The sequence below is a fragment of the Brevibacterium sp. FAM 27836 genome (assembly GCF_051351055.1).
In the GTDB taxonomy this organism is placed as follows: domain Bacteria; phylum Actinomycetota; class Actinomycetes; order Actinomycetales; family Brevibacteriaceae; genus Brevibacterium.
Map to the genome: position 1 here is coordinate 4,069,478 of NZ_CP195711.1, position 57,379 is coordinate 4,126,856.

The window sequence follows — 57,379 nt, forward strand, 5'->3', positions numbered from 1 at the left end:
GGATCTGCGTGCCCGCCCTGGAACGGTGCTCGGCGTCCTTGGCCCGAACGGAGCCGGGAAAACCACGTCGATCCGCATCCTGGCGACCCTGACCGGCCTCGATGCCGGAACCGCCAGAGTCGGCGGCATGGACGTGAGCCGCGACGCGGCCAAGGTACGGCAGATCATCGGCTTGACCGGCCAGTACGCAACCCTGGACGAAGAACTCACAGGCGCGGGCAACCTGATCTTGATCGGGCGCCTGCTCGATCTGCACAAACCCGAGGCCGCCCGCCGAGCAGCCGACTTGCTGGAGCGTTTCGGCCTGACCGAGGCCGCGAAGAAGCCCGTCGCCACCTACTCCGGTGGGATGCGCCGACGCCTCGATCTGGCCGCGAGCCTGGTCGGTCAACCTCGCGTGGTGTTCCTCGATGAGCCCTCGGTCGGGCTCGACCCCGGCAAACGCGAAGAACTATGGCGAATCATCCGCGAACTCACCACAGATGGCGTCAGCATCCTCCTCACGACGCAATACCTCGAAGAAGCCGACGCTTTGGCCGACGAAATCAGCGTCATCGACCACGGACGCGTCATCGCCCACGGTACCCCGCCCGAGCTGAAGCAGATCGTCGGCGGGCAAGCCATCGCCACCCGCCCCAAAAATCCCGCCGACGTGGAGAAAGCCGCGGCCATCCTTGCCACCGTCTCCGGCCACCCGGTCGAGCACGCCGCTCAGCACGAACTGATCGCGCCAGTGGACAGCGACCGGGCGATGTTCGACATTGCCCGCCGCTTTGAAGCAGAGAACATCGAGGTCGCCGAGTTCGCGTTACGGCTCCCCAGCCTCGATGAAGTGTTCTTCACCCTGACCGGCGCACCCGCCAGCAATGACAAGTCCGACGAGGCCGAGAGGAGCCACGCGTGAGCACCGAAGCCATCACCACCACCAGTGCTGAAAGACGCCCGGCGGGGTTACTTCGGCACAGTCTGATCCTGGCTCGCCGAAGCCTGGCCAAGTCCGCTAGGAACCCCGGTGGCCTCATCAATGGAGTCGTCACACCGGCGATCTTCTTGCTGTTGTTCGTCTACTTGTTCGGCGGATCGGTCGCAGGCTCCACCGACGACTACCTGCTCTACCTGTTCCCCGGAATCGTGGTCATGGGAGCAGGACTTTCCGGGATGCTCTCCAGCGGCTTGAGTATCAACATCGATATGAAGAAGGGCGTCTTCGACCGATTCCGCACTCTGCCCATCGGACGATCAGCACCGCTTCTCGGGTCGATCCTGGCCGACATGGTGCGCTACATCATCGCCATCGCTCTACTGTTCGGCATCGGCTACCTCATGGGCTTCCGCGTCCAGACCGACACCGGATCAGCCCTAACAGCAGTCGTACTCGTCCTCGCGTTCGGGTTCTGTCTGAGCTGGGTCACCGTGTTCCTGGGGGTACTGGTCAAAGACGAGGGCGCAGTCATGGCGTTCGCATTCATCGTGTTCATCCCATTGATGCTGGGTTCGAGCCTCGCCGCGCCTATCGACACGCTTCCTGGATGGCTCCAGGCCTGGGCGAACGTCAATCCCGTCACCCACGCGATGGACGCCACCCGCTCCCTGCTGGCCGGAGCACCCGCCGAAGACTCGATCATCCAGACCATCATCTGGTCGGCTGGAACCTTGATCGTCTTCTGCCCGCTAGCGATCGTCTCCTACAGTCGCAAGCGCTGAGAGGCTACCTAGCGCTAACAGTGAGTGAAGGACCCATTCTTCGGGCGGGCAAGCGTGGCCACGCCCGGCCCAGGCAAATACGCCGCACATAGGACCGCGCCCGGACGTAGGCACCGTGTCGCCTCGTGCTGGTCAGGCTCACCTGGTCGGCATGACGGTGTCGATGCGGGTGATGAGCGCGGGCGATGGGTACAAGTACCTGCTGCGCACGATCGCTGCCGCCGACGGCGATAGGTCGCTGTCGACGCCGTTGACGAGGTACTACACGGAGGAGGGAACACCACCCGGCACTTGGATGGGATCGGCACTGCACAATCTCGGGCCTGGGGAACTCACCGCCGGTGATGAGGTCTCGGAGGCGCAGTTGCAGTTGTTGATCGGGATGGGCCGTGACCCGATCACCGGCGACCCGCTGGGCAGGGCGTTTCCGAAGTACGCCTCGGTCGCGGAGCGGATCGACAAGCGTGTCGGTGCTCTGGACGCGGGGTTGGGGATGGGTGAGCGTGCCGAGCAGATCGCGCAAGTCGAGGCCGAGGAGACCGAGCGCGGGAACCGTCGTGCGGTGGCGGGGTTCGATTACACGTTCTCGGTGCCGAAGTCGGTCTCGGTGCTGTGGGGCGTCGCCGACGCCGGCACGCAGGCGCTGATCACGCAGGCCCATTACGAGGCGGTGGCCGAGGTGCTGGATTTCATGGAGCGCGAGGTCGCCGCGACCCGGACCGGGTTCACGGCCGCCGATGGCGCCGTTGCACAGGTCGATGTCACGGGCCTGGTCGCGACTGCGTTCGACCACTACGACTCTCGCTCCTCCGACCCTCAGTTGCACACCCACGTGGTCGTGTCGAACAAGGTCCGGACCGTGCTCGACGGGAAGTGGCGGTCTCTGGACGGGCGGCCGATGCACGCGGCCGTGGTGGCGTTGTCGGAGCATTACAACGCGGTCCTCGCTGACCGTCTCACGGGCAGTCTCGGGCTTGGGTGGGAGACGCGGGATCGTGGCCGGGACCGGAACCCGGCGTGGGAGATCGTCGGGGTTAGTGAGGAGCTGATCGAGGAGTTCTCCACCCGCTCACACGACATCGATGCCGAGACCGACCGGTTGATCGCCGCCTACACCGCCGAGCACGGCCGCCGCCCGTCGGCGCGCACGATCGTGCGCCTCCGTGCGCAGGCGACCTTGGCGACCCGCCCTGAGAAGCAGGTGCGCTCACTGGCGGATCTCACTGCCGGGTGGCGCGATCGTGCCGGGGTCCTGTTGGGTGAGGACGCGACCGCCTGGGCGAATCGCGTCACCCACGCCGGAGCGACGGCGTTGTTGCGGGCTGATGATGTGCCGTTGGAGACGGTCGCCGAGCTCGGGCAGGCCGTGGTGGAGGTCGTGGGTGAGAAGCGGTCGACGTGGCGGCGGTGGAACCTCCACTCCGAAGCAAGCCGTCAGACGATGGGCTGGCGGTTCGCCACCGCCGAAGACCGGGAGGCGGTCGTCGGCATGATCGCCGATGCCGCCGAGGCGGCGTCGCTCCGGTTGACCCCGCCAGAGCTCGCAACCAGCCCGGTAGCGTTCCAGCGCCCGGATGGGTCGTCGGTGTTCCGTCCGAAGCACTCAACGGTGTTCTCCTCCGAGACGCTGTTGGCGGCCGAAGACCGCCTCCTGGACCATGCGAACACCCGCACCGGCCCGACCGTGGATGTCGAGACGGTCGAGCGGGTCACCAGCAGGCCGGATCGGGACGGACGGATGCTCGGCCCAGATCAGGCCGACGCGCTGACGCGGGTCGCGGTCTCGGGCCGGGTGCTCGACGTACTCGTCGGGCCGGCCGGTGCCGGGAAGACCACGGCGATGAACGCGCTGCGGCGGGCGTGGGAGAAGCAGCACGGCCCCGGCAGCGTGATCGGACTGGCGCCGTCAGCCGTCGCCGCCGGGGTCCTCGGCCAAGACCTGGGGATCGCCACGGAGAACACGGCGAAGTGGTGGCAGAACCACCTCGTTCACGGCAGCACGTTCACGGCGGGTCAGCTGGTCATCATCGATGAAGCGTCTCTTGCCGGCACGCTGTCGCTGGATCGGATCACCGCCCTCGCCGCGGAGGCGGGTGCGAAGGTGCTGCTGGTCGGCGACTACGGCCAGTTGCAGTCGGTCGATGCCGGTGGCGCGTTCGGGATGCTCGTCGCCGCCCGCGAGGACGCACCCGAGTTGGTCGAGGTACACAGGTTCGTGAACGAGTGGGAGAAGACCGCCTCGCTCGATCTGCGCCACGGCCGCACCCGCGTGATCGACGCCTATCTGAATCAGGGCCGTATCCAGGACGGCGCTGCTGAGGACATGATCGACGCCGCCTACACCGCCTGGCGTGCCGACCGTGAGGCCGGGAAGGCGTCGGTGCTGATCGCCGAGACCCGCGACGACGTGACCGCGCTCAACGCCCGCGCCCGCGCCGACCTGATCCTCGACGGCACCATCACACCCAGCCGGGAGGTGACGCTCAACGACGGCACCCGGGCGGGGGTCGGCGACACGATCATCACCCGCCGCAACGACCGTCGGCTGCGGTCGGTGCGGGAGTGGGTGCGCAACGGCGACCGCTGGCAGATCACCGACGTGCGCGATGACGGGTCGGTCACGATCCGCAAGCCCGGCCGGAGATTCGGGGCGATCGTGCTCCCAGCCGCATACGTGTCCGAGCACATCGACCTCGGCTACGCCGTCACCGCGCACCGCGCGCAGGGCATCACCGTTGACACCGCCCACGTCCTGGTCGAGCCGACAACCACGCGGGAGAACTTCTACGTCGGCATGACCCGCGGCAGAACCTCCAACCGCGCGTACGTGATCCTCGACCGCCCCGACCCGACCCACCAGGCCCCGCACCCCTCGGACAACGACGAGGCGACCGGCCGGTCGGTGCTCTACGGGGTATTGCAGCACTCCGGCGCCGAGATCTCCGCGCACGAGACCATCACCGCCGAGCAGGAGCAATGGGGGTCGATCGCGCAGCTCGCCGCGGAGTACGAGACCATCGCCGCAGCCGCCCAACACGACCGCTGGGCCACCCTCATCCGAAAATCCGGCCTGTCCGAAGACCAGGCTGAGGCCGCGCTCGGTTCGGAGGCGTTCGGTGCGCTGACCGCGGAGCTACGGCGGGCCGAGGCCAACCACCACGACCTCGATGCCCTGTTCCCGCGCCTGGTCGCCGCCCGCGGGTTCGAAGACGCCAACGACATCGCCAAGGTCATGCACTACCGTCTCGCCCGCGCCACCACCCAGCCGGCCGGGTCCGGCCGCACCCGCAAAACCCCACGGCTGATCGTCGGACTGATCCCACACGCCACCGGGGCCATGACCAGCGAGATGCGCCAAGCCCTCACCGAGCGGCGGGAGTTGATCGAAGCCCGGGCCGACGCGATCCTCGACACCGCGCTCCACCACACCGAACCCTGGACAACCGACCTCGGTACGCCGTCGGCGGATCAGCGCGGGGCGGCCCGGTGGCGGCACGATGCCCGCACCCTGGCCGCCTACCGCGACCGCTACACCATCACTGACGACACGGCGGTGGGTGCGGTGCCGGAGTCCGCGGCGCAGAAGATCGACCATGCCCGCGCCACCGCCGCCCTCCGGCGCCTCAATCTACAACCCGCCTCCGAACGGGATGGCGCTCGTCGGCCGCCGATCGGTGCCGACCGGCGCGGACCCACGCTCTAATCGTCCGCGAGTAGGGGATTGATCGCGTGGAGGTACGTAACGCCGCCCTGGTTCACGCAGTCCTCTGCCAGCTCGTGAACTTGACGGTGGAAGTCGGCGCCAGTGGCCGATGCTGTCACGGTCGAACGCACCGAAGTGAATGTCCTCAGCGGAGTGGAGGTTCCGTCATACGTGTAGCCAGAGCTGTCGACGGTCAGGACAGTCAGCGGGTGTTCGCCGCCCCATTCGATGCCGATGCATAGGTCGTATTCGTCGTGATGCAGTGCCCGGGCCGTGGCTTGGATGAGAGCCATGAAATCCGCGACGGCGCATTCGATGCCGCGCCCTTCGATCTCCCAGCCCTCGAAGTACCCGTCGGAACTCTTGCGGTGGCCGCCGACGGCTGCTGTCAAGGAGACGGACCCGTCGTGATGGACGCTGGCCCACGCCGACTTCCAGACTGATCGATCACCGGTCGCGGTGTTGGGTGCCACCCAACGGCGCAATCCCGGCCGGGGGTTGCGATGCTCAACGTTCTCCAACGGATGCACGCCAACGTTCTTCGAGAACGAGAGAGTGATCGCCCGAGCGTCATCGAACACTGCGCGCGCCTCGTCACGGGTCAGACGGGTCAAGGCTCCTGGGATACGTGGATGCGCCACCGCGACCAGCCAGGCACGGTCTGCTGTATCGCAGCCCTCGGCGGCTTCGACATAAAGCGAATCCACGGCCTCCGTTGCTCGACGCCGCTCATCGAACCGCGCCCGATACATGACCTCGATCTGGCGCTCTTTCATCCAGGCGGTATCGGCATCGTTACGGACGGGGGCGCCGAAGAAGTCGTTCTTGTAGATCAGGTGCGGCCCATCTACGCTCGCCGGGATGATCACGGCGACGGTCCGGCACTCGGCACCGAGCCGATGAACCTCCAACCCGAATACCGGTGGAGAGATCGCAGTGACCGCGACGCTGCGATAGGCGCGCTCATGACCCTCGGTGAAATCCCCGGTGTCGCTCCGACCTGTCGCAGCCTTCCCCGTCTCCTCGATGCCATAGACAATCATCCCGCCGCCACTGTTCGCCATCGCCGCGATGTCCTTGGGCACGTCAGTTTGGGAGAGACTCTTGACAGGAGGGAGCTCCGACTTCCAGTCCAAATCGTCGGTCTCTACCACGCCCGCCTCCACCGCAGAGTTGAGAACATCGTCGGTCAACGGACTGGGAGGCAAGCCGAGCGCTCGGTGCAGCGGTGTGAAACTCATGACTCAAGCGTAGACAGCGCGGCTGACGCGACATCTGAGCGTCGGCCACGTCTCGGGCTCAACGGAGCGGGGCGACCGGCGAGATGGCCCTGCCTACAAGTCTGGGCCTGATCGTTCTGGCCGGACGGACGGCGGTTCGCGATGCTGGCCGAGCTCTGCCTGACGAGAGGTCCCACGGGCGTTGTACGGCAAGTCGAGCAGTGCGGCCACGTCCTGCGCGCTGGTGACTACTTCAGCGATGCCTCGTTTGAGGAGATCGTTCGGCCCGTTACTGGTAACGCTGGTTATCGGACCGGGCACTGCGCCGACGGGGCGGCCCAAACAGTGCGCCTCGGTCGCCACGCGCAGCGCCATCGACCGGCTCCCAGACTCGGGAATCACGGTCGTGCCCGACAACGCCGCCAGCAGGCGGGTGCGGGCGACGAACCGGTGCCGCGACGGCGCCGTTCCCGGTGCGACTTCGCTGACCACTAGGCCGAGATCGCCGACACGATCCAGTAGCTCGGAGTGCCCGGACGGGTACGGGCGATCCACCCCGCTTGCGAGCACAGCGACCGTGATGCCCCCTGCGGCGAGCGTCGCTCGATGTGCGGCGCCCTCGATCCCGTACGAGCCGCCGGCGACGATCACCCGTTCCTGGTTCGCCAGCTCCGCCGCCAACTCCCCGGCGACCGTCGTGCCGTACGGCGAGGCAGCCCTCGCGCCAACGATGGACACTCGATCCTCCACGGCACCACTGAGAAATGAGGTCGCCCCGCGCGTCCACAGCACGTACGGGGTGCGATCCCGCAGCTCGTTCAGACCCGTCGGCCAGTGCGCATCCGCCGGAATCAGCGTGCCAATCCGTCCGCCTTGGAGCTGCGCCACCCGATCCGGCAGATCAGGGGTGATCGCGGCCGTCAACCGCTCGCGCCAAGCGATCGCATCCGCACGATTCATACCCGGCACCGCCGTCTGATCGTCCTCGATCAGGCGGAGGGTCTCGACGCCGCCGACCTGGTTCAACACGCGCCCGGTCACGGGGTAATTCGGTTCGGCGATCATCGACAGCACCATCCGCGCCTGCCGCTCACCCGGCACCTGCTCCACGAGCCTCGCCATGATCCTGATCCCTCCGCTCGGCCAACCGTCACCGGTAGGTGCGCTCCGAGCGCTGGGCGAGGGTTCCGTATGTCGCAGGTCCGGCGTATCGTAGAAGTAGAGGCAGGTTCTCAACTCTGCGGGTCCTTCGGGACAGCCCTATCGGGCACTCACTACACGTACTGCCTCACCTAATGGTTACGTGTCTTGGAGGCCCGCCATGTTCCGACTCATCTGGATCGCCAGCATCCACATCCGCTACTTCATGCGCCGATGGATGCCCAGCAACATCGTGCTCGACAAGGTCCGTACCCGTCGCGGACTGAAGTGGGGCGTCCCGGCGATGCTCCTCGCGATCCCATACCTCTACCTCGCCAGCCTGCTCGCCGTCATCGTCCGCGACGGCGGCCCCGGCTGGCTCAACATCTTCGTGCTCATCACGCTCTGGTCGGCGTTGAAGATGCTCTGGATCGGCCCCATCAGCCTGATCCTGCTCGCCCGCGTCCGCATCCGCGAGCACACCCAGCGCCGCGCCGAGCACCAACAGCCCAAGGAGGAGCAAGCGCAGGTCTTCGCGTCGGCTCCCGTGATGGCAGGAGGCGCATCATGACCAAGGCCGTCATCTACCTCCGCAGCGCGACCGCGAACCAGGAGCAGACGGACCGGCAGGAAGCCCGCTGCCGCGGCTACCTCCGCGAGCGCGGGCTGAGCGCAACCCACAGCTACCGCGACTACGGCCATCCAGGTACCGCGCTCGCGGAACTGCTCGACGCAGCCTCCAAGGGCGAGGTCACCGACGTCGCCATCACCAGCCTGGATCGTCTCGGACGCCGATTCACCGAGAACCTCGACAACTTCACCGCCCTCGAACAAGCAGGCGTCACCATTCACACCGCCGAGGGCATCATCACCGGTCCCATCGGCGATGACTGCGCTCGATCCTTCCTGTACAAGTTCGCACTGGCCGAAGCAGAATTGGTCACCGACGAAGACACCGGAAACCCACGCCGCCGTCCATAGAACGAGAGCGCTGAACGTCACGGAGCCTGCTTCGCAACGAGGCAGGCTCCGCATCTTGTCAGTCGTTCAGGCGGGTACCTTGCGGCGTCGCCCGGATGGCCGGATCTTCACGCCCTCCACGACCAGAGCACGACGGACGGTCTGCTCGCTCACCCCGAACCGCAAGCCGACCTCCAGCAGGGTGGCGCCGCCCTCGTAGAGCTGCACGGCCTCGGTACGGTCCTCCTCAGCCAGCCCTTTACCTCGAAGCGGAACCGAGCGACGCACCAGATGAGCGGCTGCCGTGCGCTTGTGAATCCCGAATCGTTCCGCGAGCTTCACCAACGTCCAACCCTGCTGATACAGGGCAACCAGCTCATCAACCTGCTCGGGCTTCAAAGAGGTTTGAGCCATCCCAACTGAGCGAACCAACCGGCCCCGGGAGTCGACCACCGGCGGCTCGACCGGTCGCTTAGACTTCTTGTAGGAGCCCCGTGACCAGCGAGAAGCCACGGTCTTCAAGGCCTGGCCGAGGTTCTCAAACTCCCTACGGAGGCCCACCCAAGTGTTCTTACGGGAACACGCGACATGCGAAGAGTCGTCGTGTTCCTGTAAGGGTTCCTCTCCCTCGTCGCTGCCGCTGTCGTGTGCTTCGCGGACGATGGTGGCGAACGGTTCGGCCAGCCTCGGGCGGAGTTGTTCGTCGTCGGTGATGTCGAGGCGGGTGTAGAACGCCTGGTTTGCCAGCCGTCTGTCGGCGTCGCCTGAACGGGCGTAGGCGTGGTGGGCGTCGGTGAGCAGCCGCAGGCTGTCGTGCAGGAACGCCCGCCCTCCGGTGTGGTGCTCGTCGTGCTCGGCAAGGCGCTGGTTGACGTCGGCGAGGCCTGCCCGGATGCGGTCTTGGTGCCGCTTCAACGTGGGGAGGTCGATGGCGTCGGCGAAGTGCGCGGCCAGCAGCTTGTCGCTCTCTGATTCGAGCTTGGCTCGGTTTGCCATGAGGTCGGCGATTTCCTGGTCGCGGCCTGCCATGCGCTTGTCGAACGCCGTATCCACCCGCTTGGCGAGGTCGCGGTAGGTCTGATCGCTGATCGTGATCGAGGCGTAGGAATCCGCGACGAGACGTTCGGCGACCGCGACGGGCACCGCCCGCCTCGTGCAACTGGTCTTCTTCGCGGCGCGGCCGGAGCAGACGAAGTAGGCGTAGGTCGTGCCCCTGGGGTTGGTGGCGAAGTCCAGCAGCATCCGGGACCCGCAGGTGCCGCAGTGCAGCAGGCCTTTGAGGTGGTGGGCGTGCTGGACGTGCCGCGTCTGCTTCGCCGTCCGCGCTCGCAGGAGTGACTGCACCTGATCGAACAGGGCCGGTTCCACGATGGGCTCATGCGCGCCCGGATACAGCGCTCCCTTGTAGCGGATCACTCCCGCGTAGTACGGGTTCGTCAGCAGCTTGTAGAGCGTATTCTTCCCCAGCGCCTTGGACGGGCGTTTCGGCGTCGGCACCGTTACGAGGCCGCGTGCGGTGAGGTCGCGCAGCAGCCCGGTCACGGAGGTCTCGCCCTCGGCATAGTGCTCGAACGCCCACCGGATCAGCGGGGCGCGTTCGGGGTCAACCTCCACTGTCCTGACTTCCCGCCCATTGTCGTCGGTGCGGCGGACGTTGAGGTAGCCGATGGGTGCGCGCATCGGGGTGCCGCCCTGTGCGATCTTCTGCGACAAGCCCTTGGACACTTCGGTGGCGAGGTTGCGGGAGTAGAACTCCGCGATGGAGGACATGATGCCGTGGACGAGCATCCCCGACGGGGTCTGGTCGATGGACTCGGTGGCCGAGACGAGCGTGACCCCGGCTGCGAGGAGGGCTTCGTGGATCTTTACGTCGTCGGCGCGGTTGCGGGCGAGCCGGTCGAGTTTGTGCACGATGCAGAACGTGACGCGGGTCGCGGCGATGAACGCCAGCATCTCCTTGAGCCCATCGCGATCCGCCGACCGTGCCGACTCTCCGGCGTCGACGAACTCGTGCACGATCCGCGCTCCGAGTTCGTCGGCTTTGCGCTGGTTGGCTTCGCGCTGGGCGGGGATGGAGAAGCCCTCGTCGGTGCCGCCGCGCTCGGCCTGCTCCCGCGTCGAGACGCGCAGGTAGGAGACCGCCAGCAGCACGGGCCTGTCCTCGGCGTGGTCGTCGGTGACGCCTGCAGGGGCGAGCGTGGGAGCGGTGGTGGTGTTCATGCGGTGCTCCGTTCGTTCAGCGGCTCGTGCGATGGTTCGGGTTCCATCCTGCCTCGTGCATCTGACACCCGGTCGAGACCGCCGATGGTCAGCGCGTCCGGCGGTGGGAGATCGTAGGGGTCGGGTTCCCCGGCCAGGTGCGCGTCGTAGCGGGCCTGGGTAATGTTCAGCACCCACTCCACCAACTTGGCCATCTCCGGCTCCGCCCGCCGCACCACCCGCAGTCGCAACTGAGGCTGATCGTTCCCAGTGCCCGTTCCGAGCGCACCCCTGCCCTGCGCCGCGTGGTGCGGCGACGTGGCGGGTGTGTGTCGGGGCCGGTCACTCATCTCTATCTCACGCTATGGCAGATACGCGAGTTCAAGAGTAGCACACACATGGCGTAGCGGCCATTGCATGAGGTGAGGTAGGCTTGGTGGCATGGTCGAGGAGTTGGAGAGCGTGCCGCTGCTGGCGCCGGAGGACTTGCCGGCGGGCTGGCAGATGCCCGATGCCTCGCCCATCGACCCCGACCACGACAGCGCCCAGCTCGACGCGGCGCTCAGGTACGAGCAGTGGGTCGATCCCGCTCCCGGCCTGGATCGGCGGCTGAACTCCAGCCACAACAACATCGACTCCGGGCGCTGGTTCCTGATTCAGCACGTCGAGTCCAGCGCTCGCGTGCTGCTGCGTCTGCAACGCCAGTACGTGATGGGCGAGGAGCCCAAGGGCGAGGTGCGCATCACCGGGATCGTCTACCTGCCGGAGTGGGCGGGTGACCCGGTGGCGAGCCCGATGCTGCGCAACCTGCCCACGTCGAGGATCGAGGCGGCGATAAACCGTCGCCAGTTCGCTGTCACCGGCGCTACCCGCTTCACCGGCGGCAAGATCACCCTGCCCTCTGGTCGTGTCCTGCGCGCAGGCGACGTGTTGAAGCCGTTGGGGAATCCGAAGCGCACCCCGGACTTCTACGAGGTCGTCGCCCTCCAGCACACCCGCCTTGTGGACGACGGGGAGCCGAACCCGACCGCGCGCATGGCCGAGATCAGCCGGGTGCCGCTCTCGACCGCGCAGGGCTGGGTCGCCCGCGCCCGCCGCAAAGGGCTCCTCCCACCCGGTAGGAGGGGCCGCGCCGGATAACGCGGCCATAACGAGCTGTGCGGCTGACGGCGCGGGCGTGGTGCGCCTGCCAGTCGGTCGTCTAATCTGTGGCGTAGGCGCACGTTGGAGATTGCATCGCGAGTTGCGCGCCCTCGTTGCTTGGCTCGGCGACTGAAGCAGCACGCTCCCCGCTCATCTGGACAGTTCACCTCTGAGCCGGTCCAGGGTGGTCAGGTAGCGTGAGGTGATGGTCGGGTTCGAGGAGCTGCGCGGCGAGGGGGCGTGGTGGCAGCGCCCCCTGGGGTGGGTCGGTCGTTTCCGTCAAGACCCTGGCACCACGAATCTGTACAAGTACGCGCCGGTGGTCGAGCGCATCGTTTCCCAGCGCGCATCGCTCCGTCTCCTCGGCGACGACGAACTGAGGCAGAAGCGTGCCCCAGACTCGACCCGTCTCGATCTGGATGACGACGTCGAGCTCGCTGGTTTTCTTGCCGTCGCGAGCGAGGCGGCGCGTCGGCGGCTCGGGTTAGAGCCGTTCGAGGTGCAAGTGCTTGCCGCGGTGAGCATGTTGCGTGGCCGGGTCGTTGATATGGCCACGGGCGAGGGCAAGACGTTGGTGGGGTTCCTCGTTTCTGCCGGTCTGGCCGCCACCGGCCGCCGGGTGCATGTGCTCTCGGCAAACGACTACTTGGCGGGCCGGGACGCCGCCGCCGGTCGCCCGTTGTTCGCCGCGTTCGGGCTGACCTGTGCGGCGGTCGTCGATGGGATGGGCGAGGTCGAGCGTGCTGAGGCGTATCGCAGTGACATCGCGTACGCGACAGTTCACCAGGTCGGTTTCGATCTGCTGCGAGATCGCCAGCGCATCCCCGGTGCACGGAAGCTGGTGCCGGGCTTGGACGCTGCGGTGGTCGATGAGATCGACGCCGTGCTGTTGGACGACGCGATGGTGCCGCTGGTGATCGCTGGCGATGCCGACCCGCAACCCGAGGGAGCGTCCCTGACGCAGATCATTGCGGAGCTAACCAAGGACGAGCACTATCAGGTCGAGGGCGACCGGCGGAGCGCGTCGTACACCGAGGCCGGAGTCTTCCGCGTCGAATCAGCGCTCGGGATCGACGACCTGTACGCGGAAGAACGTGTGGAGCTGCTGACAGCGGCACACGTTGCGCTGCACGCACGAGCACTGGTCGAGCGCGACGTGCACTACGTCGTCATCGATGGACGGGTGCAACTGGTCAACGATGCCCGCGGACGTGTCGCGGACCGCCAGCGCTGGCCCGACGGCCTGCATGCGGCCATCGAGCGCAAGGAAGGGCTGGAGGTGACCGGGCAGGCCGAGGTTCTCGACCAGATACTGGTGGAGACGGTCGCCCGCGGCTACCGGACCCTGACCGGGATGAGCGGTACCGCGCTCGAAGCCGCCGAGCGCCTGTCCGAAGACCTCAGTGTGAAGACCGGCGCGATCCCTACCAACCGCCCCCGCATCCGAGAAGACACCCCTGACCGGCTATTCGTCACTGCGGAGCAGCGCGATACCGCCGCAGCAGAGGTTGTGCGCGCAGCCCACGACGCAGGCCAGCCCGTGCTTGTCGGTACCGGCAGCGTGGCCGACTCCGAACGCTTCGCCCAGGTGCTTGCCGAACGGGGCGTCGAGGCGCAGTTGCTCAACGCGAAGAACGACGCCGTCGAGGCTGAGATCATCGCCCGCGCCGGCGAACGTGGCGCGGTCACCGTGTCCACACAGATGGCGGGCCGGGGAGTCGACATCCGACTCGGCCCAGGAGCGGCTGAGACAGGTGGCCTGCTCGTGCTGGGCCTCGGCCGGTATGACTCGGCGCGACTCGACCGGCAACTGCGTGGCAGATCGGGCAGGCAGGGCGACCCCGGCAGAGCGGTTTTCTACACCAGCCTCGACGACGACGTGATATCCGAACAGCTCCGCATCGGCGACCAGCCGCGTTCCGTCGGCCCTGACGGCGTGATCCGCGACAAGAAATTCATCCATCTCTACGAGCACGCCCAGCGCGTCGCCGAGGGCAAGCTGCTGCAACTGCATCGCACCACCCGCAGTTATCACACCATGACCGACCAGCACCGTCAGGCCGTGCTCGATACCCGCGAACGCATCCTCACCGAACCCGACTCGCTCGATGACTACCTCCGCCAGGTCTTCACCGACGACCCCGCCCGAGCACGGGCATGGACGACGACGCGCCGCCGCTTGGCCACCGAAGTGGTGCTGTACCAGCTCGACCGCGCTTGGACGGATCACCTGAACCGACTCGCCGCCGTCCGCGAGGGCATCCACCTGCGAGTGCTCGGCAGACAGAACCCCCTCGACGAGTTCAACCGGATCGCCAACGACGGCTTCCGCACCCTCGGCCCCGAGACCGTCGCAGCGGTCGGCCGGGTCCTCGACAACGCACCCGACGACGCCACGACCCTGCATGACCTCGGCCTACGCCGTCCCTCCTCGACATGGACCTACATGGTCACCGACAACCCATTCGGCTCCGAAGCAGACCGCGTCATCGCCTTTCTCGGGAACGTCATCCGAGGCGGCAGACCTCCGTCCGTCACATACACCTGACCCCGACCCAGGAACCTGGCGCCGTCGCCAGCGAACCCGCGAAGACCTCCGTCGCATGCTCTCTGACGCGACGCCAGAGCCCGCCGCGCCCGCTACCCGAGCACGCCCGTGCAGCACCACGCCTCCGCGCCCCTCTCGTTTCTCGTCTCTTTCTCAGTGAATGAACGTAATCTAAGTGCCGTAGTTGCTGATACGCTAGATGCTCAGCGAGGCAGACGCAGGGTGGTGGTCGAGATGCGAGGCGGTGTGATCCCGTTCCGGGGCACCGGGGCCGACGCGCTGCGCTATGTCGAGTCCGACCGCTCCCGCGCTGACGACTACTACCTCGGCGCAGAGGCGACCGTGGCACAGTTCGCGACGCTCGACAGTTCGGGCGCGGTGACCGCTGAGCTGAGTCTCGATCCTGCGGCGTATGCGGGGTGGGTGGACTGGGTGAACCCGCTCACGGGCGAGTCGATGGGCAAGCCCCGCCGGGCGGGGTCAGATCGGCGAGCCTCGCCCCGGTTCATGGAGATGGCCATCAACACCCCCAAGAGCCTGTCCATCGCCGCCGCCCTGCACCCGGAGGTCTCCGACGCCTTGGATGCCGCCCAGCAGGACGCCCTGGCCGAGATTCGACGGTGGCTCGCCCAGCATTCGGTGACTCGGGTGGGGGCGCTGGGGGCGCAGGAGGTCGTACCCATCGAGCACATGCAGGTCGTGGGCATCACGCACCGAACGTCGCGGGCGGGCGATCCGCACCGGCATATTCATATGCAGATCGGCATGAGAGTGTGGGCGGCGGGCAAGTGGCGGGGCTTGAATGGCGCCGCCCTGTTCAAGCAGCAAGGCGCGATCCGCGCCCTCGGCACCGCCGTGATCGCCGCCCACCCCGACCTTGCCGACGTGCTCGATCGGCACGGCCTGACCCTCGACCCCGCCACCGGCGAGGTCACCGAGTTGGAGCCGTTCAACGCGGTCATGTCGAAGCGGGGCGAGCAGGTACGCAAGAATCTCGACCGCCTCGAAGCCGAATGGGAAGCCGCGCACCCCGACGAGACGATCGGGCCGGTGATCGCCTCCCGCCTCCGCGCCCGGGCGTGGGCATATGAGCGGCCCGCGAAGATGCCCACCACGCCAGCCGAGGAAGCCGCATGGGTAACCGAACTCCGCGAAGCCGGATACGACCCCGAACGCTCCGAACGAAAGACTGCGCAACCCCCAGCATCGCTGGACGACCTGAGCGTGCAACAGGTCGCGTCGCGGGCGCTGGACCGGTGCGCCGCCGGTGCGTCGGCGTGGACGCGACACACCGTGCAGGAGCACGTCACCCGGATCACGACTGAGGCCGGCGTGCAGGCGGCACCGGCGCAGTTGCGGGAGTTCATCGACCTTGCGACCGTCCTCGCGACCGAGGATTGCTTCTCCGTCCTGCCGCCTGGATCGGCGACGCCGGAGCATGTCGCCCACCTGACGAGTGTCGGCGTGGTCGCTGCCGAGACCGCGCTGCGCGACCGGCTCACTGCCGCGACCCCGCGACGGGAGCCGAAACCGGCGGACGTGACCGAAGCCGCGCACGCGGCAGGACTCGATACAGGGCAGGTAGTCGCTGCTGCTGCCGTCGCCTCGACTGATCCGCTGGTGATCGTGGAGGGCGCAGCCGGGGCAGGCAAGACCACGATGCTCGGCGTCGCCATCCAGGTCGCAGCGGAACAGGGTAGGTCGTCGCGGGTGGTTGCGCCGACGTTGCGGGCGGCACAGGTCGCACACGAAGAACTCGACGTACCCGCTACCAGCGTTGCGGCGCTCGTGTTCGCGCATGGGTGGCGGTGGAACGAGGACGGCGTATGGACACGCCTGAATCGGGGCGACATTGACCCCGATAGCGGGCGCACGTTCACCGGCCCACCCAAGGATGCGCGGTTGCGCCGGGGTGAGCGGGTGATCGTGGACGAGGCCGGGATGCTCGACCAAGACACCGCCCACGCCCTCCTCACCATCACCGCCGAGGCAAACGCGACAGTCGCACTGGTCGGCGACCGCGCCCAGCTGCCCGCCGTCGGCAGGGGCGGGGTGCTCGACATGGCCGCCCAGATCAGGGGCCGCACCTACGACATGACCGAACTCCACCGCTTCACCGCCCCCGACTACGCGGCCCTCACGCTGGCGATGCGAGACCGCGAGAACCCAGGCCAGGTGTTCGACCGACTCGCCGCCATGAATCTCGTGACGCTTCATACCGATGATGAGCAGGCCCGCGAGCACATCACCGACAACACCCGCGACGGTGAGGCAATCACGGTGGCGACCAATGACGAGGCCGCGGCGTTGAACGAGCACATCCGTGCCGGACGCGTCGAGTCCGGCGAGGTCGACGACACGGTGACGGCGACCGGCAGCGACGGCCTCAGCATCGGGCGAGGTGACCTGATCCAGACCCGCAAGAACGACACCATCCTGGGCGTGGCAAACCGGCAACAGTGGATCGTCCAGCATGTTGAGAGCAATGGCACTCTCTACGCTCGCGAAGCCGCCAGCGGCGGGCGCAAGAACCCCCACACCGTCAGACTCCCGAGCGAGTATGTGGGTGAGCATGCGCACCTGTCCTATGCCGCGACCGTCTACGGCGTCCAAGGCGCGACCGTCAACACCTCTCACACGATCCTGTCGGAGGCGACGAGTGCGGCGGGCGTCTATGTCGGCATGACGAGAGGTCGCGAGATGAACCGGCTCCACGTCGTCGCTGAGGACATGGCCGACGCCAGGGCACAGTTCATCGAGGCGATGGAACGCGACCGAGCAGACCGCGGCCTCGACCACGCCACCCGCGCCGCACAGGAAGCCGTGCGCGGACTCACCGCAGACGGCCCCGTGCGCCTGGTCACCGACGAACTCGCCCGCCTCGACCGTGAGGCCGAGCGTGCCGAACGTGCGGCGGAGCGGTGGGCGCAGATCGCCGCCAGGTTCGATGCTCAACGCGCCACCCACCGCGCCGAGGACGACGAGAGCACCAACCTGCTCCGTCAGGCCGAAGAAGCCGCCGAGCAGGTACGCGCCGAGGTCACGCAGCCGCTCACCGTCCAAGCCGCGCACGACGGTGCCGCCTACCTCGCCGCGGTCGAGGATGAGGCGACCGCGAGTGCCCGACTCGCCACCGTGGGGAGGTTCGGCAGGCGCAAAGCCCGTGCCGAGCGGCGCACCGCTACCGAAAGTACTCAGGCGTTGCGCGGGCAGGTCAGCAGCGAGTGGGGTAACACCCCGACTTATGCTGATCGGCTCCCTGAATGGGCAAGCAGGGTCGCCGCGCGACGCGCCGAGACCGACCACCGCGTGGCCCAGGCAGTGCAGACCGTCGAAGCCGCGACCGCCGACCGTGAGGCGATGCGGGAGCGCCATGAGCGGGAGCGCCTGGCGCTGCTGATCAGCGAGTACGGGCCAGAGCGAGCCCGCCGCGACCAGCTCGGCATGCGCACCACCAACCCCCACCGCATGGCGCGCAACGCGAGAGCCCGTGCCGCCCTGACCCGCGCCGAAGCCGACGAACTCCGCAGCCTCCCGATCACCGACGCCGCCAAACGCATCGAGGTCAAGCGCGCCGAACAAGAGCACATACGGCAGCAGGCAGCAAAGCGGGCACAGCGGCTGCCCGACCCGTTCGCGCACGACCCCCACCGCGGCGGGCCGCACCGCGAGGGCCCGGCACGAGGCTTGTAGACGGTGATAGGCACCCTCCTCGACACACCGCTCTCGGGCTCAGGGCACGTCGGTTATGAACGGCCGCATGTTGCGGTACCGGCTCGGGGTCACGCCGGTGTGCGCGACGAAGGCTTCGACTGCGCGTGATCGGCTGCGCCAACCGACGCGCCGACCGGCCGCGGTGACGGTGATGTTCGTCTCCCGCAGAAGTCTCGCCATCTCCTGTACGCGCAGCATCACCAGGTACGCGGTCGGGGTCTTGCCGAACGCGGTGGTGAACACGCGGGCGAGCTGCTTCGGGGAGAGCTGCACCAGGCCGGCCAACTCTGTCAGCGTCCACGGGTAGGCGATCTGACGGTGCAGGGCGTCGCGGACAAGCATGGCCTCGCGGCGCAGCGGGCCGAGCGCCCGGTCACGAGAGGAGAACGGACGCGAGCGAGCGCGCTGCAGCCTGGTCAACCGCACCGGCGAGATGCGAACGAACGGCGCGATCACGTCCACGACGGCGAACCACAGCGAGAGGAGGCGGGGAAAGCGATCATGGAACTGGCCGTCACCTGAGAGCGCGACCATCTCATCGACCCACGGCATCACCAGCCCAGCCCGATCACGGCCCAGGTGCAGGATCTGCGCGGGCTCGGAGTAGACCTTCTCGGCGAAGCCTCGTGCGTCGAGCCGGTCGTGCAGGATCGCGGAGTATTGCCAATAGAACTGATCGAGCGCCAGGTCGGTGTCGATGGAGATCGTCGTGAAGGTCAGCAGCCCTTCAGGTTCGATCCCGCACAGCACGCTCGGCCCCAGCAGGACCGCATCCCCGAAGCTCACGGGCTGCTGCCCGAACTCGGAGAACACGATCGCCGTGCTGTCACGCACGACCATGACCCTCACAACGTCATAAGCCGCCGGGCCGATAGGACGGTGGATGGCCCGCGTACGAGCGAACAGGGGCGGTTGGAAAAGTGGAGCAGACACTACTCACCACCCATCACTCACCCCTCCGAGCATTGCTGTCGCGACGCGAATACGTCGATACAGGTTTGCCGCCCCGCAATTGATCGGAGATAGGTAGGACATTCACTTGGGGGTACACAAGTGCCAGGTGTTGGGAATCATTGGCTCGTCTCGTAGCGAAAGAGAGGAAGTGCGCGCCCACTGCCTTCACTTCCGAGGAACCTGTTTCCGTTCCGATAAATGCCCGTGGCTATCGTCACCTCTCATCAGATGGGCGACTGCGAGATTCACGCTCTCTGAGTTGATAGGAAAGTCAGCTCGCTGCTCACCGTTGCTCAGGACGATCATGCGGGTACAGGCCCTCAGCGCGAGTTCGTGGTCGTGGGTGATCAGAAGCAGGGCTTTGCCGCGTGAGGCCTGCTGTTTGATCAGGTCCGCGACCCGGGCGAGGTTTCGTCCGTCGAGTCCGGAAGTGGGTTCGTCGAGGATCAGCAGGGGTCGGTCCTGCATGAGCGCGACTGCGATCGTGAGCCGTTGTTTCTGCCCGCCGGAGAGCGATCCGGGGTGACGATCCCGGTACTGCCAGAGGCCGAGCTTAGCGAGGATCTGTTCGGCACTCGCGAGGTCTGTCTCGGTGGTTTTCCGGCGACCGTGGGTCATCTCATCGATGACGCTGTCGGCGAAGAGCTGGTTGTCGGCGTCCTGCATGACGAACCACGCGCGCTCGCGTCGCCGTGACGTTCGTACGACGGCGCCGTCGAATCGGATGCTCCCGCTGCTGAGCCGATGCAGCCCGCAGAGTGTGCGTGCGAGGGTCGTCTTGCCGGTACCGTTGGCACCCGTGAGTGCCACGACCTCACCAGGCGACACTGCGAAAGACAAGCCAGTCAGTAAGGGATCGCCTCGTCTCCGATGCCGGATGTTCAGATCATCGACCTGTATGACTGCGGTGGCGTCTGGAGTGAGGCTTCGAGACGGTGGCGATACCGTTCGCACAGTCGGCAATGAGGGTTCGCGGATCCCAAGTTCGCGGAGTCGAGTACTCGGCAGTATCTGGAGTTGTGCCGGGGTGAACGTTTCAACGATCTGGCCGTCGTTCATGTAGACGATTCGGTCGGCGATCTCCATGAGCCAGTGGAGGCGGTGCTCGGCGATCAGGATCGTGTTTCCGGCCTGTTTGAGCTTGCCGAGCACGTGGGCGAGGTCTTGTGCGGCGCGCATGTCGAGGTTCGCTGATGGCTCGTCTATCACGTAGATCGCCGGTCTCGTGCCTGCGGCTGCGGCGACGGCGACTTTCTGTTTCTCGCCGCTGGACAGGGTGAAGAGCTCGCGGTCCAGGAGCGGCCGGATCTGCAGCGCGTGCGACAGTTCATCGACTCTTGCCCGGATGTCAGTCGAGGCGATGCCGTAGTTCTCGCAGCCGAACGCGATCTCGTCGCGCACGATCGGCGCGAAGAACTGCGTCTTCGGGTCCTGGAAGACGCTGCCGACGAGCGTGCCGTATTGCCATGACTCGAGCGTGGCGGTGTCCTGGCCGTCGATTCGCACCTCGCCCTCGAGTTCGCCGCCGTAGAAGCCGGGAACGAGTCCGTTGACGACCCGGGTGAGGGTAGTCTTGCCGCATCCGCTGGGGCCGGTGAGCACGACGAGTTCACCTTGTGCAACGTGCAGGGAGGCGCCCCGCAGTTGCTCCTGCTCGTCGGTGTAGCGGAAGCGGACGTCTGAGAGATCGATCATCGCTGATCACCACCCCGGTCGGACGCAGATTGCCGCTGTGAGAGCGGCCAGGGCGCAGATTGTCGTCGTCGCATCCGCGACGGTGAACCGCAGTTCCCGCAGGGATGTGCGCGGGCCGGGGTTATCAGCGCCGCGGGAGGCCGCGGACACCGCGAGGTCGTCTGCGACTTTCATGCTGCGCATCATGAGCGGCACATAGAGTGCCTCGATCGTCATCATGGGCCGCGTGACGGCTCTCCATGGCAGTGGGGAGAGGCCGCGGAGCCGCATGCCGTCGCGGATCGTCCGCAGCTCCTCGCTGACGGTCGGGAAGAAGCGCAGGGCAACTGCGCAGGCAAGTACGAGTGGTCTTGGCGCGCGGAGCCGATGCAATGCGGCGACAAGCTCTCCCGGAGGTGTCGAGACGAGGGCCTGTCCGAGCATCGCGACCGGTGTGATCTGGGCGATGAAGAACAGCATGAACCCGAACATCAGCATCGGTCCGGCCGCGACGAGGGAAAGCCCGTACTGCGCCAGCATCAGGACCGCGAAGATCGTGACACCGCCGATCGCGTGGCGTGGCATGCCGAGCAGGGTCAGGTAGATCGCCGCCCCTGCCAGCAGCGCAAGCAGGCCCCAGCTGTGCACGAGCAGCACGACGATGCTGCCCGTGCACACCACCAGGAGCTTGGTGCGCGGGTCGAGGCGGAGATGTCCCACGCGTCGGTCAGCGAGTGACGATTCCGGCCTTGACGAAGTGCTTGGTGAGCATCTTGCGGCCGAGCCAGTGCCCCACGAGAGCGAGAATCGCGCCCGTGATCACGCCGATGGCGACTCCGAGCGGGGAGAAGGCGTATCCGGTGAAGAGGTCGCCCATCTCGCCCTGGCCGAGCTGCTCGTAGTAGCTGGGACCGAAGAGCCAGATCGGGAGGAATGTGCCGATCGAGTTCATGACGGCGAAGACGACGAAGGCGAGGCTGTTAAGCGTGTTGTTCTGGTAGGAGCCCTTCTTCCAGAGGATCGCTTCGCAGACGAGGCCGCCGATGAGGAGGTACGGGAGCATGTACCAGTAGCCGGGCAGTGCGTTGATGAGCGCGATGATGAGGAAGAACAGCAGTGCCGAGCCGTGTTTGGGGGCACGGTAGGTGGCGAGGACCCACAGGGGTGCGGTGAACAGCACGCAGATCGGGCCGACCAGCGGGTAGGCGGGGCCGTAGATCGGGGTCAGGAGCATGCCGACGACGGTGTAGATGACCATGGCAATCACGGCGCAGATCGCGACTGTCACCACGTCTCGCACGCCCAGGCGCGTCGTGACCGGACGCGCGTTCGCCGGAGCAGGTGCTTCTCGTTGCTCTGGTGTCGGGGCGTTCTTCGGCTCAGGTGTTGGAGGCATCGTGGTTCCTTTCAGGATGGGATGGAGCGGGGGTGGTGATTCGCCAGCCCTGGGCGTGTTGCCGCTCGTGCCAGAAGTCGGCGTACTTGCCGGGAGTCGCGATCAGCTCTGCGTGGGTGCCGCGCTGGGTGATCGTGCCGTCGTCTCCGAGGACGAGGATCTGGTCGGCTCCGGCGATGGTGGTCAGATCGTGGGCGACGATGAGCGTGGTCCGGCCTTGGGCGAGCGCGTCGACGCCCGCGCGGACCGCATTGGCGTTCTCGGGGTCGAGGGAGGCGGTGATCTCATCGAGCAGCACTATCGGGGAGTCCTTCAGGAAGGCGCGTGCGATCGAGACGCGCTGGCGTTCCCCGCCGGACAGGGCCGCGCCCGCTTCGCCGACTCGGGTGTCCAGGCCGTGCGGCAGGCGGTCGAGGATCTCGTCGACGCGGGCGAGGCGGATCGCGTTCTGGAGTTCGTCGTCGGTGGCGTCGGGGTTGCCGAAGCGGATGTTGGCCTCGAGGGTGTCGTCGAGCAGATAGACGTTCTGCTGGACGGTGGACACCTGGGAGAGCACGGTCTCGATCGGCAGCTCGCGCGCGTCGACGCCACCGACGAGGACGGTTCCCATGTCGGGGTCGAAGAATCGGGCGGCGATGCCGAGGATCGTCGTCTTGCCCGACCCGGACGGCCCCACCAGCGCGGTCGTCGTGCCCGGATGCGCCTCGAAGGAGATGTCGTGCAGCACTCGCCTGCCCGTGGGGTACCCGAAATCGACGTGCTGGAAGGCGAGTTCGCCGGGCCGCTCGATCACCTCGGTGCCTTCGGGCTGTCCTTCGTCGTCGAGGAGGTCGTTGATACGGTCGAGGTCGTGCCCGGCCAGCCGCAGCGCGGAGCCGAGGTCGGCGGCGTCGATCAGCGGCCCGGTGAACCTCGCGGCGGCGAACAGCACGACCGCGGCTGCGGCCGCGTCCACCGATCCGCTCAGCGTCTGCCACACGACGACGACGATCACGGCGGCGAAGAAGACCTGCACGGCAGTGGCGAAGCCGATCAGTCCGGGCAGAGCCGTTCGCAGCGAGCTGCGCGAAGCGTCCTGCTGATCGAGATGTGCCCGGTCGAGCATCCCGTTTCCGTCCTGGCCGGCGCTGAACGCACGAAGCACCGGCTGAGCACGAACGAACTCCACGACCCGCCCCGCCGCCTCGACCGCCACGGCATCGGTCTGTGCTGCCGAGCGCTCTGCCAGCGATGCCGCCCACCGATACGCCAGGTAGAGGACGAGGCCACCCGCAAGCATCAGCACACCGACCAGCCAGTCGATGACGAACAGCCCGACGGCGATCGTCACCGGGGTGGCGACGGCCGTCACCAACGGCTGGATCAGCGTCGACGCAGCCGTCCACACCGCGGTCGTGCCCTGCGATACCGACTGCGAGAGCCGCCCCGTCCGGTCCTCGGAGAACCAGCCCACCGGCAGCACGCCGAGGTGATCGATGATCCGCCGGTGCAGCCCGCGCATCAGCGACAGACCGATCCGCGACCCCAGCACGCTCTGCAGAGAAAAGGCGACGCCCGCAACAAGCGCGGCGCCGATGACCGCGAGCATCCACGGCCAGCTCGCATCCGTTTCCCCCGCAAGCAGGTGCCGCAACGCGGGAACAGCGAGGATGAGCACGACGCCCTGGAGCACGCCGCAGGCGACGCACAGGGCCAGGAACACACGCATCCGCGCCCGATCGCCGGGCGAGAGAATCGGCATGAGCTTTCTGATCATGAGGCGACTCCCTGCTGGGCGTTCCACAGGTCGGCGTAGAGCCCGCCCTGTGCGAGGAGGTCTTCGTGTCTGCCGGTCTCGACGATTCGTCCAGCGTCGAGCACGACGATCTGGTCCGCACCCGTGATGGTGCGCAGCCGGTGGGCGATCACGAGCACCGTTCGGCCCTCGACCAGTTCCGAGAGTGCGTCCTGGACCGCGGCTTCTGATTCGGGGTCGGCGTAGGCGGTGGCCTCGTCCAGGACCACGATCGGAGCATCGGCGAGGAGCGCTCGCGCGATGCACAAGCGCTGTGCCTCGCCGCCCGACGGATTGACCTGCTCGCCGATGATCGTGTCGTACCCGTGCGGCATCGCCATGATCACCTCGTGGATCTGCGCCGCTCGCGCCGCCGACTCCACGGTCGCGTCGTCGGCGTCGGGAGCCGCCAGGCGGAGGTTGTCGCGCACGCTCATCCGCAGCAGCACATTGTCCTGGAACACGAACGCGATCCGCCGGTAGATGTCTTTCGGGCTCATGTTGCGCAGGTCCACGCCGCCGATGCGGATCGCACCGTCGGTGACATCCCAGAACCGCGGCAGCAGCCGCGCCAGGGTCGACTTGCCCGACCCGGACGGGCCGACGAGCGCGGTCACCGTTCCCGTCCGCAATTCCAGATCGATCCCGGCGAGCACCTCGAACCGGCCGTCGTAGGAGAACCGCACCCGCTCGTAGAGCACTCCGGCGCCATCGGGAGTGCGAGGCTCGGACGGCAGCGGTAGCACCGGCGTGCGCAGCAGCGCGCCCAGGCGAGCGGCCGCAGCGGTCGCGAGGCGCATCGCCTGCGCCCCAATCCCCATGTTCAACACTGGCGCCCCCAGGCCCACCCCGAGCATCAGCGCAAGCAGCACCTCGCCCGGCCCGGCCCAGCCCAGCTGGACGAACCAGACACCGATCGCGAGGACGAACGCGATCACCGTCGGAGGAGACAGCACGGTGCTCGCCAGCGCGTTCACGCGCAGCAGAGGCCCCATCCACCGTTCGAAGAACGACGCCAGATCATCGCCCACAGCGCGGTAGCGGTCCTGCGTGCTCCGCGCCTGACCGAACGTCTTGACGACCGCGATGCCCTGGACGTACTCGACGATCCGCGAGTTGACCTTGTTCAGCGCCTCATCCCACCGGGCCGCGTTGTCCGAGTTCCCCCGCATCATCACGCTCAGGCCGACCAAGTACAGCAGCACCGGAACCAGGCAGACCAGCCCCAGCCGCCAGTTGACCACGAACAGCAAGACGAAGCCCGCCAAGGGCGCGACCACGGCGGCCACCAGATCGTTCACGGCGTGCGCCACCAGATGGTGCACGTCATGCACATCGTCTTGCAGCCGACGTTTCACCAGCCCCGACGAACGCTCACCGAACCACCCCAACGGCACCCGCCACAGCCGCCCCACGAGCTCGGCCCGCAGCACCCGAGTCACCGAGATATCCGCAGCATGCGTGACCGTATACGCGAACCCGGTGACGGCCGTGCGCACCACGACGCCGACCACCGCCAGGAGCGCCCACACCCACACCGTGCTCGCTTCGACGGGTCCGTCTCGCAGCAGCTCGGTCGCGATCCGGTAGATCGCCAAGTACGGCAGCAGCGAAGCCACCGCGCCCAGCGCCTGCGCGATCCCGGCGGCGACCAAACGGCCGCGCACCGGAGCGAGCAACCCGCCGAGGCTCTGATTCTCCTCGGTCGGGGGTACAGGGTTCGCTCCGGCCGTGACCTGCGTGCAGCCCGGGTCGTCTGACATCACAGTCCCCCTCCTCGCTCTTGTTCATTGCACAAATACACCAGCAAGGTTAGCCTTACCACGGTCTGTTGTGCAACGAACAAATTATTCCCCTACGCTGGAGAGGACTCTGGAGGGACGAGGCGAGAATGAGAGAAGACGCAGCAACAGAGGCCCGACTGAGCGCCAAAGACGCCGCTCCGAGACCACGTGGCCCGCGAACCGCGGCGGACGATGCCCCGCTGACCGTCGAGGAAATCGTGACGGCCGGAGTGCAACTCACAGCAGCGCATGGGCTTTCCGGCTGGTCGACACGAGACCTCGCCGCCGAGGTGGGATGCTGGCCGACCGCCATCGTGCATCGGATCGGACCGCGTCAGGACGTCGAACGCACCGTCGTAGATGCGGTTCTGCGGCAGGTGAATCTGCCGCCTCCCGACCTCACCTGGCGGCCTTGGTATGCCGAACTGCTGACCTCACTGCATCAGACCCTCAGTCACTACCCCGGCGTTGCCCGCTGGTTGGGGATGGCCGCAACCACTGTCCCCGGCGCCGTAGCCATCATCGACGTCGGCGTCGGCAAGCTCCTCGAGGCCGGACTCGACGAAGAGGCATCCGCCGCGCACATCACCCTGCTCAACACCGCCGTCCACCTGATCACCGCCGTCGACGAACGCGACATCGACCCCCAGCTCAACAAATCGATCCGCGCCAGTCTCACCGAGCTCCGCGACTCGACCGCTCAGCTCGGCGCGGCGACTTTCGCCCGAGCGCTCACCAACGGCATCGGCCCCGACAGCCTTTACCAGTACGCCGTCGAACGAGCACTCGACGGCATCGCCGCGCGTGTCACCGCTCTCACCACAAGCGAGGAAGGAGCCTCGCGACATGACGACCACCAGTAAACCCGGTACGCGCGGGCACAAATCCCAAGTCGGGCTCGTGCTGGCTACCGTCTTCCTCGCCTACCTCGGGCAGATGACGCTCAACCCCGTGATCGCTCCGCTCTCCCGCGAGGTGGGGCTGGCGGAATGGCAGGTCGGGCTCATGATTAGCGTCGCGGCCATCATGGTCGTCCTCACCAGCCAGTCCTGGGGGCGCCGTTCTCAGTCCTGGGGCCGCAAGCCCGTCCTCGCCGCCGCGATGCTCACCGCCACCGTCGCGATGATCCTGTTTGCGTTCCTGTCCGCCCTGGGGATGCAGGGCATCCTGACCGGAACCGCGATCTTCGTCCTGTTCGTGCTCACCCGCGGCCTGCTCTTCGGAACCGCACTCGCAGCGATGGCACCCACCGCGCAGGCCTACATCGCCGACGTCACCGACACCGAGGAAGAACGGGTACGCGGCATGGCAGGAGTCGGCGCCGTACAAGGAGTCGCGATGGTCGCCGGTGCCGTGGTCGGTGGGCTGCTCGCCGGGATCGGCCTCATAGTCTCGATCGGCGCCGTTCCAGTGCTCCTGCTCCTCGGACTCCTCATCGTCACCGTTGCGCTGCGCCGAGAAACAAGAACCGAGCTCATTCCCCACCCGCCACGGATCAGCCCCTTCGACACCAGGGTCTGGCCGTTCCTACTGGCAGGTTTCGGCATGTTCACCGCCTTGGGATTCATCCAGGTCGTGACCGGGTTCCTAGTCCAGGATCGCTTCGCGCTCGACGCCAACACCACCGGTCTCGTGACCGGGGCCGCGCTTCTGGCAGCTGGCATTGGGATGGTGTTCGCGCAGGCCGTGATCGTGCCCCGCTCCAGGTGGCGACCCGCGACGTTGCTGCGGACAGGCACCCTGACCGGCACGCTCGGCTTTCTCGCCCTGCTGTTCGATGCCGGCATCCCACTCCTGATCATCGCCATCGCCCTCATCGGCCTGGGAATCGGCCTCGCAGTGCCTGGCTACACCGCCGGCCCCACCCTGCTGATGAACCGCGAAGAACAAGGCGGACTCGCCGGACTGATCGGCGCGACCAACGGCCTCACCTTCGTGATCGCCCCCACCGCCAGCACCGCCCTGTACGCGGTGTGGCCGCTGCTGCCCGTCATCGTTGGTGCAGTGATCATGGCCGTCGTGCTCGGATTCGTGCTCCTCCAAAGCAGGTTCCGGAAACTGCCCGACCATCCCAAGCGTCAAGAAGAGGGCGTTCCAGCTCGCACGGACTGATACTCGAATACCACGGGGCTGACCTGCACGAATCCCTGCGTCGATCTGCGCGGCCGTTGTCAGCGCGTCTTCGCCCACACCGTGCCCCGGTGCACCCCGAACTGACGAGCCACGGCGGTCACGCTGAGCCCTTGCGCGCGGGCTGTTCGCATAGCGTCCACTTCCTCGTCCGTGAGGCGTGTTCGAGGTCGTTTCTTTGGTTCCGTCGATGCGCCGATCAACGGGTCGTCGGCCCCGTCCTCCGGGTCGGCATCCCCACGGGTGCCCTGATTCCACGCGGAAACCAGCCTCTCGACCCGAGGTCGCCTGTTCCCGCAACGCTCCATTGCTTCCACCAGCACAAACACTTACCCAGACACCATCGGCGCACGTCGATCCACTCCCCCGGCGCCCCCCGAGCCCTCAACGTCTCATGTTCATCCTACGGGGCTTCGGATTGGCACCGAGACAATAACCGGCATAGACCAAGCCGAATTTCGCACCCCCTGGAGGAATCGACAGTGTCGCGCCCGTCTGCGGGCTGAGGACTCGTCGACAGCCACTGGAGCAGCTCACGATCGGAATCCTTGAGTCACAGTCTCAGTTCAGCTGATGTCCATTCTGATGGTGAGAATGAAGGCGGCGTCCTCGAGTGCGGTGACCGCGTGCCTCTCGGCTGGGATGGCGATGTGATCTCCGGTCGACAACTCCCATGACTCGTCCGTCGTCGTCAGACGCACAGAACCCTCGAGAACCTGCAATGTCGCCTCAGGCGGGGAATCGTGCTCGGCGAGTTCGGAGCCGGCAGCGAGGGCGAGCAGCACCTGCCGCAGATAGGTGCCGGTGAATATTCCTTTGGCTGCTCGACCGCTGCCGGCGCGGCGAGCTCTGCTGAGCAGTTCGCGGCTGAGTTCGGCAAGATTCTCGGACGTGAGCTTCTCGGTCATGGTGGTGCGGTTCCTTTCACATTGGTGAGTGGTGTTCGTGGTCCAGGGGTCCAGATCAGCGTCTGCGCAGACGGGCGCGGCAGCTGGTCGGGGTGGCGAAGGGCTCGAGCGATTCGACGGCATTCGATGACTGTGCGGCTTCGAGGAAGCCGGTCATCATTCCGCGGTGGATCGCACACACCAGGCTCCCGTGCATGCCGAGGAACTCGCGCAGCGGACAGTTGTGGAGGTCGATCTGATTCCCGTCGAGGCGGGCCGGCGCGAACCCGGCCGCATCCAGCGTGTCGATGAGTCCGTCGACGGCGGAGTTCGCCCGACTGCCCGCGCCTGCGGCTGCACCGCTCCCCCACTGATACCCCGCCTCCTCGGCCTCGCCCGCGGGATCGGGCGCGGACGCGACGCGCAAAAGAAGGATACGAGCGAGCAGATCGGCTCGGTGCGGCCCGGAGTCCGTGGCCGGCGTGAGGAAGTATCGGACCTCGGGCCGTCCGGGCCCATGAGCGGGCCGCGTGTGACGAACGACGTCACCGTCGCGTTCGAGGACTCCGAGGTGAAAGCGGACCGTGTTCGGGTGAACTCCGAGACTCTCGGCGAGTTCGACCGCTGTGGCACTGGATCGTCCTCGCAGCTGTCGAAGGATTTCGGCGCGCCGACCCCCTCGCGCAGCCGTCGAATCCGGCCGGCCGAGGGAATCGCCGCGTGGTCCCAGTCGAGTGTCCATGATGATAGTTTATCCAAGAGATATTCAGAACAAACCAGAGGAGCTTTCGTGTCCGAAGAAGCCGTCATCGACGTTCGCACCATCCCCAAGCCCGAACGCCACCCACTCATCATCGACGCCTACGAGAAGCTCGACGTCGGTGCTGGGCTGATCCTCGTCAATGATCACGTCCCCGAGGGCCTGCGCGTAGAGATGGTCCGCGAGTTCGCCGATGCCGTCGGATGGGAGCCGCTGGAGAGCAGCGAGGACGCCGTGCGGGTGCGCATCGTCAAGCAGGCGGCGACTCCGACTCCGCGGGTCGTCCTCGACGTCGCCGAGGTGGCCGGCACCGAGGCAGAGTCCGGTTCGGTCTGGCAGCTGCCGACTCAGCAGCGTGATCTCGACGCGAATGTCATCGCCCTCGCCCCGGGCGGAGAGATCCGCGAGCACACCGGACCGAACCTCGACGTCCTCATCCATATTCTCGACGGCGCCGGAACGCTCGAGACCGAAACCGGCACGATCGACCTGTCACCTGGCCAGATCGTATGGCTGCCGCGCCTCTCACGTCGCCGGTTCACCGCCGACGCCGAGAACGGGCTCAAGTACTTCTCCGTCCACCAGCGCAAGCAGGGCCTGACGATCTCCGCCCGGCCCTGAGCCTCCCCTCGTGGGCATCGCCGATGCCGACATGACGCGACTCAGATGTCCTCAGGCATCCACGCCGAGCCCTCCTCGACCCGATAGATGAGGTTCGTGCGCGTATGCGCTACCGCTGGATACCGGGTGAGGTAGTCGAGGACGAACGACTGCACCGCCTCGGTGTCGGCGGCGACGATGTGCAGCAGATAGTCATCCGCCCCAGCCATGTGGTACATCCGCACCACCCCGGGGAACTTCAGCGCTGCGGCCGTGAAGGCGTCGATATCGGCCCGGTCGTGCTTGGCCAGTCGGATCGAGACGAGAGCGTGCAGGCTGACACCGAGGGCACCGGGATCGACATCGAGCCGGAAGCCGCGGATCACGCCGAGGGACTTGAGGCGCTTGAGTCGCAGAGACACCGTCGACTCGGAGATGCCGACTTCCGCGGCCAAGGCGGCGCCCGAGGCGCGCGCATCGGCGTTGAGCGCCCGCAGGAGGCGGTGGTCGGTGACATCGAGTGAGACATTCTGCGACATGAGTCACATTCTTCCAGAGATTCTCGCAGGATTTCCATCACTGACGCCGATCATCGAAGTCTCTTGAGAATTCCTTGCGCGCAATAGGAGAACCATATTGAATGCGAGTATGACCTCAATGCATCCGGAGACCCGAATGGTCCATGGCGGAATGGAGGGTCTGGCGGAGGCCGGCGTCCATGTTCCTGCCATCGACCTGTCCACCACCAACCCGGTCAATGACGTCCGGACCGGAGGGGACTCATATGAGAACCTCGCGTCAGGGCACCGGCCGGGCGCCGGCGACTCGGCCGTGTACCAGCGGCTGTGGCAGCCCGGCGTGGCACGCTTCGAAACAGCACTGGCAGACCTGGAGAACACCGAGGAGGCCGTTGCCTTCGCCACAGGCATGGCCGCACTCACCGCGGCCCTCCTCGCCGCGGTCCAGGCCGGCACCCCTCACATCGTGGCCGTCCGCCCGCTCTACGGCGGCAGCGACCACATCCTCGAATCCGGCCTGCTCGGAACATCGGTGACCTGGGCCGAGGAAGACGGAATCGCCGAGGCCATCCGTGAGGACACCGGGCTCGTCATCGTCGAGACCCCGGCCAACCCGAGCCTCGACCTCGTCGACATCGGGGCCGTCGTGACAGCAGCCGGTGGGGTACCCGTCCTCGTCGACAACACCTTCTGCACCCCGGTGCTGCAGAGGCCCGTCGACCACGGTGCCGCCCTCGTGCTCCACAGCGCCACGAAGTACCTCGGCGGCCACGGTGATGCGATGGGCGGAATCATCGCCGCGAACTCCGAATGGGCCACCCGGCTGCGCCAGGTCCGCGCGATCACCGGCGCCCTGCTGCATCCGATGGGTGCCTATCTCCTCCATCGCGGACTGCGCACGCTGTCGGTGCGGATGCATGCGGCCCAGGACACGGCCGGAGAGCTCGCCCGCCGCCTGCAGTCGCGTCCGGAAATCGCCCGCGTCCACTATCCCGGCCTATCCGGGGGCGACCCGCGCGGACTCGTCGGCCGGCAGATGGACGGCGGCGGCGCGATGATCGCACTCGAACTCGCTGGGGGCTTCGAGGCCGCCCGAACCCTGGTCGAACACTGCGACCTCATCGTCCATGCCGTCTCACTCGGCGGTGCCGACACACTCATCCAGCACCCGGCCTCACTGACGCACCGCCCCGTCGCGGCCACCGCGAAGCCCGGCGACGGACTGGTACGGCTGTCGGTCGGGCTCGAACATGTCGATGACCTCGCACGCGACCTGTTCACCGCACTCGATGCGATCCGGAGTGCCGCCTGAGGCCCACCGGAGCACCGGCGCCCCTCGTGCCCGCCCCGGACGATCCCGGGGCGGGCACAGTCGTCTCAGTTCTGGCTTGACCTTGACGTCGCGTCAACTTCTAGGCTGTCAGGCATGGACTGGTCCATTCAGGAAACAGCACGGCTGACGGGAACGACGAGCAGGACTCTGCGTCATTACGACGCGATCGGTCTGCTGCCGCCGACGTACATCGCCGCCAACGGCTACCGCTGCTACGACGAAGCGGCTCTGGTGCGCCTCCAACGCATCCTGCTGCTCAAAGAACTGGGGCTGTCGTTGACGACGATCGCCGAGGTGCTCGACCGCACCGAGGACCCGGTCGAGGCGCTGACACGCCATGTGCTCTCGCTCGGACGCGAGCGGGATCGCATCGACCGGCAGATCGCATCCGTCACCGCGACGATCACGCATTTGAAAGCAGGTGAACCGCTCATGGCGGAAGAGATGTTCGATGGCTTCGACCATCGGCAATACGAAGAAGAGGTGACCGAGCGTTGGGGCGCCGACGCGTACCGACGCTCCGATGAATGGTGGTCCCGGAAGAGTCACACGGACAAACAGGTGTGGAAATCGCGGGTCGCCGTGCTCTCCCAGGATTGGATCGCCGCCGCAGAGGCGGGGGCGCGGCCCGAATCGGACCGCTGCCAGGAACTCGCCCGCCGTCATATCGAATGGCTGAAGGCGATTCCGGGCACCCCGGCCCATGATCCCGCAGGGGATCTCGCCGGCTACGTGCGCGGCCTCGGCCGAATGTACGTCGACGACCCACGACTCGGTGCGAACTACGGCGGGACCGCAGGCGCCGAGTTGGTCAGGGACTCACTCGACCGCTGGCTCGAGGCCCATCGGATCTGAGACGGCCCGCGACGGACCTCATCTGGTTCAGGGCAGTTCGGAGAGTGCCTGACGGATCTTCTCTGCAGGCACCTCCAACTGCTCCGGGGTCTGCATCGGAGCTCGATCGGAGATGTCGAAGTCGTCCATCGAGTTCGTCGGCAGCACGTGGATGTGCAGGTGGGGCACTTCATAACCGACGATGAGCAGACCGATGCGCTCGCAGTCGAGGGCCCTCTTCTGCGCTTCACCGAGCCTCTTCGCCACGGTCATGAGATGGTTCATCAGCTCCTGGTCAGCATCGATCCAGTGCGAGATCTCCTCACGCGGGACCACCATGAGATGACCTTCTGTCATCGGAGCAACGTCGAGGAAGGCGACGCACTTCTCGTCCTCATGGACGAAGGTGCCGGGAATCTCGCCATTGATGATCTTCGTGAACAGCGTGGCCATGTGGAGTCCTCCTTGCAGTCCCCGCGGAGCGTGGACCCGCCCGCGGAATGTGGCTCGAATTTCACAGGCAGGAGACGGCCGCAGCGAAATCCGCGCCGAAGTCGCGGGTCTCGGTGCGAGCGACCTGCCTGCCACTGACGATCGTACCTGTCGGGGCGATCACGAAGACCCCGCGCTCGGCGACGCCGTGGATCGGGTCGAAGACGCCGAAGGCACGGGCCGACTCACCGTGCGGCCAGAAGTCCGACAGCAGCACGATATCGGTGTCGGCGTGCCGGGCCCAGGCGGCCAGGGTGTACTTCGAGTCCACGGACACCACGACCACCTCGACAGCCCGCCCGCGCTCGCGCATCCGCTTCTGCCACACATCGAGTGCGGCGAGTTCGTCACCGCAGATCGGTGAGAACGCAAACGGGACGAAAACGAGCACGACCACGCGAGGTCGGGCCGCCTCGGTGAGGGTGAAGACCGATCCGAACTGATCGGGAAGGGCGAGATCCGGGGCCCGGTCACCGGGCCTGAGGATCATGAGAAGTTCTTTTTGCCTACGAGTCGGAAACCGGCCCAATCATCGGCGGCACTGACCGTCGACGTCACGTGCATCCCGGCGGTCGGAGCCGCCTCGGAGATGTCGGCTGGGCTGATGTGGCCGGGGCGGTTCGCCTTCGGGCTGAGCAGCCACACGACTCCGCCCTCCTTCAACGTGGCCTGGGCGTCGACGAGGCCGTCGATGAGATCATCGTCGTCCGATCGCCACCACATGAGGATCACGTCATAGACATCGTCCTCTTCGCCGTCGGCGATCTTGTCTCCGATGATGCTTTCGATCGCCTCGCAGAGTGCCTGGTCGACATCGTCGTCATAGCCGATCTCTTGCACATAGTCGCCCTTGCTGAAGCCGAGGTTGTGTCCCAGCTCGTTCGCGAGGGTCGAAGTGGAGGATGTCCTTTCAGAAGCGGAGTTGCTCATGCCTGTATTGTTCCGTCAACAGTGGTCAAGGTGCAAATGATGTCCGCGCCCGCGCGCCGCAAGCGCAGTCAAAGGGCATCTAAGCACGCATTTCCGTCAGGGAAATCACAAGTGAACGGCACAGCGAAGTTTGCCTGCCCGTACTAGGCTGACCTGTGTATCGGGTGGACCCTGGGCTCAGACATCCTGCGGACCACACTCCATCTGATGGACATGATCTCTACACCAATGAAGATCGTGGAGCTGAAGAGAGGACCACATCGTGGACAATCGGAATCAGGGCGGCCCCATTCTCAACGGCCTGCCCAGCCAGGTGCCCGACATCGACCCGGAGGAGACCGAGGAATGGCTGGCCTCCCTCGATGGCCTCATCGATGAGACCGGTCGAACACGAGCACGCTACATCATGCTGCGCATGCTCGAGCGCTCACGGCAGAAACAGATCGGTGTCCCCAGCCTCACGGCCACCGACTACGTCAACACCATCGGACCCGAGAACGAGCCATGGTTCCCCGGCGACGAAGAGGTCGAGCGCCGCTACCGCCGTTGGAACCGCTGGAATGCCGCCATGCTCGTGCACCGGGCCCAGCGTCCCGGCGTAGAGGTCGGCGGACACATCTCCACCTACGCCTCGTCCGCGACTCTCTACGAGGTCGGGCTCAATCACTTCTTCCGCGGCAAGGACCATCCCGGCGGCGGTGACCACATCTTCTATCAGGGTCATGCCTCCCCCGGTATGTACGCTCGTGCCTATCTCGAGGGGCGGATGAGCGCCGAACAGCTCGACGGGTTCCGTCAGCAGCAGTCGCACTTCATCGACGGCAAGCCGCAGGGGCTGCCCTCCTACCCGCACCCGCACCAGCTGCCTGACTTCTGGGAGCACCCCACGGTGTCCATGGGTCTGGGGCCGATGAACGCGATCGCGCAGGCTCAGTTCGACAAGTACCTGCACAACCGCGGCGTCAAGGACACGTCCCAGCAGCAGACCTGGGCGTTCCTCGGCGACGGCGAACTCGACGAGCCCGAGAGCCGCGGCATGCTCCATGTTGCCGCTTTCGAAGAGCTCGACAACCTCAACTTCGTCATCAACTGCAACCTGCAGCGGCTCGACGGCCCCGTCCGCGGCAACGGCAAGATCATGCAGGAGCTCGAATCCTACTTCCGCGGTGCCGGCTGGAACGTCATCAAGGTCGTCTGGGGACGCGAGTGGGACGCCCTGTTGGCCAAGGACCGCGACGGTGCGCTCGTCAACCTCATGAATGTCACGCCCGACGGTGACTACCAGACCTACAAAGGCGAGTCCGGCGGGTTCGTCCGCGACAACTTCTTCGGCCGTGATCCGCGCACGAAGGCGATGGTCGAGAATTACAGCGACGAGCAGATCTGGAACCTCAAGCGCGGAGGCCACGACTATCGCAAGGTCTACGCCGCTTACAAGGCAGCCCTCGAACACACCGGTCAGCCGACGGCGATCCTCGTCAAGACCGTCAAGGGCTACTCGCTCGGACCTCACTTCGAGGCCCGCAACGCAACGCACCAGATGAAGAAGATGACCGTCGACGACCTCAAACTCGCTCGCGATCACTTCCAGATCCCGATCTCGGATAAGGAGCTCGAAGAGAATCCGCAGCTCCCGCCGTACTACCACCCGGGTGTCGACGCCCCCGAACTCAAGTACATGCAGGAGCGTCGTGCCGAGCTCGGCGGATACTCCCCCGAACGTCGCAGCACCCACATCGACCTCAAGATGCCTTCCGAAAAGGCCTTCGAGGCCGGGCGTCGCGGTTCGGGCAAGCAGCAGATCGCGACCACGATGGGCTTCGTGCGCGTGCTCAAGGACCTCATGCGGGAGAAGGAGTTCGGTCACCGGATCGTGCCGATCATCCCCGATGAGGCCCGCACCTTCGGCATGGACTCGTTCTTCCCGACGGCGAAGATCTACAACCCACACGGTCAGAACTACATTTCTGTCGACCGGGACCTGTTCCTCGCGTACAAGGAAGCCACTGACGGTCAGCTTCTGCACGTGGGCATCAACGAGGCCGGCGCGACCGCAGCACTGACTGCGGCGGGCACCTCGTACGCCACCCACGGCGAGCCGATGATCCCGTTCTACATCTTCTACTCGATGTTCGGCTTCCAGCGCACCGGCGACTTCTTCTGGGCCGCCGGCGACCAGATGGCCCGCGGATTCGTCCTCGGTGCCACCGCAGGACGCACGACACTCGTAGCCGAGGGCCTGCAGCACGGCGACGGCCACTCGCATCTGCTCGCCTCGACGTACCCCTCGGTCGTGTCCTACGACCCGGCTTACAGCTACGAGATCGCCCATATCGTCAAGGACGGCATCCACCGGATGTACGATCCCGCCGATGAACGCGACCCCGACGTGCTCTACTACATCACCATGTACAACGAGCCGATGGTCCAGCCGGCCGAGCCGGAGGGCCTCGACGTCGAAGGCGTGCTCAAGGGCCTCTACCTGCTCAAGAAGGGTGCCGACAACGGTGGGCCGAAGGTTCAGCTAATGGCCTCCGGTGTCGGTGTCCAGTGGGTCCTCGAGGCTCAGGAGCTGCTGGAGAAGGACTGGGGAGTCTCGGCCGATGTGTGGTCGGTGACTTCGTGGACCGAGCTGCGTCGTGACGGCCTCGACGCCGAGAACGAGCGGCTCAAGCACCCCGACGCCGAATCGCGTGTGCCCTATGTCAGCGAGAAGATGGCTGAGACCGAAGGCCCGGTCATCGCGACCTCGGATTACATGCGAGCCGTGCCCGACCAGATCCGCCAGTACGTGCCCAGCCACTTCACCTCGCTCGGCACCGACGGCTACGCGATCTCGGACACCCGTCCCGCGGCTCGTCGCTACTACCTCGTCGACGGTCCGTCTGTGGTCACCCAGGCGCTCATCTCCCTGGCCGACACCGGGAAGATCTCGGCTGAGAAGGCCGCCGAGGCGGCGAAGAAGTACCAGCTCGACGATGTCCGAGCGGGCAGCTCGGGATCGACCGAGGGAGCAGGAGCCTGATCTCCTGAGATTGCTCACGCGTTGAGCCCCGATATGGCCGGAGTCTCCAAGACTCCGGCCATATTTGTCTCAAATTCCCACTGGTTGTATGTCGCTGACAACGTATTTGTGAGTAATCATCTAAAGTCGTACTCATGATGTCTGATGCCGAGTCCGTGCGCCGTCGCGCCGAAACCGCCCGTCGACTGCGGGCGGGAGTCGGGGTCCTGTCGTCGGTGACGCTGCAGCGGCTTGAGACGCAGCTGCCCTGGTACCGCACGATGTCGTCCTCTGACCGGTCCTGGGTAGGCTTGCTCGCCCAGTCGGGCATCTCCTCATTCGTCGACTGGTACCGCAAACCCGATAAGAACCTGCGCGTGGTCTCCGACCTGTTCAAGACCGCTCCGCGCGACCTCGTCCGCGCCATCAGCCTGCAGCAGACACTGCAGCTGCTCAAGATCGTCGTCGAAGTCGTCGAGGAGCGCGTTCCGGACATCGCCCGTCCTGTCGAGCAGCCGGCCCTGCGCGAAGCCGTGCTCGTCTATTCGCGCGAGGTGGCCTTCGCCGCCGCCGATGTCTACGCCCGCGCCGCCGAAGCCCGCGGCAGCTGGGACGCCCGACTCGAGGCTATGGTCATCGACGCTCTCGTTCGCGGAGACTCCGTCGATGAGCTCGCCAGCCGCACCGCTGCCTTCGGCTGGCAGTCAGACGGCCCAGTGTGCGTCATCGTCGGGCGTGCCCCGCAGCGCTCGGCGAACAAGGGCCTCGACGGAATCCGGCGCAAAGCCAGCAGGTGGGCCGACGACGCCCTCGTCGGCATCCACGACAACCGGCTGCTCATCGTCCTGGGCGGGGTCACCGAAGTCGATGAGGCCGTCGAGGATCTGTCCGACTGCTTCGGTCCCTCCGAAGTCATCGTCGGACCCACGGTCCCGGCGCTGGCCGAGGCGGCCACCTCGGCGAAAGCGGCGATCCGCGCACTCAAGGCCGCCACAGCACGCCCTGACTCCCCGCGGCCGGTCAAGGCCGATGACCTGCTGCCCGAAAGGGCACTGGCCGGAGACCGGATCGCCTTGGGCGAGCTCATCGACCGCTATTACGCACCATTGACGTCGGGCACCGGGCAGCTGCTGAAGACCGTCAGCGCGTATGTCGAATTCGGATCCTCGCTCGAAGCCACGGCCAAGGCGCTGTCAGTGCATCCGAACACCGTCCGCTACCGTCTGCGCAAGATCACCGAAGCCATCGGACTCGACCCGACGACGTCTCGCGATGCGTTCGTCATCCACATCGCATTGGTCTATGGGCGACTGTCAGAAGACGGCGTATTGTCGAACAGCGACAAATCTCATTGAAATCGGTCCGACGTCCATTAGATTGGCATCTGGAACCCAACGAAAAGAGAACTGAGTGCTAGCAATCACCTGCCCGGGCCAGGGGGCCCAGAAGTCCGGCTTCCTCAACTCCTTCCTCGAGCTCGATACCTTCTCCGCACAGATCGACGTGCTCTCGACCGCCTCGGGGATCGACCTGCGCCTGCACGGCACCGAATCCGATGACGAGACGATCAAGGACACGGCGCTGGCACAGCCGCTGCTCGTCGCCTCGGCGATCGCCTGCGCCGCCGAGCTCGGTGTCAGCCCCGACGTCGTGGCCGGACACTCGGTCGGTGAGATCGCGGCCGCACAGCTCGCGGGTGTCTTCTCCCCCGCCGATGCCATGCGGTTCGTGTCGGTGCGTGCCACAGGCATGGCCGCCGCCGCTGCCGCCACGCCCACCGGTATGGCCGCCGTCGTCGGCGGACAGCCCGAAGACGTGTTCGCCGCCATCGAAGCCGCCGGTGCCAGCCCGGCCAATGTCAACGGCGGTGGACAGACCGTCGCCGCCGGTTCCCTCGCTTCGCTGCAGACCTTGTCGGAGAACCCGCCCGAGCGAGCACGCGTCATCGCGCTGCCCGTCGCCGGCGCCTTCCACACCGAGTTCATGGCTGCGGCGACCGAGGACCTCGCCACCACCGCCTCGGCGCTGGAGGTCACCGACCCGCAGGTGCGCATCCTCAGCAATTCTGACGGCAGCGCTGTTGCAGACGGCCGCGAATACGTCGACCGCCTCGTCAAGCAGGTCACGAACCCGGTCCGCTGGGACCTGTGCCAGGAGACCCTGCTCGACTCCGGAGTCACCGGAATGATCGAACTCGTGCCCGGTGGCACCCTCACCGGCATCGCTCGACGCGCCATGAAGGGCGTGGAGACATTCCCCATCAAATCAGCCGCCGACCTCGACGGCGCGCGTGAGTTCGCGGCAGCTCACGCCTGAGAATCGAAGGACAACACAATGCCAACACTGCAGACAGCCAAGCTCGGCACCTTCTCCCGCATCGCCGGGATCGGCGCCTACCGGGCAGAGAACCTCGTCACGAATGACGATATCGCCGGGCCGATCAACTCCTCGGACGAATGGATCCGTCAGCGCACCGGTATCGTCACCCGCCGTCGTGCCAGCAAGGACGTCGGCGTTCTCGACATGTGCGAGGAAGCCGCACTCGAAGCCATCGCCTCGTCCGGTCTCAAACCCGAGGACATCGGCGCGATCATCATCTCCACGGTGACCTTCCCCTACATGACCCCCTCGGCTGCCGCCGCCCTCACCGATCGCCTCGGCACCGGCCCGATCCCCGCATGGGACATCAGCGCCGCGTGCGCGGGCTACTGCTACGGCATCGGCCAGGCCGATTCGCTGGTGCGGTCCGGAGCCATGGACAACATCCTCGTCATCGGTGCTGAGAAGCTCTCGGACATCATCGATCCTGAGGACCGTTCGATCTCCTTCATCCTCGGTGACGGTGCCGGTGCGGTCGTCGTGACCTCGTCCGACGAGCCCGGCATTTCGAAGACCGTGTGGGGCTCGAAGGGCGAGAACTGGTCGACCATTCGGATGACCGAATCGCTCATGGATGTCCGCGACGACCGTGATCTTCCGTTCCCGACCCTGCGCCAGGACGGTCCGACCGTCTTCCGCTGGGCCGTGTGGGACGGCGCCGAGGTGGCCAAGGAAGCCCTCGCCGCTTCCGGTGTCGCAGCCGAGGATCTCGCAGCGTTCATTCCGCACCAGGCGAACATGCGCATCATCGATGAGCTCGCCAAGCAGCTCAAGCTGCCGGACTCGGTCGTCATCGCCCGTGACATCGCCGACAACGGCAACACTTCGGCAGCGTCGATCCCGCTGGCCACCGAACGTCTTCTGCGCGAACAGCCCGAACTCAGCGGCGGGCTCGCCCTGCAGATGGGCTTCGGCGCGGGCCTCGTCTACGGCGCGCAGGTCGTCCGCCTGCCCTGAGACACACCATTCACGGAAAACTCTCCGTGAATGTCCTAAGATATTCGGCGGGACACTCGTCGAAACGTTCCTCAAACGGTCGAAAAACCCTCGGCCGAAATCAGAAAGTAGGAAAGAAATGGCATTCACCGAAGCTGAAGTCCTCGCTGGGCTCGCAGAGATCGTCAACGAAGAGACCGGCCTGGCCGTTGAAGCAGTCGAAGCCGACAAGTCGTTCACCGATGACCTCGACATCGACTCGATCTCGATGATGACCATCGTCGTCAACGCTGAGAAGAAGTTCGGCGTGAAGATCCCCGATGACGACGTCAAGGATCTCGTGACCGTTCAGGACGCTGTCGACTACATCAACAAGGCGCAGGAAGCCTGAACCACAGCAGCCGAACACGGCCCGTCCACCGACGGGCCGTGTCCACACTATCGACGAGGTTTGTACCATGACAGCTAAAGTTGTCGTCACCGGCATCGGTGCGGTAACCCCCCTGGGCGCAGACGCCGAGGCCACGTGGCAAGCCATTCTGGCAGGCACCTCAGGGGTCCACACGATGGACAATGATTGGTCGGAGAAGTACGGCCTCGCCGTGGACTTCGCCGCCCAGGTCGACCCACAGGTCGTTCCCGACAATCTCAAGCGAGTCCAGGCGAAGAGACTCGACCCTTCGAGCCAATTCGCGCTGATCTCCGCCCGTGAGGCGATGGCAGATGCCGGCCTCGAAGAGACCGACCCTGAGCGCACTGCCGTCTCCTGGGCCACCGGAATCGGCGGCGTCTGGACTCTGCTCGATGCCTGGGACACGTTGCAGGAGGAGGGCCCTCGCCGGGTCATGCCGCTGACGGTCCCCATGCTCATGCCGAATGGTCCGGCCGCGGCAATCGGCATGGAGTTCGCAGCTCGTGCAGGCGTGCAGACTCTGGTCTCTGCCTGCGCGTCGTCGACCGAGAGCCTCGGCCACGCTTACGATGTGCTCGCGTCCGGCAGGGCCGATGTCATCATCGCCGGCGGTTCCGAAGCGGCGATCCATCCGATCACCCTGGCCGCGTTCAACTCGATGCAGGCCCTTTCACGTCGCACGGACTCACCCGAAGCAGCTTCGCGCCCCTATGACGTCGACCGTGACGGATTCGTCATGGGAGAGGGCGCGGGTGCGCTCATCCTCGAGACCGAGGAGCATGCGCGGGCGCGTGGAGCGAAGATCTACGCCGAGGTGGCCGGCTGGGGCATCTCGAATGATGCCTACCACATCACCGGCGGCGAACCTGAGGGCAAGCATGCGCTGGCTGCCATGCAGCAGGCTCTTGACGCCGGCGGACTGAGGGCAGCTGACATCAAGCACGTCAATGCCCATGCCACGTCGACTCCGGTCGGAGACATCCCGGAGTCGCTGGCCATCAGTGAACTCCTCGGGGACAACGTCTCTGATGCTCTGGTCTCGGCCACGAAGTCGATGACCGGCCACCTCCTCGGCGGCACCGGTGCGGTGGAAGCGATCCTCACGGTCAAGGCTCTGCAGACGCGCACGGCTCCCCCGACCATCAATGTCGATGAGGTCGACCCGAAGGTCGAGGGCATCAACATCGTCCGTGACACTCCGCAGGAACTGCCTTCGGGCGATATCGCGGCGATCACGAACTCATTCGGCTTCGGTGGTCACAACGCCGTCGTCGCCTTCCGCTCCGTCTGATCAACGCCGCTCCAATCGAGCGGCTCGGCCCACTCCAGAGTGGACAGCACAGGTTTGATCCTGGGCTGCTCACCTTGGAGTGGGCCGTTTTCATCGGTGCTCAAGCAAAGCGTGAGAGCGGTCAGGCGAAATGGACACACCCGAGGCAGGTAGGTGTGCCCATTGAGCAGAATTGAGCCGGAGCCGCCGAATGACTGTACGGCCCGGAGGCGATTCAGCCGACCTTGGTCAGCCAGCGAACCGGCGCGCCGTCGCCTGCGTGGCGGAACGCGTCGAGTTCCTCATCCCACGCTTCGCCGAGGGCAGTCGCCATCTCCGAGGAGAACTTCGCGGGATCGCCTGCAGCGCGGTCCATGACCGAGCGGATGCGGTCTTCGGGAACGAGGATATTGCCAGCTGTGTCGGTCACGGCGTGGTAGATGCCCAGATCGGGTGTGTGGCTCCACCGTCCGCCGTCGACTCCGGGAGAGGGTTCTTCGGTGACCTCGTAGCGGAGAGAATCCCAGCCGCGCAGGGCCGAAGCGATACGGGCTCCGGAGCCTGCCGGCGCGCGCCAGCAGACTTCTGCGCGCACGAGACCTGGAGCAGCCGGCTGGGGTGTCCAGTCGAAGCGTGCTTGTGCGCCGATAGCCCCGCCCGCTGCCCATTCGATGTGAGGGCACAGCGCACGAGGTGCTGAGTGGACGAAGAGTACGCCCTGTGTCATATCCATTTCTGCCTCCTACCTCGGATACGTCTTCCCCTACGATCCGAAAGGAGGTGCTGACCACATGATAGTCGATGTTCGACGTGCAGCCAAGCATCAAAGATACTGGTGGCGTTGGGTGCCTGCGCGGTGGTCGCGATCGACGTTAGGGTGGCCGGCCCCATGACTGTGGAACTCACGACGCCCGACTCACCGCAGCGGACCATCCGCATGTTCCCCGACTATACGGATACGGTACTGTGGATCAACATACCGATCGACTACGAGGACACGGAATTGTCCGGCCAGCTCGGCGCGGTGCTGGAGGCGTCGGAACAGTCTTACTATGACTCGCTCGATTCCGCCTTCGTTTGGGTATCCGACACAGCTGCACGCACCTTCACCGAGGAAGGCGTGCGGCTCGCCCGATGGGTCTCTGCCGAAGTCGGTCCCAAGTTCGTTGTCAAGCCCCGGGTTTCGTAGAGCCTCCTTTTCTTGGTTTCCTAAGCAGCCGCGGACTCTGTCGCGGACTGGTTGATCCATTCAGAATGGACCTCGACGGGCGGTCGATAGTCAATCGCTGAATGCAACCTGGACTGGTTGTACCAAGCCACCCACTTCGAGGTCTCCGCCATCACCTCAATCGGCCCCGACCAGACCTTCAGGTCGATGAGCTCTGCCTTGTAGACCAAGTTCAATGCCTCGGCCATGGCGTTGTCGTACGAGTCCCCACGCGACCCCACCGACGCCACAACCTCGGACAAGGGCGCCCAGTACACGTCGGCGCAGTTGCATCAAGCATAGGTCGAACTGGGTTTGAGGCAGTCGGCGGGTCGGACTGGGGTGTGTTGGGATAACGCGATGTCGGAGTCGTTCTGGTCGTCATTGAAGCCGGAATTCTTCGAGCGGCGAGTCTGGCAGGCCCGGGCTGAGGCGATGCGGGAAGTCGCTCGTTGGATCGAGGTGGTCTATAACCGGCGGCGGTTGCACACGGCGTTGAGTATGGTGCCGCCGGTGGAGTTTGAGGAGAAGTTCCGGGCCGAGCAGAGTGCCGGCCAGGTTCAGGAGGAAGCGTCTACGCAAGCTGCGTGACGTGGTTCACGTGTCCACGACTTGCGGGGAGGCTCAGTAGCGCGCCACCGCACGGACACGCACAGGAGTATGTCTTCGCGACTTCACAGCTATTCGTATGTGCCATCGTCATCTCACCTCGTAGTTTGTTCTCCGTGCATGCATCGCGATTATCGCTTTCTCCAGAGGAGCAGACCACCAGCAATTGCTGCGGCAGATAGAGGCAAAGCGATAAACAGTTTGGCAGTCAGTGCACTGCCTACTTCTTGACCGGTGTAGATCTTGCCAAGAGCTTCGAACCATTGCTTGAGCGGATTCCACTCGAGAACGTCTTGCATGACCTGCGGCAACTCGGTAATCGGTACAGCAGCGCCCGAACCGAAGTACATGATGAAGAACAGGACCGCAGAGATACCTTGAATTGCGCGAGCATCGAGAGGCAATGAGCCGACGAAGAACCCGATGGCGCTGAGCCAACCGATCATGAGGAAGATGAGCAGCCAGAAGAAGGGGTTGGCGGCGGTAGGCAAAAGTCCGTGAGCAATTCCGATGACGAGCGACACGACGAGCAGGCCCAGGATGGAGAGCACTAGCATGGACAGAATCAGTGCGATGCCGAAATAGATGAGTGGCAACGGAAGAGTTCGATACCTGATGTCCGACCTTCGAGTACGCAGCTCAGCGAGATAGATCGGCAAACCCATGACCGCAAGATTCGCTACTGCCGTGCCCAACAGAGCCGGGAAGATCAGATCGATGTACCGGACGCCTTCGTCGACCTGCTGCTCGGCGAAGGGAAGGCCGATGAACAGATAGATGACCAGAGGGAAGGCGAGGCTGAAGAAGACGGCGATAGGTTGTCGCAGCAATAGCCGTAATTCTTGCACGAACCACGTTCGGAGAATTGATGCACCGGATGCCGCATGGTGTTTGTGTGAAGGGGCATAGATCGAGCTCTCAGGCGCGGCCATCGCTACTCCGTTCTGCTTTTGTGGTGTCGACCATGGTGGCAAAGACATCCTCTAGTCGCACTGCTCCGGTCAATAGATCTCGGTATCTGACCTCACCGTGTTCGTGGTGATCCTCTAGAACGCGACCAAGCTGTTTGATTTCATCACGTGGACCGAACACGGAGAGCGAACTCGGTGCGCGTCCAATCTCGAGGCCGCTGGCTTGCACCATGCGCTCAGCTGCCGAATCAGGTGCCTCTACGCGCAGCCGCCAGTCGCCGCCGGCGTGCTCCAGTATCTCCGCAACGGTGCCGGTGTCGGCTACCCGGCTGCCGGAGATCACTGTCATGCGGTCGGCGAAAGCTTCTGCTTCAGCAAGGTCATGAGTCGATGTGATGATCGCTGTTCCAGCACTACGGATCTCGCGGAAGAAGCGCCACATCTCCCCTCGCCCATCCGGATCGACACCGCTGGTTGGTTCATCCAGAATCAGCAGACGAGGTCGACCGATGCATGCGATGGCCACGTCCAAACGCCGCTGCCATCCTCCTGAGAGCTTGTCGACGGAAGATGATAGGTGCGGGCCGAGCCCCATTGCCTCAACCACAGCGTCCACGGGGCCTGCGTCTTTGAAGAGACAGGCCTTCGCCTGAATCGCTTCCTTGGCCTTGATCCCGCCAGGCAATCGTGATTCCTGCAGTTGAACACCGGTCGTCAACCGAGCCTCGCGACTGCCTGGGGTCAGATGACCGCAGATGCGCGCTTGACCCGAGTCAGGTCGCCTCAGCCCCGACAGGATCTCCAACGACGTCGTCTTCCCTGATCCGTTCGGTCCTACTACAACGAGTACTTCACCTGCATGAACAGAGAGGCTCACAGCATCGATAGCAGTCTTCGGACCATACTTTTTGGTCACTGAGTCCAGCATTCCAACAGCAGAGTGTGTATTCCTCATACAGCTACCATATCGATAACGAACCCGTAAATCGATGTTGTTAAGACACGCGTCGAGTCAAGCATCGTCAAGCTTAATGAAATCGTAACTCCCAATTGATTACACATTTACTTCGCCCGGACTCATAGCCGTCGACTTGATACATGTTCTCGATTAGGTGGATCAGTGCTCTTTAATTTAATCATCAACTTTCAAATTTAATGTTAAACAGATTGCCCTCAAAAATGAACACGAATCGCGCCACACCAAGAGGCAAGGACGCTCTCCAGTTGAAGAATCACCCATATACTGCCGAGCGATAGCGCCAGCGCCCTAGGGGCGAGCCAGGACACCACATTCACAAATATCGTATCGACAACAGCAGATGTCGATTTGCGCAATGTTTGCTGAGCCTCGCAGCTGCGATCAACTGGCGAATCTATTACCATTACTGCAGGTCAGAGCGTTGCACATGCGGATCGGTACATCGTACGGGCTGATTCTGACGGCATTCATCTGTTGAATGAACCGGTATGGCTCTATAAAGTAAGCAACGCGTAGTTTCATTTATTTTGTTAAGGAACTGCGTGCACCACCACAGTGAAACAACTATCAAAGTAAGGAGAGCGTCCAATGCTAAGTTCACTCGGACGAGCAGAAGACAAGCACTTCACCACTGAGAACACAGTTGCCCCTGGCGGCTGGTGCTGCACCTGCTGCTGCTGGTGCAATAACAGCATCTTCTCATTCTGATGCTGTGTGGCTGGGTGGAGTCTAGTAGTTCCACCCAGCCATTCACCAGGATTGAAGAAAGATAGAGACAACCAAGCCATTTGGAATATGCTGAAAGGACGTCGTTGATGCTTGAGGAACGAGTCATCAATCATTCGCTCCCATGGGCACCGGCGCGCAACACAGGTGAACGTGCGCGAGGTCTCGAAGAACTGCTGACGGTATACAGCCCGTTTGGAGCAATCCGCAACGTGTTGACCTCATTTCGCTCGAGTGTGGGGCCGTATGGCTACCAGGGGTCAGCGACACCGATGTCGCTCGACCATCAGCTGCGTCGAATGTTGGGTATGTCCGGCATATCGGCTGGGTTGGATCGCGACATCTATGGTGGAGGCAAGGGGCTGATCTTCGCCGATTCTGTGGCGTCGTCCCTTGGTGAGGCAGTCGAGAGAATGCTCGGATCATTCTCCTCACTGCAGACTGTGGACTCGCGTGATCGAATGACCGCATCCGCCGCGGAGATGCGCGCAGCCGGACTTCACCATGTATGTCCCGAAGACTATGACTCGTACTCCGATGAACAGCTGGACTCCCCCGGATTTCTCTTCCAGAGATGGACGGATGGGACGAGACTGGTCTGGCATCGTGGACAGAACCTCATCACCGGCGATGATCATTGGGTGCCGGCCCAGTTCGTACATCTGTTCTACATCTCCTCGCCGGAGGAGCTCCGAGTGGGCTCGTCGAGCTCCGGAGGGCTTGCCACCCATGTCACGAGGGAGCAATCGCTGGCGCATGGATTGTTGGAAGTCGTTGAGCGGGACGGGCTGAATGTCGCGTGGTTCTCGAAGATTCCACTGTCCGTCGTCGACATCGACACGGACTTCGAGGATCCGCTCATCGACGAATGGCTCGACAGTGCGCGCAGAGTTGGGCTCGACATCACCTTCTATGTCCATCGCATGGACATGCCGGAGTTCTTCGTCGTCACAGCTGCTGGCATCGAGCCGGGTCTGAGTTCAGGTATGTACGTCGCAGGAGGTGGTGTGGGATTGCGTCTGGAAGACGCCATCCGAAGCGCGCTGGCTGAGGTGGTGCAGGCCGAGCGCATGGCACGCAGCGCTCAGCTGACTCCTGACTGGGAGCTGACGATGGGTGTGGAGAAGCGATTCGGGATCGAACCGGATGCGGTGCCCTCCGATTTCACGAACTTCATTCAGGTCGTCGATTACTACGGCTATCCACAGAATCAGAGCAAGCTCGATTGGTTCTTCAGGAATCCCGATATGGCGCAAATCAAACTGAGCGAAAATCAACCGCCGAAATCGCAGAACTCCGAGCTGTCCGACATCCTCGCTCTGTACGAGAAGTACGGTCTCACACCGATCGCCTTCGATTTGACACCCAGTGACTTCGACCGAATCAAGACGACGAAGGTCTTCGTGCCAGAGCTTGCCCCAGCCTTTCCGCCGAACAATCCGCAGCTCGGCCATCGGCGATACCGTGACGTCCCTCAGAAGCTCGGCCTGATCGATCGCCCGTGGACGTTCGACGACATGCCGACCGACCCCCTTCCTTACCCATGATGAATACACATTCGACCTCGCAGCCGACCGAAACGACCTCCAATGCTCGTCACAGGAACGCAGGAATCATCCTGATACTTGTGGCATTCGCTCTCAAGCTCCCGCTTGTCGTGCTGACCGCGGTGTATCCGACTGGAGCAGGTGACATAGTGCCTGACTCGGGTGGGACTGTCGTCAGCGGACTGGGAAACACTGCATTCCTTCTGTCTGCGGCAGTGCTCGTCTACTTGCGCAGGTGGGTAGGAATGGCTGTTGCAGCTGTGCTCGTCATCGGTTCCACAATCGGTGGAATCCAACTGCTCAATGATGGCTCCGTAGTGTGGGGCGCTCTCCAACTCGCGACAAATGCGCTCGCGGCGATAGGTATCGTCTGGGCGTTGGCCACGGGTGCACTCCGCGGCTCTCGCTGGTAATCCGACTGATTATCCACTGAACAGAGGAAACTAATGTTGAAAACAGAATCGCTGAGTCCGCAGGATCAGCTTGTCATCAATCCCGCCGTCTCGATCATCCGTGGCAGCGATGACGAGATCATGTCTCGATTTGGATCGCGGTCGCGCTCGTCCTACCGAATCACGGACACGAATGGTCACGGAGTGCTTGCCGACTTCGTCAGAGCGTTCGTCCGTCCGGCCATCCCTGCGGAGGTTGCTGCGCACTTCGGGATCAACGATGACACTCGGCAGGAGTTCATCGAGAAGCTCACCGAGGGCTCCCTCCTCATTTCGCCGGAACAAGTTCGGTACAGCCAACTCATCAGTGGCATGCACATCACCCCGGAGCGCGATGATCAGGTCCTGACCGTCGTCGGAACAGGGCGCATGGCCGAATCCGTGGCAGGGAATCTGACCGATCTCACATCGTCTGAGATCGAGATCAGCCACGACGCCGAGAGGGCTTTCGACGAGAGCGATTTCGTCGTGGTGTGCGCTGACCGCCTAGATCAGGCGTTCTTCTATGACGCTGACGAATACGCTCGGATCTCTGAGACTCCGTGGCATCTATCGTATCTCGATGGAGCCGAGATCGTCGTCGGTCCGACCTTCATCCCTGGCTCGACGACGAACTACTTCGATCGTGACACTCTGGACGAGTCTGCTCGTACTTTGCGGTTCGAGCACCAGTACATGGCATCGGCCAGTCCGGACATCGAAGCTGACGCCCCGATTCCCCTGTTCATCGCACAGATGGCTGCGGGGTGGACGACGGCGGCAGTCGCACAACATCTCTGGGGACCGGGATCGTTCCTCGAAGATCATGTGCTGCGAATTGATCTCGAACGAATGCAAGTCATCCGTGATCGTGTTCTTCGCCTGGCCCGAAACCCTGTGACTGTGGGATCGCGACCCGACCTGCGCCACCCATTCATCTGAGGAGGACTGACCTGTGCGTAGACCAGAAGACCAGCTCAGGCGAATGCTCGAACAGACGTTGGTGCCTCCGACCACGGTCGACGAACTGGATCCAGACACCATCGATGCAGCGACGAGCCGCTGGGGAAGCTCCACCGGAAACCTCGCGGAGACATATTCCGTGAATTCTGTGCTCACTCATGCGTCGGCGCAGAGGATCGCCGATCGTAAAGAAGTGGAGACCATCACGGATTTCTACTTCACGACTGCAGGATCGGGATTTGATCAGCTGACATCCCAAGAATCACGTTGGTTGTTGCCCCAGAGTGAGTATCCACCAGCAGTGCAAGCGCTTCTTTGTCCGTTGAACGAGAACCCGGCCTTGATCGCTGCGCTGTTCTCGACCGAAGTGCTCTTCATCGATCGAGGCAAGCTGTGGAGGGTTGTCCCCAATCGACCAGGAGCCGTCCTCGAGGGCGATTTCACAGACGCGGACGCTGAGACGCTTGACGAGGGACTCTTTCAGACGGACACCGAGAGCTTCAGACCAGCCATCTTCCTGGTCAACCATCTCGGCAGGTCGTCCTATCTGACCGGCGACCGAGCCTTTCGCAATTCGACCTTGGCGAGCGGCATGTTGCTCGGAGCCGCGTGGGAGCACGGTCGGGCAGCTCAGCTCCCGATCGCCACAGCGAACGCCTTCATCGATTCGGCCGTCAATGAGGCACTTCGTTGCGACGGAGTGGAACGCGCCGCCATGGCAGTGATTCTTCTGCCGGCCGACTCCGACTCCGAAGACAGCTCTCACGCAGGAGGCGAACACCATGACCACTGACGTAACTCCCGAAACTGACCTGACAGAGCATAGACGTGACACGGATGACGTGCTGACAACGGCCCTGGAAGCGTGGATTCAGGCACGGACGACTGCGAGGACGACCGAGACGAAGGACGTGGCGGAGGAACTACTCAGAAGCCTTGAGGATATTCTCGAGTCCGAGCAGGACCCCACTCTTGCTCGAGTCCTGAGAAGGGTCCTCGGGCGATCGGTCGGTGAGTTCTTCACCTCGAAGTCGATGAGCACCCAGCTGCCTGAGGACCTGATCCGATTCGCACGTCCTGATCCATCGGCCCTGGACCTCGGGGACGTCGATCTGCCCGACGTCAGCCTCGCCGATGTGCTTGCCGACCGGAGGTCGGTGCGAGATTTCGCCAAGGGCCCGCTCGACAAGAGCGAGCTCAGTGGAGTTCTGCGCATGGCGGCCGCTAAGAACGGCAGCGAAGACGGGTACGGAACTCGCGACCTTCCGCTGGTCCCCTATCCGAGCATCGGCGGTCTGGACAGCAATGTCCTCGGCGTCATCGTCAACAATGTTGAAGGTGTCGAAGCCGGCTACTATCGATACGATGCGATCAGCCACGGGTTGGTGCCAGTCAAGCGCGGCGACATGCGACTGATTCTTCAGCGAAATACGTTCGAGACAGAATGGATCTTCTTCGCTCCCGTCGTCTTCGTGCTCAACAACTGCCAGTCGAAGGTGAGTTGGAAGTACATGACACGGGGTTACCGCATCTCGCATATGGATCAAGGCGCGTTGCTCCAGAACCTCTACCTGTCAGCAACAGCTCATAAGTTCGGTGCCTGCGCAGTCGCCGGTTTCCTCGACGACGATCTTGACGAGGCGCTGGGCAATGCGGGAACCGATCAGTTCGTCTCGGCGTTGGTGGCGATGGGACGTCCGCTGGAATACGGAAGACCAGACCTCGAATGACCGGAGTTCTGCCTCCATGGATCTCATCTTCTTTGAGCCTGTGGAGCATTCCGATGATCGCCCTCGGAGCGGCGACAATCGTATGTGTCTGGCTGATCCCCCGTGCACGACCCAGCCTCCCGGTCATCGCCCCGCTCGTTCTCGGAGTCGCATGCATGGCGGTCAGCACCGTGATCCTGCCCACACGCGGATCGAGTGCGGTCGTCACCGGGCTGGTTGGGGCCACTGTCCATCTGGTGTGGCAGTTTCCGCTGATGGTGCTCGTAGCGATAGCCATCGGGCGACTCAGTTTCGCTCTTGAACGATGGATGTTGTCGCTGCGCCGACAGACGGACGAGGACGCCAATCTGCCTGCAGCGCTGCAGGGCTTCGACATCCCGAACAGAGGCGAGAGCATGCTCGGTATCGCAGGAGTGGCAACTCGCCCTCTCCTGTTCAGTCTGCTGACCGCGGTGACTGTGATCGGTGAGGAGCTGTTCTTCCGAGGGCTGTTCCTGACTCATGGGTTCGGACCCGACGGACATAGCCTACTACTCGTCATCGGGGTACAAGCGGTGCTCTACGCCCTGACCCACGTGGTGTTCGGTGTGGCCACCGTGGCAGGCAAGATCGTGCTCGGGATCGGGCTGGGAGCAGGAGCCATGGTCGCCGGGCTGTTCGTCGCCATTATCGGACATGCCGTCTATCAGTATTGGGTCTACCAGCAGTTCGAGCCACTACGTAAGCAGAAGTCTCGCTCCTGACTGTCGAGACCTCGACGTGAACAGTTCCGATTCTTGGAACGATGAAGTCAGGGAGAAAGATTGGAACCCGTGAATACATCGAACACTCAGTACGCCGTGGGCCCCATGGTCGACTGTTCCATGGCTCTAGGTGGCTATCGTGAACGATTGACGGATTCGGTGGTCGCCGCGCCGACCGCTATTGTCGAGGCCCTCCGCCGCCATGGTGTTGGAGCCATTCATTCGACGAGTTCGACGTGGGAAGAATATTGGGCGTTCCGGCAGATCGCCACCGAGAGCGGCGGCCCAGTCGTCAGCGGTGGTGGAGCAGCTGTCACCGACGAATCGCCGGTATCTCACCGTCTTCGTTGGATTCGTTCGCAGGATGACATCAGACGAGCAGTATTCACGACCCGCAGTGAAGATCGTGCATGGATCACAGTTCAGAGCTCTTCTCGGGACTTCGTCCAGGCCGTTGCGACTGAGGCTAGGAAGAATAATGTGAGAGTGGCTTTGCGAGGCTCCGGCAACTGTGCTGACTGCCTCGCACAGGGCGACATGTTTCTCGGCTTCATCCGGCTGCTGTCTCGATCAGCGGTCGCGCATCCTCTGGATACTCTTGTGGAGTGGGAGTCCCACGATGGAATAGAACGTGGCCGACAGTTGGCACAGATGCTCGGTGAACGTGGGGTCGGCATTACCACCGAGTTGGTCAGCCATCGACGATCAGTGTTCGTCCGTGAAGGATTGAATACTCCGTTCTTGGAGACTCTCGAACCGATTCTTCCACACACCAGGCACATCAGAGAGATGAATCGTACGGGAGGCTATCTCGCCGGTAAACGAGAGCTGAAGAAGAGCACCGGTTTGGCTGAACCCAACCGACAGATGGCCAAACGGGCACAGGCCGGCTGGAACGGTGTCCTCGAAGCATGCGAGGCCACCCATCAGTCTGTGCGTCTGCTTCCAGGAAGCCGTGCGCCGCAGATCACTACGGTTCCCGGATACAGCTTCAAGGAAGAGCTGGCGATACTGGCCCATCTGGGCTGCTCTCTCGACTACGTGCTCGACAGCGCCACAGAGAGCGCGAGGATGTTTCTTGAAATTCCTGAGGATGCAGGGCAACGACTCATCTCCGACGACACAGGTCAAGACGACGATCCGACGCGGCTTCTGCTTTCTCTTCGAGTGGCTACTTCCCAATAGGCCGCAGAGGTGTTCGACGCGACGAACAGATAGCTGCTACGGCGGCCCGTCACCATGGTGACGGGCCGTTGCGCTAAATCTACGACTCTTGAGCGCGGCGCTCTCGAATCAATGCCCATACCAGCGAGCCCACGATGTGCGTGATCACGCATCCACTCAGTACGGTGGATTGCGCTGATTCCCAGTTCGCTTCCTTCGAGTTGACCGAGCAGTCGACGGTCGGAGGAAAACACGATATCTCGTATGAGAATCCGGTCTCCGGGGGTACGTTCTCTGGAGGCGCAGGGCATCACTCAGGAGCAGTGTCACCGCGCTTGAGCAGGGCCATCTGCAGTGACCACGTGTCTACCATCTCGGCAATTGCGATGAGGATTCCGATGATCGCGAGGCTCAGCGGAGTGAAGAATCTTCTGACGGACATGCTCCTGAGACCACCGTTTTAGACCTTGAAGTCTCTTGGCCGCTTCAGCGTCCCACGTGAAGTAAGTCGGAGTCTTCCATTTTCTGTTGGGGTTCAACAGCAACATATCCGAATCACCTCCCATGTCTTTAGCAGGCCACGAACCACCGGTACCCATGCAGTCTGTCGACGCACACCTGCTCAGGCAAGATCAGGCGGTTTCAAGAACCGCCAAACCTAGAGTCCAAGCAAGTATTGCGTAATCGCTTTGCCACGAAATCCAAGGAGCTCTGGAGTTGCCTTAACATGCCAACCAATCAGGGAGTGACCATGAACGCGCACACCGTCGCCTATGTCCGAGTCAGCTCGGCCGACCAGAACGAAGCCCGCCGGCTCAGAGCGCTCGACGCAGCAGGCGGATACGACAAACTGTTCACCGAGAAGATCAGCGCCAAAGAGCGCAAGCGCTCCGCGCTAGAGGCCATGCTCGGACACGTCCGCGAGGGTGACGTGGTGAAAGTCAAGTCGATTGACCGCCTCACACGGTCAACGACAGATCTACTCTCCATCGTCCAAGAACTCAGCGACAAAGACGTGAGTGTCGAGTTCATCGACACCCCCGACATGAACGTCAGAACCGGACAGGGCCGCTTCATGCTCACCGTCATGGGCGCATTCGCAGAGCTGGAACGCACCACTATTCGAGAGAGGCAATCCGAGGGCATCGAGATAGCCAAGGCTCAGGGCCGCTTCGCCAAGAAGCAAGCACTCACCCCCGAGCAGGTGGAAGAAGCCGCCCAGCGGCGCGAGGCATGCGTGCCACTCTCCGAACTACCCGAAGAGCTAGGCGTGAGTCGTCAGGTGGCACGTGGATCACATGCGGTAAAAACGAACGGCCCTGCAGCGGTTCGAATGGGCCACGTTCGTGCCACATGTTCAGCCGCCAACACGGACGGCATCGGCGCTGCTGTGGTGTGATTAGTGGATGAACGAAAGCTTCTATATTGCTGTGGTAACTGTGGCCCCCGTCCTCTTGCTCGGCACAGTTCTAGCATTCCGAATCCCCGACGGTGGGGGTAGAGCCAGGCGCTTTTTCTTGAGCTACAGTCTCGTGTTTGCCGTGCTCGGAATTGTCGGCACTGCGACATCCTTGCTCGCCGCGCTTTACGCGCTTATGGGTCAGACTGACCTGCCGCAACCTATCAATATCCTAATGTGGGGTGCACTCTCTTGGCTCACAGCGATCAACGTCATCCGGGTAGTAGAACCGTTTATCAGTGGGTTAGTTCTCGTGGACCAGCAGGCGAAGATGGACAAACTCAGTGCGAAGAAAGCTCGTCTGCAAGGGCAGATTGAGCAAATTGAAGCGCAGACCAGAGGGCTCTGGGAATATGCGGCAGTCCTGGAAGCTCAGGCTGGAATCGGCCCCCACGAACGCCGCCGCCTCATTAGAACTTCCCGGCAAACACGTCTGCTAACGAAGCGCCGCTGACTGCGGTGTGCCGTGTGGCGTTTAGAGGGGTGCGCCACAGCAGGCGAGCTGGCCGACCTGCAAACCCTCAACTCCGCAACAACTCTGCAAGTCAGTCTGAGAATCGACCGTGACACGCCGGTAAAATTGAGAGCCGGAACCGATTGTGTATCAGTTCGTTCCGAGCAGTGACCAAGCCCCGATCTCCCTTGTATTTACTGGGATCGCGGGGCTTTTCGTGGTGGTGCCCCCGGTCGGACTTGAACCGACGGCCAAGGAATTATGAGTTCCCTGCTCTAACCAGCTGAGCTACGGGGGCCAGCCGAGACAACATTAGCACCATCGGTGCCCCCCTGCCCCATTCGGATCACACGCGCATTCGGTCGAGCCGAGACGCACCGCCTCCACGGTCTCAGGCCGGCAGATTCGCCGTCGCGGTGAGAGGGGCGACGCGGGTGAGAACGCTGCGTGCCGCGTCGACGCATGTGTAGCGGTCGGTCGTGATGTAGACGTCGAAGACGGTCTGTCCGTCGCTGCCCGGGTCGTTGCGTTTCGATGCCGCGACCATGCCCGACCAGTCAGGTCCGACTACGACGACTCCGTGTTCATTGCGCATGGGATCGGAGGCGTCGACGAGTCCGGTCCGCACACCACGGATGGGTGGTCCGTCGAACCCGCCGGAGAACATAGCGGTCAGGCCCACGGTGTCACGGATCTTCTCGTACCGAAGTCGTGTCGCCTCGGAGAATCCGTCGTCCTCCCCGAACACTCCCAGGGTGATCGTCGCGGTTCCCGACGCCAGAGCGCGTTCTTCCAATGCCGCGATCTGCGCGATGAGGAGTTCGCGGTTCATCACCAGCGGTTCACGCCGCAGTCCCTGCGAGATCGAATACGGAGTCCCCAGTGCCGGCAGATTGCGTGAGTAGTGCGAGACGAGGGCGTCTTCACTCGGTTCGGAGAACGGCTGCGGCTGTTTCGTAGCCTCACCGAAGTAGGGTCCGGACATGAACCGTGCCCCCAGTGCACGCACACGGTCCAGATCGTCTTCGGTCTCGACGCCGTCGGCGAGGATGACGGCTCCTGTGCGTTCGAGATGGGCATGGAGCAGGCGATTGAGCTCAGCCAGATGTGACTCGCAGTCGATGTGCAGAACGTCCGGATGGAGTCCGACGACTGAGGGATTGACCAGCGGGACGAAGGAGGTGCTGCGCAGATCGGCGCCGACCGATGACATGCCCACTCCCCACCCCAGCGCACGCGCCGAGCGCACTGAGCGCAGAACCGAGGCCGGGGACGATGCGACCCGGTTGGCGTCGAGCTGCAGGATGACTGAGCGGTCGGGTTCCCCGCTGCGATCCTCGAGAGTCGCAAAGGATTCGGCCTCGGCGTGGAGGAACAGGCGGTTAGACTTCGGCAGTCCCGCACCTTCTGCGGTACGCAGTGCCGAATCCCGCAGAGAGGCGTCGATATCACCGGTGATCGTGGAGGCGCGCATGGCGTGGCGCAGGTTCTCCGATTCGGCGCGACCCAGCTCCGGATCACCCGTGGGGGCCTGCAGGATCTGATGGCCGACCCGATGGAAAGTCAGTGCGTCGACGACGGGGGCGAAATAGGTTTCGATCCCGCCCGAACGCACGAGTTCCTCGAGCGCAAGCTCGTCATCGGGTATGGGCTCGACCACTGTGTATCCTTCCATGGGCTGATGTGCGTTCACAGTCTTCCATATTCGGACACAGCGGATTGTCTAAAATCCGTAACATTATTGCGCTGACAGCTGAGGGCGTTCTCTTAATCGCCGGACGCGGTGCGATCGGCGGTTCATACGCGGCGAGGGCCGCCTCGGCGGACTTCGATGAGACCGACGAATCCGGCGAGGACGACAATGACGACGATAGCGGCGAACGCCCCGATCATCCCCCAATGCCAATTGCTCATCGCAGTGATCGAGAACGCCAGAGCAGTCATGATGGCCAATCCCATCGAGGTGCCGATGCGCTGCCCCGTCTGGAGCACTCCCCCGGAAGATCCGGCGTATCGCAGCGGGACTTCCTGCAGAGTCAGGGTTTGGTTGGGGCTGAT

51 protein-coding genes, 1 tRNA gene and 1 pseudogene (2 of these 53 cut by a window edge) are annotated in these 57,379 nt (G+C 64.3%); 29 read left to right on the forward strand and 24 right to left on the reverse strand.

The genetic code is table 11. The annotated features are described in order from the left end of the window. From ACSE4D_RS18230 to mobF (ACSE4D_RS18240), 3 genes are all read left to right on the forward strand, one after another. Nucleotides 1–904: the 3' portion of an ATP-binding cassette domain-containing protein gene (locus ACSE4D_RS18230; RefSeq protein ID WP_436326352.1), read on the forward strand. Its footprint begins 71 nt before the window's first position; only the last 904 of its 975 coding nucleotides appear in the window; the start codon falls outside the window, past its left edge; its stop codon occupies nt 902–904. After that, nucleotides 901–1,704, forward strand: a complete 804-nt coding sequence (locus ACSE4D_RS18235; protein ID WP_436326353.1) for an ABC transporter permease — start codon at nt 901–903, stop codon at nt 1,702–1,704. Before ACSE4D_RS18230 ends, ACSE4D_RS18235 begins: the two co-directional genes overlap by 4 nt. A gap of 151 nt (nt 1,705–1,855) precedes the next feature. Beyond that, nucleotides 1,856–5,407, forward strand: a complete 3,552-nt coding sequence (gene mobF / locus ACSE4D_RS18240) for a MobF family relaxase (RefSeq protein WP_436326354.1) — start codon at nt 1,856–1,858, stop codon at nt 5,405–5,407. Here the strand turns inward: mobF (ACSE4D_RS18240) and ACSE4D_RS18245 are convergent. Together ACSE4D_RS18245 and ACSE4D_RS18250 are read right to left on the reverse strand one after the other, a co-directional pair. After that, nucleotides 5,404–6,648, reverse strand: coding sequence for an AlbA family DNA-binding domain-containing protein (locus ACSE4D_RS18245; protein WP_436326355.1), 1,245 nt, complete (start codon nt 6,646–6,648; stop codon nt 5,404–5,406). The two genes, mobF (ACSE4D_RS18240) and ACSE4D_RS18245, sit on opposite strands and share 4 nt — an antisense overlap. Before the next feature lie 93 nt (nt 6,649–6,741). After that, nucleotides 6,742–7,749: a DNA-processing protein DprA gene (locus ACSE4D_RS18250; protein WP_436326356.1), complete on the reverse strand. Its 1,008-nt coding sequence runs from the start codon at nt 7,747–7,749 to the stop codon at nt 6,742–6,744. Between the two features lie 199 nt (nt 7,750–7,948). Here ACSE4D_RS18250 and ACSE4D_RS18255 point away from each other — a divergent pair, with 199 nt between their 5' ends. Together ACSE4D_RS18255 and ACSE4D_RS18260 are read left to right on the forward strand one after the other, a co-directional pair. After that, on the forward strand, nt 7,949–8,338 hold the full coding sequence (locus tag ACSE4D_RS18255) for a sulfate permease (protein ID WP_436326357.1): 390 nt from the start codon (nt 7,949–7,951) through the stop codon (nt 8,336–8,338). Continuing rightward, nucleotides 8,335–8,748 (forward strand): recombinase family protein, encoded by a 414-nt coding sequence (locus tag ACSE4D_RS18260; RefSeq protein WP_436326358.1) that lies wholly within the window; start codon nt 8,335–8,337, stop codon nt 8,746–8,748. The genes ACSE4D_RS18255 and ACSE4D_RS18260 overlap by 4 nt, the downstream gene beginning before the upstream one ends. A gap of 66 nt (nt 8,749–8,814) precedes the next feature. Here ACSE4D_RS18260 and ACSE4D_RS18265 read toward each other — a convergent pair whose 3' ends face one another. Together ACSE4D_RS18265 and ACSE4D_RS18270 are read right to left on the reverse strand one after the other, a co-directional pair. Next, a complete protein-coding gene (locus ACSE4D_RS18265; protein WP_436326359.1) occupies nt 8,815–10,947 on the reverse strand; it encodes a recombinase family protein in 2,133 nt (710 codons plus the stop codon). Then, nucleotides 10,944–11,141 (reverse strand): hypothetical protein, encoded by a 198-nt coding sequence (locus ACSE4D_RS18270; protein WP_436326360.1) that lies wholly within the window; start codon nt 11,139–11,141, stop codon nt 10,944–10,946. Before ACSE4D_RS18270 ends, ACSE4D_RS18265 begins: the two co-directional genes overlap by 4 nt. Before the next feature lie 226 nt (nt 11,142–11,367). On the opposite strand from ACSE4D_RS18270, the gene ACSE4D_RS18275 reads away from it, so the two are divergent. The 3 genes from ACSE4D_RS18275 to mobF (ACSE4D_RS18285) all read left to right on the forward strand — a co-directional run bounded on the left by ACSE4D_RS18275 (nt 11,368) and on the right by mobF (ACSE4D_RS18285) (nt 18,310). Next, entirely contained in the window at nt 11,368–12,066 is a 699-nt protein-coding gene (locus tag ACSE4D_RS18275; protein ID WP_436326361.1) for a hypothetical protein, read from the forward strand. A 208-nt stretch (nt 12,067–12,274) separates the two neighbouring features. After that, on the forward strand, nt 12,275–14,617 hold the full coding sequence (gene secA2, locus ACSE4D_RS18280; protein WP_436326362.1) for an accessory Sec system translocase SecA2: 2,343 nt from the start codon (nt 12,275–12,277) through the stop codon (nt 14,615–14,617). A 234-nt stretch (nt 14,618–14,851) separates the two neighbouring features. Beyond that, entirely contained in the window at nt 14,852–18,310 is a 3,459-nt protein-coding gene (gene mobF / locus ACSE4D_RS18285; RefSeq protein WP_436327146.1) for a MobF family relaxase, read from the forward strand. 39 nt (nt 18,311–18,349) lie between these two features. Here the strand turns inward: mobF (ACSE4D_RS18285) and ACSE4D_RS18290 are convergent, their stop codons facing one another. The 6 genes from ACSE4D_RS18290 to ACSE4D_RS18315 form a co-directional block, all read right to left on the reverse strand. Beyond that, complete coding sequence (locus ACSE4D_RS18290) at nt 18,350–19,171, reverse strand: helix-turn-helix transcriptional regulator (RefSeq protein ID WP_436326363.1); 822 nt, start codon at nt 19,169–19,171, stop codon at nt 18,350–18,352. 279 nt (nt 19,172–19,450) lie between these two features. Then, complete coding sequence (locus ACSE4D_RS18295) at nt 19,451–20,980, reverse strand: ABC transporter ATP-binding protein (protein ID WP_436326364.1); 1,530 nt, start codon at nt 20,978–20,980, stop codon at nt 19,451–19,453. Between the two features lie 6 nt (nt 20,981–20,986). Then, a complete protein-coding gene (locus ACSE4D_RS18300; RefSeq protein WP_436326365.1) occupies nt 20,987–21,679 on the reverse strand; it encodes an energy-coupling factor transporter transmembrane component T family protein in 693 nt (230 codons plus the stop codon). A gap of 7 nt (nt 21,680–21,686) precedes the next feature. After that, the gene (locus ACSE4D_RS18305; protein ID WP_436326366.1) at nt 21,687–22,355 is read right to left on the reverse strand and encodes an MptD family putative ECF transporter S component; all 669 of its coding nucleotides are present in this window, start codon (nt 22,353–22,355) and stop codon (nt 21,687–21,689) included. Beyond that, nucleotides 22,339–24,111: an ABC transporter ATP-binding protein gene (locus tag ACSE4D_RS18310; protein WP_436326367.1), complete on the reverse strand. Its 1,773-nt coding sequence runs from the start codon at nt 24,109–24,111 to the stop codon at nt 22,339–22,341. The genes ACSE4D_RS18305 and ACSE4D_RS18310 overlap by 17 nt, the downstream gene beginning before the upstream one ends. Next, on the reverse strand, nt 24,108–25,892 hold the full coding sequence (locus ACSE4D_RS18315) for an ABC transporter ATP-binding protein (RefSeq protein WP_436326368.1): 1,785 nt from the start codon (nt 25,890–25,892) through the stop codon (nt 24,108–24,110). Before ACSE4D_RS18315 ends, ACSE4D_RS18310 begins: the two co-directional genes overlap by 4 nt. Before the next feature lie 128 nt (nt 25,893–26,020). Between ACSE4D_RS18315 and ACSE4D_RS18320 the strand changes: the two genes are divergently transcribed. After that, complete coding sequence (locus ACSE4D_RS18320) at nt 26,021–26,776, forward strand: hypothetical protein (RefSeq protein WP_436326369.1); 756 nt, start codon at nt 26,021–26,023, stop codon at nt 26,774–26,776. Next, complete coding sequence (locus tag ACSE4D_RS18325; RefSeq protein WP_436326370.1) at nt 26,760–28,025, forward strand: MFS transporter; 1,266 nt, start codon at nt 26,760–26,762, stop codon at nt 28,023–28,025. Before ACSE4D_RS18320 ends, ACSE4D_RS18325 begins: the two co-directional genes overlap by 17 nt. A gap of 584 nt (nt 28,026–28,609) precedes the next feature. On the opposite strand, the gene ACSE4D_RS18330 is transcribed toward ACSE4D_RS18325, so the two are convergent. Both ACSE4D_RS18330 and ACSE4D_RS18335 read right to left on the reverse strand, forming a co-directional pair. Continuing rightward, nucleotides 28,610–28,951, reverse strand: coding sequence for a cupin domain-containing protein (locus ACSE4D_RS18330; protein WP_425120048.1), 342 nt, complete (start codon nt 28,949–28,951; stop codon nt 28,610–28,612). Nucleotides 28,952–29,006: 55 nt separating this feature from the next. Continuing rightward, on the reverse strand, nt 29,007–29,672 hold the full coding sequence (locus ACSE4D_RS18335; RefSeq protein WP_436326371.1) for a helix-turn-helix transcriptional regulator: 666 nt from the start codon (nt 29,670–29,672) through the stop codon (nt 29,007–29,009). A gap of 48 nt (nt 29,673–29,720) precedes the next feature. Between ACSE4D_RS18335 and ACSE4D_RS18340 the strand changes: the two genes are divergently transcribed. Then, a complete protein-coding gene (locus tag ACSE4D_RS18340; protein ID WP_135542401.1) occupies nt 29,721–30,311 on the forward strand; it encodes a DUF2249 domain-containing protein in 591 nt (196 codons plus the stop codon). A 41-nt stretch (nt 30,312–30,352) separates the two neighbouring features. Here ACSE4D_RS18340 and ACSE4D_RS18345 read toward each other — a convergent pair whose 3' ends face one another. After that, complete coding sequence (locus ACSE4D_RS18345) at nt 30,353–30,829, reverse strand: Lrp/AsnC family transcriptional regulator (protein WP_135542403.1); 477 nt, start codon at nt 30,827–30,829, stop codon at nt 30,353–30,355. Nucleotides 30,830–30,938: 109 nt separating this feature from the next. Here ACSE4D_RS18345 and ACSE4D_RS18350 point away from each other — a divergent pair, with 109 nt between their 5' ends. Continuing rightward, nucleotides 30,939–32,120, forward strand: a complete 1,182-nt coding sequence (locus tag ACSE4D_RS18350; RefSeq protein WP_135542404.1) for a trans-sulfuration enzyme family protein — start codon at nt 30,939–30,941, stop codon at nt 32,118–32,120. A 114-nt stretch (nt 32,121–32,234) separates the two neighbouring features. Then, nucleotides 32,235–32,996, forward strand: a complete 762-nt coding sequence (locus ACSE4D_RS18355) for a MerR family transcriptional regulator (RefSeq protein ID WP_425120047.1) — start codon at nt 32,235–32,237, stop codon at nt 32,994–32,996. Nucleotides 32,997–33,023: 27 nt separating this feature from the next. Here the strand turns inward: ACSE4D_RS18355 and ACSE4D_RS18360 are convergent, their stop codons facing one another. The 3 genes from ACSE4D_RS18360 to ACSE4D_RS18370 all read right to left on the reverse strand — a co-directional run bounded on the left by ACSE4D_RS18360 (nt 33,024) and on the right by ACSE4D_RS18370 (nt 34,397). Beyond that, the gene (locus tag ACSE4D_RS18360; protein WP_135538435.1) at nt 33,024–33,428 is read right to left on the reverse strand and encodes an HIT family protein; all 405 of its coding nucleotides are present in this window, start codon (nt 33,426–33,428) and stop codon (nt 33,024–33,026) included. 61 nt (nt 33,429–33,489) lie between these two features. Next, entirely contained in the window at nt 33,490–33,957 is a 468-nt protein-coding gene (locus ACSE4D_RS18365; protein WP_135538437.1) for a redoxin domain-containing protein, read from the reverse strand. Then, a complete protein-coding gene (locus ACSE4D_RS18370) occupies nt 33,954–34,397 on the reverse strand; it encodes a DUF3052 domain-containing protein (protein ID WP_135538439.1) in 444 nt (147 codons plus the stop codon). The genes ACSE4D_RS18365 and ACSE4D_RS18370 overlap by 4 nt, the downstream gene beginning before the upstream one ends. Before the next feature lie 262 nt (nt 34,398–34,659). Between ACSE4D_RS18370 and aceE the strand changes: the two genes are divergently transcribed. From aceE to ACSE4D_RS18400, 6 genes are all read left to right on the forward strand, one after another. Next, entirely contained in the window at nt 34,660–37,422 is a 2,763-nt protein-coding gene (gene aceE, locus ACSE4D_RS18375) for a pyruvate dehydrogenase (acetyl-transferring), homodimeric type (RefSeq protein WP_135538441.1), read from the forward strand. A 134-nt stretch (nt 37,423–37,556) separates the two neighbouring features. Then, nucleotides 37,557–38,756: a PucR family transcriptional regulator gene (locus ACSE4D_RS18380; protein WP_135538443.1), complete on the forward strand. Its 1,200-nt coding sequence runs from the start codon at nt 37,557–37,559 to the stop codon at nt 38,754–38,756. Nucleotides 38,757–38,811: 55 nt separating this feature from the next. Then, entirely contained in the window at nt 38,812–39,717 is a 906-nt protein-coding gene (locus ACSE4D_RS18385) for an ACP S-malonyltransferase (RefSeq protein WP_135538445.1), read from the forward strand. An 18-nt stretch (nt 39,718–39,735) separates the two neighbouring features. Beyond that, nucleotides 39,736–40,737, forward strand: coding sequence for a beta-ketoacyl-ACP synthase III (locus tag ACSE4D_RS18390; RefSeq protein ID WP_436326372.1), 1,002 nt, complete (start codon nt 39,736–39,738; stop codon nt 40,735–40,737). Between the two features lie 118 nt (nt 40,738–40,855). After that, entirely contained in the window at nt 40,856–41,107 is a 252-nt protein-coding gene (locus ACSE4D_RS18395) for an acyl carrier protein (protein ID WP_025776743.1), read from the forward strand. Between the two features lie 67 nt (nt 41,108–41,174). After that, nucleotides 41,175–42,419, forward strand: a complete 1,245-nt coding sequence (locus tag ACSE4D_RS18400; protein ID WP_436326373.1) for a beta-ketoacyl-[acyl-carrier-protein] synthase family protein — start codon at nt 41,175–41,177, stop codon at nt 42,417–42,419. Between the two features lie 214 nt (nt 42,420–42,633). On the opposite strand, the gene ACSE4D_RS18405 is transcribed toward ACSE4D_RS18400, so the two are convergent. Next, nucleotides 42,634–43,125 (reverse strand): DUF3145 domain-containing protein, encoded by a 492-nt coding sequence (locus ACSE4D_RS18405; RefSeq protein ID WP_426937511.1) that lies wholly within the window; start codon nt 43,123–43,125, stop codon nt 42,634–42,636. 162 nt (nt 43,126–43,287) lie between these two features. Between ACSE4D_RS18405 and ACSE4D_RS18410 the strand changes: the two genes are divergently transcribed. Next, complete coding sequence (locus tag ACSE4D_RS18410) at nt 43,288–43,587, forward strand: hypothetical protein (RefSeq protein ID WP_426936345.1); 300 nt, start codon at nt 43,288–43,290, stop codon at nt 43,585–43,587. Nucleotides 43,588–43,607: 20 nt separating this feature from the next. Here ACSE4D_RS18410 and ACSE4D_RS18415 read toward each other — a convergent pair whose 3' ends face one another. Continuing rightward, complete coding sequence (locus ACSE4D_RS18415) at nt 43,608–43,883, reverse strand: integrase core domain-containing protein (RefSeq protein ID WP_426936346.1); 276 nt, start codon at nt 43,881–43,883, stop codon at nt 43,608–43,610. On the opposite strand from ACSE4D_RS18415, the pseudogene ACSE4D_RS18420 reads away from it, so the two are divergent. Beyond that, nucleotides 43,861–44,196, forward strand: a pseudogene (locus ACSE4D_RS18420) (integrase core domain-containing protein); the annotation flags it as partial. The gene ACSE4D_RS18415 and the pseudogene ACSE4D_RS18420 overlap by 23 nt on opposite strands. A 149-nt stretch (nt 44,197–44,345) precedes the next feature. Here ACSE4D_RS18420 and ACSE4D_RS18425 read toward each other — a convergent pair. Next, on the reverse strand, nt 44,346–45,146 hold the full coding sequence (locus ACSE4D_RS18425) for an ABC transporter permease (protein WP_426936347.1): 801 nt from the start codon (nt 45,144–45,146) through the stop codon (nt 44,346–44,348). Next, nucleotides 45,133–46,041 (reverse strand): ABC transporter ATP-binding protein, encoded by a 909-nt coding sequence (locus ACSE4D_RS18430; RefSeq protein ID WP_426936348.1) that lies wholly within the window; start codon nt 46,039–46,041, stop codon nt 45,133–45,135. Before ACSE4D_RS18430 ends, ACSE4D_RS18425 begins: the two co-directional genes overlap by 14 nt. An 878-nt stretch (nt 46,042–46,919) precedes the next feature. Here ACSE4D_RS18430 and ACSE4D_RS18435 point away from each other — a divergent pair. The 6 genes from ACSE4D_RS18435 to ACSE4D_RS18460 all read left to right on the forward strand — a co-directional run bounded on the left by ACSE4D_RS18435 (nt 46,920) and on the right by ACSE4D_RS18460 (nt 53,429). Further along, on the forward strand, nt 46,920–48,377 hold the full coding sequence (locus ACSE4D_RS18435; protein WP_426936349.1) for a YcaO-like family protein: 1,458 nt from the start codon (nt 46,920–46,922) through the stop codon (nt 48,375–48,377). A 446-nt stretch (nt 48,378–48,823) separates the two neighbouring features. After that, complete coding sequence (locus ACSE4D_RS18440) at nt 48,824–49,750, forward strand: hypothetical protein (RefSeq protein WP_426936350.1); 927 nt, start codon at nt 48,824–48,826, stop codon at nt 49,748–49,750. 43 nt (nt 49,751–49,793) lie between these two features. After that, complete coding sequence (locus ACSE4D_RS18445; RefSeq protein ID WP_426936351.1) at nt 49,794–50,564, forward strand: hypothetical protein; 771 nt, start codon at nt 49,794–49,796, stop codon at nt 50,562–50,564. A gap of 241 nt (nt 50,565–50,805) precedes the next feature. Beyond that, complete coding sequence (locus tag ACSE4D_RS18450; protein ID WP_426936352.1) at nt 50,806–51,501, forward strand: SagB/ThcOx family dehydrogenase; 696 nt, start codon at nt 50,806–50,808, stop codon at nt 51,499–51,501. Nucleotides 51,502–51,656: 155 nt separating this feature from the next. After that, the gene (locus ACSE4D_RS18455; RefSeq protein ID WP_426936353.1) at nt 51,657–52,244 is read left to right on the forward strand and encodes a CPBP family intramembrane glutamic endopeptidase; all 588 of its coding nucleotides are present in this window, start codon (nt 51,657–51,659) and stop codon (nt 52,242–52,244) included. A 69-nt stretch (nt 52,245–52,313) separates the two neighbouring features. After that, on the forward strand, nt 52,314–53,429 hold the full coding sequence (locus ACSE4D_RS18460; RefSeq protein WP_426936354.1) for a hypothetical protein: 1,116 nt from the start codon (nt 52,314–52,316) through the stop codon (nt 53,427–53,429). Nucleotides 53,430–53,718: 289 nt separating this feature from the next. On the opposite strand, the gene ACSE4D_RS18465 is transcribed toward ACSE4D_RS18460, so the two are convergent. Beyond that, nucleotides 53,719–53,850: a hypothetical protein gene (locus ACSE4D_RS18465; RefSeq protein WP_426936355.1), complete on the reverse strand. Its 132-nt coding sequence runs from the start codon at nt 53,848–53,850 to the stop codon at nt 53,719–53,721. 309 nt (nt 53,851–54,159) lie between these two features. Here ACSE4D_RS18465 and ACSE4D_RS18470 point away from each other — a divergent pair, with 309 nt between their 5' ends. Both ACSE4D_RS18470 and ACSE4D_RS18475 read left to right on the forward strand, forming a co-directional pair. Next, the gene (locus ACSE4D_RS18470) at nt 54,160–54,807 is read left to right on the forward strand and encodes a recombinase family protein (protein WP_426936356.1); all 648 of its coding nucleotides are present in this window, start codon (nt 54,160–54,162) and stop codon (nt 54,805–54,807) included. A gap of 118 nt (nt 54,808–54,925) precedes the next feature. Continuing rightward, a complete protein-coding gene (locus ACSE4D_RS18475) occupies nt 54,926–55,321 on the forward strand; it encodes a hypothetical protein (protein ID WP_426936357.1) in 396 nt (131 codons plus the stop codon). 221 nt (nt 55,322–55,542) lie between these two features. Here the strand turns inward: ACSE4D_RS18475 and ACSE4D_RS18480 are convergent. The 3 genes from ACSE4D_RS18480 to ACSE4D_RS18490 all read right to left on the reverse strand — a co-directional run. Beyond that, a tRNA-Ile gene (locus ACSE4D_RS18480) sits at nt 55,543–55,619 on the reverse strand. A 93-nt stretch (nt 55,620–55,712) separates the two neighbouring features. Then, nucleotides 55,713–56,981, reverse strand: a complete 1,269-nt coding sequence (locus ACSE4D_RS18485; protein WP_426936358.1) for an EAL domain-containing protein — start codon at nt 56,979–56,981, stop codon at nt 55,713–55,715. A gap of 137 nt (nt 56,982–57,118) precedes the next feature. Continuing rightward, nucleotides 57,119–57,379, reverse strand: the 3' portion of a protein-coding gene (locus ACSE4D_RS18490) for an MFS transporter (protein WP_426937512.1). It continues 1,161 nt past the right edge of the window; only the last 261 of its 1,422 coding nucleotides appear in the window; its start codon lies off the right edge, out of view; it ends in the stop codon at nt 57,119–57,121.

Bases quoted from the DNA above. Each gene is read 5' to 3' on its own strand.
- mobF (WP_436326354.1), top strand. From the start codon at position 1,856: ATGACGGTGTCGATGCGGGTGATGAGCGCGGGCGATGGGTACAAGTAC.
- ACSE4D_RS18335 (WP_436326371.1), bottom strand. From the start codon at position 29,672: ATGGACACTCGACTGGGACCACGCGGCGATTCCCTCGGCCGGCCGGAT.
- ACSE4D_RS18350 (WP_135542404.1), top strand. From the start codon at position 30,939: ATGACCTCAATGCATCCGGAGACCCGAATGGTCCATGGCGGAATGGAG.
- ACSE4D_RS18255 (WP_436326357.1), top strand. From the start codon at position 7,949: ATGTTCCGACTCATCTGGATCGCCAGCATCCACATCCGCTACTTCATG.
- ACSE4D_RS18345 (WP_135542403.1), bottom strand. From the start codon at position 30,829: ATGTCGCAGAATGTCTCACTCGATGTCACCGACCACCGCCTCCTGCGG.
- ACSE4D_RS18405 (WP_426937511.1), bottom strand. From the start codon at position 43,125: ATGACACAGGGCGTACTCTTCGTCCACTCAGCACCTCGTGCGCTGTGC.
- ACSE4D_RS18450 (WP_426936352.1), top strand. From the start codon at position 50,806: ATGAGCACCCAGCTGCCTGAGGACCTGATCCGATTCGCACGTCCTGAT.
- ACSE4D_RS18330 (WP_425120048.1), bottom strand. From the start codon at position 28,951: ATGACCGAGAAGCTCACGTCCGAGAATCTTGCCGAACTCAGCCGCGAA.
- ACSE4D_RS18360 (WP_135538435.1), bottom strand. From the start codon at position 33,428: ATGGCCACGCTGTTCACGAAGATCATCAATGGCGAGATTCCCGGCACC.
- ACSE4D_RS18435 (WP_426936349.1), top strand. From the start codon at position 46,920: ATGCTTGAGGAACGAGTCATCAATCATTCGCTCCCATGGGCACCGGCG.
- ACSE4D_RS18355 (WP_425120047.1), top strand. From the start codon at position 32,235: ATGGACTGGTCCATTCAGGAAACAGCACGGCTGACGGGAACGACGAGC.
- ACSE4D_RS18250 (WP_436326356.1), bottom strand. From the start codon at position 7,749: ATGGCGAGGCTCGTGGAGCAGGTGCCGGGTGAGCGGCAGGCGCGGATG.
- ACSE4D_RS18245 (WP_436326355.1), bottom strand. From the start codon at position 6,648: ATGAGTTTCACACCGCTGCACCGAGCGCTCGGCTTGCCTCCCAGTCCG.
- ACSE4D_RS18380 (WP_135538443.1), top strand. From the start codon at position 37,557: ATGATGTCTGATGCCGAGTCCGTGCGCCGTCGCGCCGAAACCGCCCGT.
- ACSE4D_RS18260 (WP_436326358.1), top strand. From the start codon at position 8,335: ATGACCAAGGCCGTCATCTACCTCCGCAGCGCGACCGCGAACCAGGAG.
- ACSE4D_RS18290 (WP_436326363.1), bottom strand. From the start codon at position 19,171: ATGGTCGTGCGTGACAGCACGGCGATCGTGTTCTCCGAGTTCGGGCAG.
- ACSE4D_RS18470 (WP_426936356.1), top strand. From the start codon at position 54,160: ATGAACGCGCACACCGTCGCCTATGTCCGAGTCAGCTCGGCCGACCAG.
- ACSE4D_RS18325 (WP_436326370.1), top strand. From the start codon at position 26,760: ATGACGACCACCAGTAAACCCGGTACGCGCGGGCACAAATCCCAAGTC.
- ACSE4D_RS18265 (WP_436326359.1), bottom strand. From the start codon at position 10,947: ATGAACACCACCACCGCTCCCACGCTCGCCCCTGCAGGCGTCACCGAC.
- ACSE4D_RS18310 (WP_436326367.1), bottom strand. From the start codon at position 24,111: ATGATCAGAAAGCTCATGCCGATTCTCTCGCCCGGCGATCGGGCGCGG.
- ACSE4D_RS18320 (WP_436326369.1), top strand. From the start codon at position 26,021: ATGAGAGAAGACGCAGCAACAGAGGCCCGACTGAGCGCCAAAGACGCC.
- ACSE4D_RS18275 (WP_436326361.1), top strand. From the start codon at position 11,368: ATGGTCGAGGAGTTGGAGAGCGTGCCGCTGCTGGCGCCGGAGGACTTG.
- ACSE4D_RS18455 (WP_426936353.1), top strand. From the start codon at position 51,657: ATGGCGGTCAGCACCGTGATCCTGCCCACACGCGGATCGAGTGCGGTC.
- ACSE4D_RS18395 (WP_025776743.1), top strand. From the start codon at position 40,856: ATGGCATTCACCGAAGCTGAAGTCCTCGCTGGGCTCGCAGAGATCGTC.
- ACSE4D_RS18465 (WP_426936355.1), bottom strand. From the start codon at position 53,850: ATGTCCGTCAGAAGATTCTTCACTCCGCTGAGCCTCGCGATCATCGGA.
- ACSE4D_RS18315 (WP_436326368.1), bottom strand. From the start codon at position 25,892: ATGTCAGACGACCCGGGCTGCACGCAGGTCACGGCCGGAGCGAACCCT.
- ACSE4D_RS18370 (WP_135538439.1), bottom strand. From the start codon at position 34,397: ATGAGCAACTCCGCTTCTGAAAGGACATCCTCCACTTCGACCCTCGCG.
- secA2 (WP_436326362.1), top strand. From the start codon at position 12,275: ATGGTCGGGTTCGAGGAGCTGCGCGGCGAGGGGGCGTGGTGGCAGCGC.
- ACSE4D_RS18270 (WP_436326360.1), bottom strand. From the start codon at position 11,141: ATGGCCAAGTTGGTGGAGTGGGTGCTGAACATTACCCAGGCCCGCTAC.
- ACSE4D_RS18365 (WP_135538437.1), bottom strand. From the start codon at position 33,957: ATGATCCTCAGGCCCGGTGACCGGGCCCCGGATCTCGCCCTTCCCGAT.
- ACSE4D_RS18390 (WP_436326372.1), top strand. From the start codon at position 39,736: ATGCCAACACTGCAGACAGCCAAGCTCGGCACCTTCTCCCGCATCGCC.
- mobF (WP_436327146.1), top strand. From the start codon at position 14,852: ATGCGAGGCGGTGTGATCCCGTTCCGGGGCACCGGGGCCGACGCGCTG.
- ACSE4D_RS18295 (WP_436326364.1), bottom strand. From the start codon at position 20,980: ATGATCGATCTCTCAGACGTCCGCTTCCGCTACACCGACGAGCAGGAG.
- ACSE4D_RS18425 (WP_426936347.1), bottom strand. From the start codon at position 45,146: ATGGCCGCGCCTGAGAGCTCGATCTATGCCCCTTCACACAAACACCAT.
- ACSE4D_RS18445 (WP_426936351.1), top strand. From the start codon at position 49,794: ATGCTCGAACAGACGTTGGTGCCTCCGACCACGGTCGACGAACTGGAT.
- ACSE4D_RS18400 (WP_436326373.1), top strand. From the start codon at position 41,175: ATGACAGCTAAAGTTGTCGTCACCGGCATCGGTGCGGTAACCCCCCTG.
- ACSE4D_RS18410 (WP_426936345.1), top strand. From the start codon at position 43,288: ATGACTGTGGAACTCACGACGCCCGACTCACCGCAGCGGACCATCCGC.
- ACSE4D_RS18305 (WP_436326366.1), bottom strand. From the start codon at position 22,355: ATGCCTCCAACACCTGAGCCGAAGAACGCCCCGACACCAGAGCAACGA.
- ACSE4D_RS18440 (WP_426936350.1), top strand. From the start codon at position 48,824: ATGTTGAAAACAGAATCGCTGAGTCCGCAGGATCAGCTTGTCATCAAT.